The 49,080-nt window shown below is 60.3% G+C and carries 39 protein-coding genes, 1 tRNA gene and 1 pseudogene; 22 read left to right on the plus strand and 19 right to left on the minus strand.

Translation table 11 applies throughout. From position 1 onward, the window contains the following. Nucleotides 1-226 precede the first annotated feature (226 nt). On the minus strand, nucleotides 227-811 hold the full coding sequence (locus CQ13_RS28365; RefSeq protein WP_057846156.1) for a peroxidase-related enzyme: 585 nt from the start codon (nucleotides 809-811) through the stop codon (nucleotides 227-229). Between the two features lie 111 nt (nucleotides 812-922). Further along, nucleotides 923-2,686 (minus strand): ATP-binding protein, encoded by a 1,764-nt coding sequence (locus tag CQ13_RS28370; RefSeq protein WP_156433966.1) that lies wholly within the window; start codon nucleotides 2,684-2,686, stop codon nucleotides 923-925. Between the two features lie 454 nt (nucleotides 2,687-3,140). Here CQ13_RS28370 and CQ13_RS28380 point away from each other — a divergent pair, with 454 nt between their 5' ends. Further along, nucleotides 3,141-5,042, plus strand: a complete 1,902-nt coding sequence (locus CQ13_RS28380; RefSeq protein WP_057846126.1) for an EAL domain-containing protein — start codon at nucleotides 3,141-3,143, stop codon at nucleotides 5,040-5,042. Between the two features lie 113 nt (nucleotides 5,043-5,155). Further along, nucleotides 5,156-6,415: an MFS transporter gene (locus CQ13_RS28385; RefSeq protein WP_057846158.1), complete on the plus strand. Its 1,260-nt coding sequence runs from the start codon at nucleotides 5,156-5,158 to the stop codon at nucleotides 6,413-6,415. A 28-nt stretch (nucleotides 6,416-6,443) separates the two neighbouring features. On the opposite strand, the gene CQ13_RS28390 is transcribed toward CQ13_RS28385, so the two are convergent. Then, a complete protein-coding gene (locus tag CQ13_RS28390) occupies nucleotides 6,444-7,421 on the minus strand; it encodes a tripartite tricarboxylate transporter substrate binding protein (RefSeq protein ID WP_057846127.1) in 978 nt (325 codons plus the stop codon). Between the two features lie 92 nt (nucleotides 7,422-7,513). On the opposite strand from CQ13_RS28390, the gene CQ13_RS28395 reads away from it, so the two are divergent. The 8 genes from CQ13_RS28395 to CQ13_RS28430 all read left to right on the plus strand — a co-directional run bounded on the left by CQ13_RS28395 (nucleotide 7,514) and on the right by CQ13_RS28430 (nucleotide 14,919). Further along, nucleotides 7,514-8,239, plus strand: coding sequence for a TetR/AcrR family transcriptional regulator (locus tag CQ13_RS28395; protein ID WP_057846128.1), 726 nt, complete (start codon nucleotides 7,514-7,516; stop codon nucleotides 8,237-8,239). Nucleotides 8,240-8,273: 34 nt separating this feature from the next. Then, complete coding sequence (locus tag CQ13_RS28400) at nucleotides 8,274-9,143, plus strand: amidohydrolase family protein (RefSeq protein ID WP_057846129.1); 870 nt, start codon at nucleotides 8,274-8,276, stop codon at nucleotides 9,141-9,143. 13 nt (nucleotides 9,144-9,156) lie between these two features. Further along, nucleotides 9,157-10,161, plus strand: a complete 1,005-nt coding sequence (locus CQ13_RS28405; RefSeq protein ID WP_057846130.1) for a Bug family tripartite tricarboxylate transporter substrate binding protein — start codon at nucleotides 9,157-9,159, stop codon at nucleotides 10,159-10,161. A gap of 55 nt (nucleotides 10,162-10,216) precedes the next feature. Further along, nucleotides 10,217-10,942, plus strand: coding sequence for a PIG-L deacetylase family protein (locus tag CQ13_RS28410; RefSeq protein WP_057846131.1), 726 nt, complete (start codon nucleotides 10,217-10,219; stop codon nucleotides 10,940-10,942). After that, nucleotides 10,939-11,631: a 4-carboxy-4-hydroxy-2-oxoadipate aldolase/oxaloacetate decarboxylase gene (locus tag CQ13_RS28415; RefSeq protein WP_057846132.1), complete on the plus strand. Its 693-nt coding sequence runs from the start codon at nucleotides 10,939-10,941 to the stop codon at nucleotides 11,629-11,631. Before CQ13_RS28410 ends, CQ13_RS28415 begins: the two co-directional genes overlap by 4 nt. Nucleotides 11,632-11,638: 7 nt before the next feature. Then, a complete protein-coding gene (locus CQ13_RS28420; RefSeq protein WP_245309388.1) occupies nucleotides 11,639-12,541 on the plus strand; it encodes a substrate-binding domain-containing protein in 903 nt (300 codons plus the stop codon). 85 nt (nucleotides 12,542-12,626) lie between these two features. Beyond that, entirely contained in the window at nucleotides 12,627-13,577 is a 951-nt protein-coding gene (locus tag CQ13_RS28425) for a catechol 2,3-dioxygenase (protein ID WP_057846133.1), read from the plus strand. A gap of 127 nt (nucleotides 13,578-13,704) precedes the next feature. Then, nucleotides 13,705-14,919 (plus strand): cytochrome P450, encoded by a 1,215-nt coding sequence (locus CQ13_RS28430; RefSeq protein ID WP_057846159.1) that lies wholly within the window; start codon nucleotides 13,705-13,707, stop codon nucleotides 14,917-14,919. 12 nt (nucleotides 14,920-14,931) lie between these two features. On the opposite strand, the gene CQ13_RS28435 is transcribed toward CQ13_RS28430, so the two are convergent. From CQ13_RS28435 to CQ13_RS28460, 6 genes and pseudogenes are all read right to left on the minus strand, one after another. After that, nucleotides 14,932-15,005, minus strand: a tRNA-Gln gene (locus tag CQ13_RS28435). A 625-nt stretch (nucleotides 15,006-15,630) separates the two neighbouring features. Next, a complete protein-coding gene (locus tag CQ13_RS28440; RefSeq protein ID WP_245309385.1) occupies nucleotides 15,631-16,476 on the minus strand; it encodes an ABC transporter ATP-binding protein in 846 nt (281 codons plus the stop codon). Nucleotides 16,477-16,518: 42 nt separating this feature from the next. Next, the gene (locus CQ13_RS28445) at nucleotides 16,519-17,262 is read right to left on the minus strand and encodes an ABC transporter ATP-binding protein (RefSeq protein WP_057846134.1); all 744 of its coding nucleotides are present in this window, start codon (nucleotides 17,260-17,262) and stop codon (nucleotides 16,519-16,521) included. After that, nucleotides 17,259-18,326 carry a branched-chain amino acid ABC transporter permease gene (locus CQ13_RS28450; RefSeq protein ID WP_245309387.1) on the minus strand — a complete coding sequence of 356 codons (1,068 nt, stop codon included), beginning with the start codon at nucleotides 18,324-18,326 and terminating at the stop codon, nucleotides 17,259-17,261. The genes CQ13_RS28445 and CQ13_RS28450 overlap by 4 nt, the downstream gene beginning before the upstream one ends. Continuing rightward, entirely contained in the window at nucleotides 18,323-19,222 is a 900-nt protein-coding gene (locus CQ13_RS28455; RefSeq protein ID WP_057846135.1) for a branched-chain amino acid ABC transporter permease, read from the minus strand. Before CQ13_RS28455 ends, CQ13_RS28450 begins: the two co-directional genes overlap by 4 nt. Before the next feature lie 192 nt (nucleotides 19,223-19,414). Continuing rightward, nucleotides 19,415-20,629: pseudogene (locus tag CQ13_RS28460) on the minus strand (amino acid ABC transporter substrate-binding protein). Nucleotides 20,630-20,921: 292 nt separating this feature from the next. Here CQ13_RS28460 and CQ13_RS28465 point away from each other — a divergent pair. The 3 genes from CQ13_RS28465 (at nucleotide 20,922) to hflC (ending at nucleotide 23,700) form a co-directional block, all read left to right on the plus strand. Beyond that, nucleotides 20,922-21,197 (plus strand): hypothetical protein, encoded by a 276-nt coding sequence (locus tag CQ13_RS28465; RefSeq protein WP_057846136.1) that lies wholly within the window; start codon nucleotides 20,922-20,924, stop codon nucleotides 21,195-21,197. Between the two features lie 494 nt (nucleotides 21,198-21,691). Continuing rightward, nucleotides 21,692-22,810 carry an FtsH protease activity modulator HflK gene (gene hflK, locus CQ13_RS28470; protein WP_057846137.1) on the plus strand — a complete coding sequence of 373 codons (1,119 nt, stop codon included), beginning with the start codon at nucleotides 21,692-21,694 and terminating at the stop codon, nucleotides 22,808-22,810. Continuing rightward, the gene (gene hflC / locus CQ13_RS28475; protein WP_057846138.1) at nucleotides 22,807-23,700 is read left to right on the plus strand and encodes a protease modulator HflC; all 894 of its coding nucleotides are present in this window, start codon (nucleotides 22,807-22,809) and stop codon (nucleotides 23,698-23,700) included. Before hflK ends, hflC begins: the two co-directional genes overlap by 4 nt. 42 nt (nucleotides 23,701-23,742) lie before the next feature. Here hflC and CQ13_RS28480 read toward each other — a convergent pair whose 3' ends face one another. Beyond that, nucleotides 23,743-24,984: a mechanosensitive ion channel family protein gene (locus CQ13_RS28480; RefSeq protein ID WP_063800173.1), complete on the minus strand. Its 1,242-nt coding sequence runs from the start codon at nucleotides 24,982-24,984 to the stop codon at nucleotides 23,743-23,745. Between the two features lie 683 nt (nucleotides 24,985-25,667). On the opposite strand from CQ13_RS28480, the gene CQ13_RS28485 reads away from it, so the two are divergent. Further along, on the plus strand, nucleotides 25,668-26,342 hold the full coding sequence (locus CQ13_RS28485) for a DUF502 domain-containing protein (protein WP_082637694.1): 675 nt from the start codon (nucleotides 25,668-25,670) through the stop codon (nucleotides 26,340-26,342). 201 nt (nucleotides 26,343-26,543) lie between these two features. On the opposite strand, the gene CQ13_RS28490 is transcribed toward CQ13_RS28485, so the two are convergent. Together CQ13_RS28490 and CQ13_RS28495 are read right to left on the minus strand one after the other, a co-directional pair. Next, nucleotides 26,544-28,427 (minus strand): extracellular solute-binding protein, encoded by a 1,884-nt coding sequence (locus CQ13_RS28490; protein ID WP_057846140.1) that lies wholly within the window; start codon nucleotides 28,425-28,427, stop codon nucleotides 26,544-26,546. A gap of 259 nt (nucleotides 28,428-28,686) precedes the next feature. Further along, nucleotides 28,687-29,169 carry a hypothetical protein gene (locus CQ13_RS28495; RefSeq protein ID WP_057846141.1) on the minus strand — a complete coding sequence of 161 codons (483 nt, stop codon included), beginning with the start codon at nucleotides 29,167-29,169 and terminating at the stop codon, nucleotides 28,687-28,689. Between the two features lie 1,394 nt (nucleotides 29,170-30,563). Here CQ13_RS28495 and CQ13_RS28500 point away from each other — a divergent pair. Together CQ13_RS28500 and CQ13_RS28505 are read left to right on the plus strand one after the other, a co-directional pair. Further along, complete coding sequence (locus CQ13_RS28500; RefSeq protein WP_197427470.1) at nucleotides 30,564-30,986, plus strand: site-2 protease family protein; 423 nt, start codon at nucleotides 30,564-30,566, stop codon at nucleotides 30,984-30,986. Between the two features lie 642 nt (nucleotides 30,987-31,628). Beyond that, entirely contained in the window at nucleotides 31,629-32,435 is an 807-nt protein-coding gene (locus tag CQ13_RS28505; RefSeq protein ID WP_057846143.1) for a class I SAM-dependent methyltransferase, read from the plus strand. A gap of 115 nt (nucleotides 32,436-32,550) precedes the next feature. Here the strand turns inward: CQ13_RS28505 and CQ13_RS28510 are convergent, their stop codons facing one another. From CQ13_RS28510 to CQ13_RS41660, 5 genes are all read right to left on the minus strand, one after another. Continuing rightward, complete coding sequence (locus CQ13_RS28510) at nucleotides 32,551-35,622, minus strand: efflux RND transporter permease subunit (protein ID WP_057846144.1); 3,072 nt, start codon at nucleotides 35,620-35,622, stop codon at nucleotides 32,551-32,553. Between the two features lie 6 nt (nucleotides 35,623-35,628). Beyond that, nucleotides 35,629-37,110 carry an efflux RND transporter periplasmic adaptor subunit gene (locus CQ13_RS28515; RefSeq protein WP_347337064.1) on the minus strand — a complete coding sequence of 494 codons (1,482 nt, stop codon included), beginning with the start codon at nucleotides 37,108-37,110 and terminating at the stop codon, nucleotides 35,629-35,631. Nucleotides 37,111-37,820: 710 nt separating this feature from the next. Next, nucleotides 37,821-38,357, minus strand: coding sequence for a LabA-like NYN domain-containing protein (locus CQ13_RS28525; RefSeq protein ID WP_057846147.1), 537 nt, complete (start codon nucleotides 38,355-38,357; stop codon nucleotides 37,821-37,823). 824 nt (nucleotides 38,358-39,181) lie between these two features. After that, nucleotides 39,182-39,586: a hypothetical protein gene (locus tag CQ13_RS28530; RefSeq protein ID WP_156433967.1), complete on the minus strand. Its 405-nt coding sequence runs from the start codon at nucleotides 39,584-39,586 to the stop codon at nucleotides 39,182-39,184. A gap of 199 nt (nucleotides 39,587-39,785) precedes the next feature. Further along, a complete protein-coding gene (locus CQ13_RS41660) occupies nucleotides 39,786-40,271 on the minus strand; it encodes a PRC-barrel domain-containing protein (protein ID WP_082637695.1) in 486 nt (161 codons plus the stop codon). 890 nt (nucleotides 40,272-41,161) lie between these two features. On the opposite strand from CQ13_RS41660, the gene CQ13_RS28540 reads away from it, so the two are divergent. Both CQ13_RS28540 and CQ13_RS28545 read left to right on the plus strand, forming a co-directional pair. Next, entirely contained in the window at nucleotides 41,162-42,361 is a 1,200-nt protein-coding gene (locus CQ13_RS28540; RefSeq protein ID WP_430649719.1) for an ABC transporter substrate-binding protein, read from the plus strand. A 132-nt stretch (nucleotides 42,362-42,493) separates the two neighbouring features. Next, on the plus strand, nucleotides 42,494-42,901 hold the full coding sequence (locus CQ13_RS28545; protein WP_057846150.1) for an SPW repeat domain-containing protein: 408 nt from the start codon (nucleotides 42,494-42,496) through the stop codon (nucleotides 42,899-42,901). A gap of 68 nt (nucleotides 42,902-42,969) precedes the next feature. Here CQ13_RS28545 and CQ13_RS28550 read toward each other — a convergent pair whose 3' ends face one another. Then, nucleotides 42,970-43,620: a response regulator gene (locus CQ13_RS28550; protein ID WP_057846151.1), complete on the minus strand. Its 651-nt coding sequence runs from the start codon at nucleotides 43,618-43,620 to the stop codon at nucleotides 42,970-42,972. 1 nt (nucleotide 43,621) lies between these two features. Continuing rightward, nucleotides 43,622-45,658 carry a sensor histidine kinase gene (locus CQ13_RS28555; protein ID WP_057846152.1) on the minus strand — a complete coding sequence of 679 codons (2,037 nt, stop codon included), beginning with the start codon at nucleotides 45,656-45,658 and terminating at the stop codon, nucleotides 43,622-43,624. A gap of 223 nt (nucleotides 45,659-45,881) precedes the next feature. Here CQ13_RS28555 and CQ13_RS28560 point away from each other — a divergent pair, with 223 nt between their 5' ends. From CQ13_RS28560 to CQ13_RS45045, 4 genes are all read left to right on the plus strand, one after another. Beyond that, the gene (locus CQ13_RS28560) at nucleotides 45,882-46,667 is read left to right on the plus strand and encodes a Crp/Fnr family transcriptional regulator (protein ID WP_057846153.1); all 786 of its coding nucleotides are present in this window, start codon (nucleotides 45,882-45,884) and stop codon (nucleotides 46,665-46,667) included. Nucleotides 46,668-46,982: 315 nt separating this feature from the next. Beyond that, nucleotides 46,983-47,699: a PRC-barrel domain-containing protein gene (locus CQ13_RS28565; protein WP_082637697.1), complete on the plus strand. Its 717-nt coding sequence runs from the start codon at nucleotides 46,983-46,985 to the stop codon at nucleotides 47,697-47,699. A 195-nt stretch (nucleotides 47,700-47,894) separates the two neighbouring features. Further along, nucleotides 47,895-48,107: a hypothetical protein gene (locus tag CQ13_RS28570; RefSeq protein WP_057846155.1), complete on the plus strand. Its 213-nt coding sequence runs from the start codon at nucleotides 47,895-47,897 to the stop codon at nucleotides 48,105-48,107. A 584-nt stretch (nucleotides 48,108-48,691) separates the two neighbouring features. Continuing rightward, on the plus strand, nucleotides 48,692-49,080 hold a 389-nt coding region (locus tag CQ13_RS45045), incomplete at its 3' end, for a hypothetical protein (protein ID WP_082637699.1).

A 49,080-nucleotide genomic window follows, 5' to 3' on the forward strand; every position in this document is an offset into this window, starting at 1 on the left:
CCTCGGCCCGCCCGCCCGGCGGGTGGGCCGAGGTACGCGGCCGGAACTTGAGCACGACGTGCTCGTCGTTCGTGATGATGGGCCGCTGGGTTTTCACTGCGTTCGTCCGACGAAAAATCCCGCTGCCCTTTTAGCACGGCGGCAGCGCTTCCAACATGAAATCTTGCCAACCGCAGAACAGCTATCCATCTCCGCAACGTTTGATGGAACCGTAACGACGCGGGGCTCAATGCTGTTTCGGCAGCCGCCCCATCATATAGAACTCGTCGTTCGGGCGCATCGCGGTGACGTTGGCCAGCCGGTTCGACAGTGCGAAGAAGGCCGAAATGGTCGCGATGTCCCAGATGTCGTCCTCGGAAAAGCCGTGGCTGGCGATCTCGGCAAAATCGGCCTCGGAGACTTCATTGGCCGCCCGGCTTACCTTCATGGCGAAGTCGAGCATCGCGCGCTGCCGCGGCGTGATGTCGGCCTTGCGGTAGTTGACCGCGATCTGGTCGGCGATCACGGGGTTTTTTGCCCGGATGCGCAGGATCGCACCGTGGGCGATCACGCAGTAATGGCACTGGTTGGCGGCCGAGGTCGCCACCACGATCATCTCGCGCTCGGCCTTGGTCAGCCCGCTGTCCTTCTCCATCAACGCGTCGTGATAAGCAAAGAAGGCGCGAAATTCCTCGGGACGGTAGGCCAGAGTCAAGAAGACGTTCGGCACGAAGCCGGACTTCTCCTGCACCGCGAGAATTCGCGTGCGGATATCCTCCGGCAGCTTGTCGATGGCGGGCGGCTGAAATCGGTTGGCGACAGGCTTGGACATGAAAGGGTTCCGGCTGATGGCCGCGGGATGCGGCGTTGCCGGAACCATATAGCGTTTTCGGGGGAAGTGGACATCGCCCCGCGCGCAGCCATTGCGCGAAACTGTTATGCCTCAGCGCAGTGGCTTTTTCAGCAGCGAGAACCGGTCGGGATCGAGCCCCATCGAGGGCTGCAGCATCGGCACTTCGACCGGCGTCATGACGCGGGCGGCGGGGCGGTCGCTGATCGAAGGGTCGTTCGGCACGTCGCGGTGCGAGGTGGCGCCGCGCCAGCGATCCAGCACGGCCGAGACGAAATGCATGTCGTGGCCGGCGGAAACCGACGGCACGGTGGCGATCGTGGCTTCGCTGCGCGGCAATTGATGCACCGGAACCTCCTTGAAGCGCAGCCGCGTCGGCAGCGCCACGCCTTCGCCGAAGGCCAGGACTTCGCGGGTGCCGAGCGAGGGCACGAACGACAACAGGTTGGCGGCGGCGTCCGAGACCGCCGAGCGCAAGAGCGCCTGGTCGCGGTCGTTGGCAAGGCGCATCGCAAACAGCGTGTTGCACTGGGAAATGATGGTGGCGTCGAGTTCGGCCGGACGTTGGGTGACGAGGCCGAGATAGACGCCGTATTTGCGCCCCTCCTTGGCGATGCGCGACACCGCCTTGCGCGTCGGCCCGAAGCCGATGTTGCGGTCGGCCGAGGCGTAACGGTGCGCCTCTTCGCAGACGAACAGCAGCGGCGACACGCCATCGCTCCACAGGCCGAAATCGAACGCCATGCGGCACAGCACCGACACCACGGAATCCACGACTTCGGCGGGGAAGCCGGCGAGCTGCATGATGGTCATCGGCCGACCGTTGGCAGGCAGCCGGAACAGATGGCTGATGACTTCCGCCATGGTGTCGCCGCCGACATTGGCGTTGTCGAACATGAAGGCGTAGCGCGGATCGTTGCGCACAGTCTCGATGCGCGAGATCAGCTTGTGATAGATGATGCGCGAGGAGCGGTTCTCCAGCTTGCCCATCCGCTCGTCGATCAGCGAGATCAGGTCGACAAGGCGATACGGCACCGGCGTATCGACGGTGTAGCCGACCGACTTGGGCTCCATGCGCTTGAGCCCGAGCCGGTCGGAGTTTTGGTACTGGGTATAGATGCCCTTCGCCATCGGAATGACTTCGGCCAGGACGTCGAGCTCTTCCGGCACGCCCGGGCGGCCGCCGAACAGCACGTCGACGATCTCTTCGAAATTGAACAGCCAGAACGGCAGTTTCAAATTGCGCGGGTTCATTACGACCGCGCGATCGCCGAAACAGCGGCCATACTCGTTGTGCACGTCGAGCAGGAAAACCCGCAGGTTCGGCCGCGCCTTCAGAATCTCGTTGAGCAGCAGCGACACGCTGGTCGATTTACCGACGCCGGTGGAGCCGAGAACCGCGAAGTGCTTGGAGAGCATTTCCTCGACGTCGACATAGGCGATCACCGACCGGTCCTGCTGCAGGGTGCCGACATTGATCTGGTCCGACCCGCTCGGTGCATAGACGGTGCGAAGGTCCTGGGCAGTGACGAGGTCGACGGCGTCGCCGATCGTCGGATAATTGGTGACGCCGCGTTGGAATTTCGGGCGGTCGCCGCCGAAAATTTCGCCGAGCAGGTCGACCGATGCGGTCGCCATGTATTCATCAGAGCTTGGCTGATTCTCGCACGACACCTCGGTAATCATGGCGATGATCGTGGTGGATGTCGCACAGCGAATACTGATGAAGCGGCCGACGGTGGCGCGCACTTCGGAAAGGGGCATCTGGCCTGTCGCCAGAAGTCCAACCCGGGCGAGGGAGCCGCGCACGGAAATCACACGTCCGAAGGATGTCACGGTGTTGAACCTGGATCTCATGAATTGGGGTCTGGCCTGCATTATGGGCGGGTCCGACTAGCGAAACGGTTAAACCGGCGTGGTTCCGTATCAGCTAAATCAGCGGCATCTCGGTCAGGATCCGTATTTGCAGCGGAGTCCGATCCCATGCTCCGATTGCGAGTTAGGCTTGGAAAATCAGGGCTTTCTCGCATTTGCCGGGTCGCGCGCGCTATGCTGCGAATTAATCTCTCGTTTACCATTTCGAAGGAGAGGACCAGCCCAGGTCACTTCTCGATAGCCTGTTGGTGGCGATGGTGATTGGAGCCGGCCCGTGTATCGACGTAACCGATTGCTAACCGCAAGTTGTAACCCGCCTTCCATTTGTTCTTCGTACCAATATCGCTGGTCAGGAAAACTGGATTCCGGCTTGCGTCTGCATGACCGATCGCCAACCGCCCGCAGATTGGCGATTTCGCGCGGAGAAGCATCTCGTGTGAGCATCGAAAGCGACCAGAAATTGCCTGGCGGTCCCGCCGATAAGGCCGGGCTATTTACGCTGCTTGCTGTCTGCGCTGTTGTGCTCGCGGCGGCCGTACTCGCGCAATTTGCTGTCTCGACATGGAGCATTCGCGAACGCGTCCTGCTGGCGCTCGTCGCCGCTCTGGCAGCAGTCGCCGGACACCTGCTGCGGCGCGACCGATTGACTGATCGGCGGCTGGTGGCCGAGCGGCGCCAGCTCTCGATCGCCGTGAACAACATCCCGCAAGGTCTTGTTCTGTATGATGCATCTGCGCGGATCATCATTTGCAACCAGCCCTATCTCGACATGTTCGGATTGTCGCCCGACGTCGCGAAGCCCGGCTGCACCATGCAGCGGCTGATCGCCCACCGGAAGGAAACCGGATCCTTCGACGGCGACGTCGATGCATTCTGCAACGCGATCATTCAGAAAGTATCGCTCGGCAAGGCCACGCGCCAACTTACGGAAGCGCCGGGCGGCCGGGCGATCGAGATCATCAACCGGCCGCTGAAGGGCGGCGGGTGGGTGGCTACGATCGAAGACATCACCGAGCGCAAGCGCGCGGAAGAGAAGATCGCGCATCTGGCGCACTACGACGGCCTGACAGACCTGCCGAACCGGATCCTGCTCCGCGAGCGGCTGGAACATTCGCTCACGGCGATGCGGCCGGGCGAGCAATTGGCGGTGCTCTATATCGATATCGACGAGTTCAAGAGCGTCAACGACGCGCTCGGCCATCCGATCGGCGATGAACTGCTCAAAGGCGTCGCCGATCGCCTGCGCGGTTGCTTGAGGGAAACCGACGTGGCGGCCCGGCTCGGCGGCGATGAGTTTGCCGTCATTCAAACGCCCATCAAGGATCGCTCGGAAACCACTCGGCTCGTTGCTGAAATCCATTCGGCGATCAGGCAGCCCTTTGAATGTATGGGGCACCTGATCACCACCGATGCCAGCATCGGAATAGCGCTTGCTCCCAGCGACGGGGTGGACCTCGACCAATTGTTGAGGAATGCGGATCTAGCGCTCTACGGCGCCAAGGGCGACGGACGGCGAACCTACCGCTTCTTCGAGGCCGGCATGGATCAGCGCGCCAAAACGCGGCGAAGCCTGGAGCTCGAACTGCGCCAAGCGATCAGCGACGGCAGCCTCGAGGCCTATTACCAGCCGGTGGTCAATATCGAGGACGGCAAGATCTCATCCTGCGAGGCGCTGTTGCGGTGGCGGCACCCCGAACGCGGCATGATCTCGCCGGCGGAATTCATTCCGATCGCGGAGGATAGCGGCCTGATCGATCAGCTCGGGCTGTGGGTGCTCAATGCCGCCTGCGCCGAGGCCGTCACCTGGCCGGACCATGTCCGCGTCGCTGTCAACGTTTCGCCGATGCAGTTCAGGAGCCAATCGCTGGCGCTGAACGTGGCCGCGGCGCTGGCCGCCTGCGGCCTTCCCGCGAGCAGGCTGGAGCTCGAAATCACCGAGGCCGTCCTCATTCGCGATGACGAGGCGGCGCTCGACATGCTGCATCAGTTGCGCAAGCTGGGTGTCCGAATCGCGCTGGACGATTTCGGCACCGGCTACTCCTCGCTCAGCTACCTCCTGCGTTTCCCGTTCGATAAGATCAAGATCGATCGCTCGTTCATCAGGGATATCGCCGGCCCCGGCGCATCCTCGTCCATCGTCCAGGCCGTCGTGAATATCGCAGCCGCCAGCGACATGACGACAACGGCGGAGGGTGTCGAAACCGAACAGCAGAGGAACTTGCTGTACATCCTCGGCTGCACCGAGATGCAGGGCTATTTGTTCAGCCCCGCGATACCGGCCGCCGAGGTGAGGCGGCTGTTGCTCTCGCACCGCGCCAGGGCCATGTCGGCTGCCTAAGACGTCGTCTGCTTGAAACGCGGCTGCTTGAAACGAGAGGCCCGGCTTGCTATCCAGTTCTTCATAACAAGAAACAGGGCAGGGTGGACCGCGATGAAACGCGACAACGCATCTTGAGCGAGCCTGCGCGATCTTCCGCGCTCGCACCATTCCGCGTCAGGAACTACCGTTTTCAATGGCCGGCTGATCTGCTCACCTCGTGGGCGTTCGAGATGGAGACGCTCATTCTCGGCTGGTACGTGCTGGTCGAGACCGGATCGGTCCTGCTGCTTACCCTGTTCGCCTCGCTCGGCTATGTCGGTACGCTGGTAGCGCCGATGTTCGGCGTCGTCGGCGACCGCATCGGTCACCGCGATCTGTTAGGCGTGATGCGCGCGACCTACGCGATGCTGGCCGCCGTGCTGATGACGCTGGCGCTGTCCGGCCACCTCTCGCCGATATTTGTTTTTGTCATCGCGGCCGTGATGGGTATCGTTCGCCCATCGGATCTTGGCGTGCGCGGCGCGTTGGTTGCGACCATCATGCCGCATGGCCAGTTGATTGGGGCAATCAGCATCTCGCGCACCACGATGGATACCGCGCGCATCGCCGGCGCGCTGAGCGGCGCCGGCTTGTTTGCCTCGCTCGGCATGGGTCCGGCCTATGTGGCGATCGTCTGCCTCTATCTCACCGCAACCGCGCTGACGCTGTGCATCGTGGCGCCGGCAAAGCCGCAACTCGCGGGCGAGGCATCCAGCGAGGCGTTGCAGCGCTCGCCGCTGCGCGATCTCAAGGAGGGGGTTGCCTATGTCTGGACCACGCCGCGGATGCAGGCCGCGCTCTGGGTGGCATTTCTGGCCAACCTCACGGCCTATCCGCTCTCCAACGGCCTGCTGCCCTATATCGCCAAGGCGATCTACGGCACCAACCAGACCGGGCTTGGCTATCTGTCGGCAAGTTTTGCGATCGGCTCGCTGGCCGGTTCGATCGTGTTGAGCCTGATCCGCGATATCCGGGTGGCGCGGCTGATGATCGGCGCGACCGTCGTCTGGTACGTGACCTTGCTCGTGTTTGCGCAGATGCAGACCATGCCGACCGCGATCGTGTGCCTGGTGGTGGCGGGCTTTTCGCAAAGCCTCGCCATGATCTCGATCGCCGTCATCCTGATGCGGACCGCGAGCGAGAATTTCCGCGGCCGGGTGATGGGCGTGCGCATGATGGTGATCTACGGCCTTCCGATCGGTCTGTTGGCCGCCGGCAGCCTGATCGACGAGATCGGATTTGCGGCGACCGGCACCGTCTACGCGGCGGCCGGTCTCGCGCTGATGCTGGCGATCGTGCTGCACTGGCGCGCCGATCTCTGGCACGTGCATGCACCGGCGAATGCACGATGATCTGACCGCGCCGGCCGGCGCGGGCGTCTCATTGCGCCTTGATATTCGCCTCCCTCAGCACCGGCTCCCACTTCGCGGCTTCGGCACGCATGAAAGCGTCGAAATCCTTGGGCGAATTGCCGACCGGCGTGGCGCCCATCTTTTCCAGCGCGGTCAGAACCACCGGATCCTTCAGGGCGGCGGCAAGGTCGGCGTGGATCTTGGCGACCAGGTCGGGCGCCATGCCGGCGGGGCCGAGAAAACCCCACCAAACCGAGGCGTCATAGCCGGACAGGCCGGCTTCCGCGACCGTGGGAACGTCGGGCAATGCCTTCGAGCGCTGGGCCGTCGCCACCGCAAGGGCGCGCACCGCATTGCCTTCGAGCTGGCCGACCACCTCGGGCAGCGGGTTGACGCTCATGGGAATCTCGCCCGCGATCACGGCTGTAAGGGCAGGGGCACCGCCCTTGTAGGGGATCGCCTGGATCTTCACCTTGGCCATATAGTTGAAGAGCTCACCGGCCAGATGCGCCGAGGTGCCGTTGCCGGACATGCCGTAAGACAACGACTCAGGCTTTGCGCGCGCTGTCGCTAGCAACTCCTGCAAGTTCTTCACCGGACTGCTCTTGGACACCACGATTGCCAGCGGCGAATAGGCGATCTCGCTGATGGCGGTGAAGTCCTTGAAGGTGTCGTAGGGCAATTTTGGATAGAAGAACTGGTTCAGGGGATGGCCGCTGGCGACCAGGATCAGCGTGTAGCCGTCCGGCGCCGATTGCGTGAGTGCTTGCGAGGCGATGATTCCGCCGGCGCCCGGACGATTTTCGATGACGGGCTGCTGCCCCCAGGTCTTCGACAGCGATTGCCCGAGCGTGCGCGCCAGCACGTCGACGGCGCCGCCGGCGGCGTAGGGCACCAGAATGCGCACGGGCCGGGTCGGGAACTGCTCCGAGCAGGCGTGTGTGGCCGCCAGCGAAAGCGTGGCGGCTGCGAATACGGTGCGCAGGATCTTACTGAAAACGGGCATGCGGGGGCGTCTTCCTCTGGAATAGGATTTTTGTTGACTAGACCTTATTATTTGTACAAACGGACAAAAGTCCGAAGCGGAAAGCAAATGCCATGACGCGAAACCCCAACATGCGGGAAGCCATTCTGAGCGCGGCCGAGCTGTTGTTCTCGACGCGTGGTTTCAATGCCGTGTCGATCCGCGACATTGCGCTGGAAGCGGGCGCCAATCCCGGCAGCATCACCTATCACTTCAAGAGCAAGGACGGGCTGCTGCTCGAAATCTACAAGCGCCATTGCGGTCCAATGAACAAGCGCCGCATCGAGTTGCTGGTGGCGGCAAGGCGCGTGCGCGACGTTCAGGACCGGCTGGAAGCGATCGTGCGGGCCTATGTGCAGCCGGCGTTTTCATCGAGCAGCGACCTTGCCGGCGGCGGGGCGCGATTCACGCGGCTGCGCGCGGTGATGTCGGCCGAAGGAAACGCGGTGGTTGGGCGCATCATCGCGGAGATCTTCGACGACACCACCAACGCATTCATCGATGCCATCGCGGAAAGCCTGCCGCATCTGCCGCGCACGACGATCGTGTGGCGGTCGCAGTTCCTGCTCGGCGCGCTCTACTACACCCTCGTCAATCCGGAGCGGGTGACGCGGCTGTCCCGCGGCGAAGCCGACGGCGCCGACATGGCGGAAGCGATCGAGCAAATCGTCTCGGCGACGGTCGCCTCATTGCAGGCATCCGACATCAATCACGTCGACGGCGCGTTACGCCGGACCAAGCCAATACAACCGCACGCGGTGGGTATCGCTCGAAAGCGGAAAGAAAATCCACCCGACTAGGTAGCTGCCCGAACCGAGCACTGCAGAAGGCACCATGAACAAGCCCACAATTCCCGGACCCGATCCCAACACGCGAACGCCGAAGTTCAAGCTTCCGGCGCTGGCGTGTGACGCGCACACGCACATCTTCGGTCCCGGCGACAAATACCCTTACGCGCCAGGACGGCCCTATACGCCGCCGGACGCGCCGCTCGAGGATTTCCGAGCGCTGCACAGGAAGCTCGGAATCGGCCGCGCCGTCATCGTCAATGCCAGCGTGCACGGCACAGACAATCGCGTGGCGCTCGATGCCATTGCCGTCAGCAGCGGGACCTTTCGCGCTGTCGCCAATATCGACGATACCATCACCGAGCGCGGCCTTCGCGAGCTGCACGAGGGAGGTTTCCGCGGCTGTCGCTTCAACTTCGTTCGTCATCTCGGCGGAGTGCCCGACATGGCGGCGTTCCATCGTATCGTCGCGATGGTCGCGCCGCTCGGCTGGCACATCGACCTGCATTTCGACGCGATCGACTTGCCTGAATATGCCGAGATGCTGGCAAAATTGCCGGTGCGTTACACCATCGATCACATGGGGCGCGTCAAGGCATCCGACGGTCTCGACCAGCTTCCGTTCCGGACGCTGATCGACCTGATGAAGCGTGACGAGAAATGCTGGGTGAAGGTGTGCGGTTGCGAGCGGGTGTCCTCCGGCGGACCGCCGTTCCACGACGCGGTGCCGTTCGCGCGCCGCATCATCGAGACGGCGCCGGACCGCGTGATCTGGGGAACCGACTGGCCGCATCCCAATGTGAAGGTGATGCCCAACGATGGCGATCTGGTCGATCTGATTCCGCTGTTTGCACCGGAACCGGAACTGCAGCAGAAGATTCTGGTCGATAATCCGGCGCTGCTGTTCGAGTTTTGAAGGAGCGCGTGCGATGGCGAGCAAACGAAAGCAGTATAGCTTGAGCCGGCGCCCCGCGTTGTTCGCCGGCATGACGGCGCTGGCGGCAGCGCTGTTGCTGCCGCAATTCGCCCGCGCGCAAAGTTATCCGAACCGACCGGTGCGGCTGATCCTGCCGTTCGGCGCGGGCGGCGTCGCCGACGTCACGGCGCGGCTCGTTACCGAGAAACTCGGCGAAAAGCTCGGCCAGCGCTTCGTCATCGAGAACATGCCGGGCGCCGGGGGTATCAACGCGGCGCGCGCTGTGCTGTCTGCGCCTGCGGACGGCCATACGCTGGCGCTGTTCAGCAACGGCACCGCGATTTCCGTATCGCTGTTCAAAAACCTGACGTTCAATCCGGTGACCGATTTCGTGCCGGTTTCGAGCATGGGCTATTTCGACTTCATCTTCGTCACCCAGGCTGGCTCGCCGTATCCGACGCTGGCTGACTTCATCAAGGCAGCGAAGCAAAAACCCGGCATGCTCAATGTCGGCACCATCAATGTCGGATCGACCCAGAACCTCGCCGCGCAATTGTTCAAATCGACGGCCGGCGTCGATGTTACGATCGTGCCGTTCCGCAGTTCGCCCGAGGTGCTGATCGCGCTGTTGCGCGGCGATATCCAGATGGCGATCGAAAATTACAGCGCTGTGCGATCGCATATTGCCGACAAGGCGGCGATTGCCGCGTCGTCTTCAGGGCCCGTGCGCACCACGTTCCTGCCCGACGTGCCAACGGTGAAGGAAGCCGGCGGCGGGGATTTCGAGGCGCGGTCCTGGAACGCGATCTTTGCGCCGAAGGGCACGCCGCCGGAGCTGATCAGGACGCTCAACGTCGCGCTGCGCGAGGTGCTCGAGATGCCCGACTTGAAGAGGCGCGCGCTCGATCTCGGCATCGAGGCCAAGGCCAGCTCGCCCGAGGAAATCCGCGACCGGCTGAAGGCCGATATCGACAAATGGGCTGACGTGATCGAGCGGGCCGGAATTGCCAAACAGTAGTCATGTTGTCGGTGCGGCCGGCAACGTGCAACAATCGAAGGAGGAAATCCCGATCATGAGCAATGCTGGAAAAACGGGCCTTGTGGTTACGGCGCATCCCGGCGATTTCGTCTGGCGCGCGGGCGGCGCGATCGCGCTGCACGCCAAGAAAGGCTATCGCATCAAGATCGCCTGCCTCTCGTTCGGCGAGCGCGGTGAAAGCCAGTTCGCCTGGAAAGAGCCCGGCGCGACGACGGAGAAGGTGAAGGCCGGAAGGCGCGACGAGGCGGAGCGCGCGGCGGAGATGCTGGGCGCAGAAATCGAGTTCTTCGACACGGGAGATTATCCGCTGCGCCTGACGGAGGCTCATTTCGACCGCATGGTCGATATCTACCGCGAGCTCAATCCGTCCTTCGTGCTGACCCATGCGCTGGAGGATCCCTATAATTTCGATCATCCGACCGCGGCGCACTTCGCGCAGGAAACCCGCGTAGTCGCGCAGGCGATGGGTCACAAGCCCGGCGCCAGATACACCTATTCGGCGCCGCCAGTGTTCCTGTTCGAGCCGCATCAGCCGGAGATGTGCAACTTCAAGCCGCAGGTGATCCTCAACATCGACGAAGTCTGGGATATTAAGCGCAAGACGTTCGAAATTTTCGCCACCCAGAAGCACCTGTGGGCCTATTACGAGCGGGTCGCGCTGCAGCGGGGCGTGCAGGGTGGCCGCAACACCGGCAAGCCGATGACTTATGGCGAGGCCTATCAGCGGCTGTTTCCGATGGCGATGGAGGAGCTGGCATGAAGACGGTTGTCGTCCGCAACATCAAGCGCACCGAACCTGATATCGTGAAACGGCTCGGCGCACTCGGCGTCGCCACTGCGCATGAGGCCTATGGCCGCTTCGGCCTGATGAAGCCCTATCTGCGCCCAGTCTGGAGCGGCGCCGAGACATCAGGCACCGCCGTAACCGTGCTGGCGCAGCCCGGCGACAACTGGATGATCCATGTTGCGGTGGAGCAGTGCCAGCCCGGCGATATTCTGGTGGTCGGCTGCACGACCGACAATACCGACGGCATGTTCGGTGATCTGCTGGCGACCTCATTGATGGCGCGCGGCGTAAGAGGCCTCGTTATCGATGCCGGCGTTCGCGACGCCAAATCGCTTCGCGAAATGGGTTTTCCGGTGTGGTCGAAGGCGATCTCGGCCAAGGGGACGGTGAAGGCGACGCTCGGCGCCGTCAACGTTCCCGTCGTTTGCGCCGGGATCAATGTGGTGCCGGGCGATGTGGTCGTTGCCGATGACGATGGCGTCGTGGTGATCGGACGCAAGGACGCCGCCGATGTCGTCGTCAAGGGCGAGAAGCGCGTCGCCGACGAAGACGGCAAGCGCAAGCAACTCGCCGCGGGCGTGCTCGGGCTTGATATGTACAACATGCGCGAGCCGCTGGCGAAGGCCGGTCTCATCTATGTCGACGAGTTGGAGGAGGACTGAAGTGGCGATGCGCCTGCGCACCTTGCTCGGCGACCATCCCGGCACGACCGCCATCAAAAACGGATCGATCAGGTCGGACCTGGTCGAGTTCGATTTCGCGCCGTACTCGCCGACCAACAAAGGTTTCAAGCCGATGGTCCGCGAGGGGGCGTTCGATGTCTCGGAGATGGCGATCGTCACTTATCTAATGGCTAGATCTTTCGGCAAGCCGATGGTGCTGCTGCCCGATGTCGTGCTGGCGCGATTTCAGCATGGGCATGCGCTTTACAATGCAAAGGCGGGCAAGCTTACGCCACGCGACCTCAAGGGCAAACGCGTCGGTATTCGTTCCTTCACCACCACGACCGGCGCATGGCTGCGCGGCATTCTCTCCAATGACTATAGTGTCGATCTCGATTCGATCGAGTGGGTGACGTTCGAGGAGGCTCATGTCGCCGAATTCGTCGATACGACCAGGCGGGCGCCTGCGGGCAAGCAGATTATCCAGATGCTGATCGACGGCGAACTCGATGCCGTGCTCGGCGAGAAATCGAATCATCCGGATTTGAAGCCGCTGTTTGCCGATGTTGCTGCTGAAGAGAAGGCTTGGTTTGGGAAGCACAGGGTGGTGCCGATCAACCATATGGTGGTGGTGAGCCGGAGATTGTCAGAGGAACACCCGGACGCTGTGCGGGAGGTGCATCGGCTGCTTGCCGAGTCCGCGACCGCTTCGCCAGCAGCGCCGTGTTTCAGCCGGGACGAAATGCAGCGTTCGCTGCAACTGATCATCGATTATTCCGCGCAGCAAAAACTCATTCCGCGCGCGTATGCGGTGGAAGAACTGTTCGACGATGTAACGCGGGCAATTTGGTTATCTTTACAGGTGTCGTCACCCGCGAAGGCGGGTGACCCAGTATTCCAGGGACAGTAGTGATTGAGCCGAGAAGCCGCAGCGTACTGGATACCCGCCTTCGCGGGTATGACGATCCGAAAAACTTGCGACCAGGAGCGACACAATGACCCCCGAGCCGATCTTCGATCTCGCCCATCTCGGCCACATGGAGCTGCTGACGCCGAAGCCGGACGAGAGCCTGAAATTCTTCGTCGACGTCATGGGCATGACGATCAGCGGCCAGGAGGGCGAGTCGGTCTACCTGCGGGGCTGGGACGACTACGAGCGCTATTCGCTGAAACTGACGGCCTCGAAAACATCAGGCATGGAGCACATGGCGTTGCGCGCGCGTAGCCCGCAGGCGCTGGAGCGTCGCGTCGCCGCGCTGAAAGGGTCGGGATTCGACATCGGCTGGATCGATGGCGATATGGGGCAGGGGCCGACATTCCGCTGTCGCGACCCTGATGGTCATATCGTCGAGCTCTACTACGAAACCGAATGGTATCAGGCGCCGCCCGAACTCCAGCCGGCGTTGAAGAACCAGGCGCAGCGCTTCCCGGCGCGTGGCGTCAATGTCCGCCGGCTCGATCATCTCAATTGCCTGGCCGTCGACATCAAGGCGAACCGGCTCTTTTTCGAAAACTATCTGGGCTTGCGCACCACCGAGCAGATTGTGCTGAACGACGGTACGGAAGCCGCGATGTGGATGACGATGTCGAACAAAAGCTACGACTTCGCCTATACCCGCGATCACTACGGCAAGGCCGGCCGCTTCCATCACGTCACGTACGCGCTCGACAGCCGCGAGGAAATCCTGCGCGCCGCCGATATCTTTCTCGAAAACGGCGTCCACATTGAGACCGGGCCGCACAAGCATGCGATCCAGCAGACCTTCTTCCTCTATGTCTGGGAGCCCGGCGGCAACCGCGTCGAGGTCGCCAACGCCGGCGCCCGCTTGATCCTCGCGCCCGACTGGAAACCGATCGTCTGGACCGAGGAAGAGCGAAAGAAAGGCCAGGCCTGGGGGCTTAGGACGATCGAGTCGTTTCACACCCACGGCACACCGCCGGTGTGAGAGGCGCACGCCAGGATCATCGATCGCGACAAAATTACGGCGATGGAGATCGAAAGTGCGAGCCTTGCGGCTTCGCTGTCGCGCACCATCTTGATCAGGTGGCGAAGCGGCAGTGTGGAACGGCGCGATGGCACAGCATGTAGATTTCGATTTCACCAGCGAAGCGTTTTTTCGTGATCCGCAGGCCGGCGTCGCGCAACTGCGCTCGATCGGTTCTGCCGTCGCGACGAGGTTTCCGATCATCGGCCGGGTCTGGGTCACCACGACCTTTGAGGCGGCCGCGCGTGTGCTGAAGGACAGCACGGTGTTCACGCTGCGCAAGGAGGGGGGGGCGCTCGGCGGCGTGCCGTGGTGGATGCCGAGACTGATCGGGACGTTGGCCAACAACATGCTGACGATGGACGAGCCGGACCACACCCGGCTGCGCAATATCGTCGATGAGGCGTTTCGCCGGCGCGCGGTGCTCGACATGGAGCCGCACATTCGCGCCATCGCCGATCGCCTCGCCGATGAATTGTTCGCCGATGGCAACCCTGCCGATCTGGTGCAGCGTTATGCGCGGATGCTGCCGCTTGCGGTGATTTGCGAGCTGCTGGGCCTGCCGCCGGCGGACCGGCCGAAGTTTATGGCTTGGGCCAATTCGATGGCGCATCTCACCAATGCACTCGGCTTTCTGTGGCTGATCGGCGGCCTCATCAAGATGCGGCGCTACCTGAAGGAACGCTTGCGGCTGACCCGCGAACAGGGCGGCGAAGGATTGATTGCCGAGCTTGTGCGGGTCGAGAAGGAAGGCGGGCGCATCACGCCGGACGAAATGGTCTCGATGGTGTTTCTTTTGCTGGGGGCGGGCTCCGAGACCACTACCCATCTGGTCAGCGGATCGGTGTTCGAGTTGCTGAAAGACCCCGCGCGGCGCGATTGGCTAATGGCGGACTGGAGCCGCGCTGGCCTGGCGGTGGAAGAATTCTTGCGCTTCGTCTCGCCGGTGCAATTTTCAAAGCCGCGCTATGTGCGCCATGACGTCGATCTCGAGGGCGTGAAATTGAAGAAGGGTGATCGGGTGATGGCGATGATCGTCGCGGCCAATCTCGACCCCCAAGCCAACGAGTGCCCCGAACGCCTCGATCTCGAGCGGAGGCCGAACCGGCATCTGGCGTTCGGGACTGGAATTCATTTCTGCCTCGGCCATCAGCTCGCGCGGATCGAAGGAACTTGCGCACTGCAGGCGCTGTTCACGCGCTGGCCGCGGCTGAAGCTGGCGGTTGAGCCGTCACAAATTCATTGGCGGAAACGGCCCGGCATTCGCATGATTGCGGAGTTGCCTGTGGTGGCTACCGGGTGATGAGAGCGCGGCTGGCTGGGGAACTAGGATTCGAACCTAGACAAACAGAGTCAGAGTCTGTTGTGCTACCGTTACACCATTCCCCATAAACCATTGATATTACATCGTTTCTTGTCGAAACTTTTGCAAATGGCTTCGCAAATGGTCCCGATCATATAACTGCACCGGTGGTTACGGTCCAGCCCTTGTTGAATCGCCCTCGAAACAGCCTGCATCTAACGGTTTTCGTAGGCTTTGCTGCGTTATCCTCGGACATAGCATTGTTCTTTCCATTAGCTGACTCTGATCAAGTGTCAGCGCGGCTTGGCTAAGAGAACGAAAATTGCTCCGGTCGGTGGTTCGAGTCGCTCCCCCGCTACCAAAGCTGCGATATTCTACGATTTCCTTCGATCCTCTACGCTGCCACTCGCTCCACGGGACCTTGCTCGGCCGCGTTGCTAGGTGATTGGATGCTGCTTTGATCCAGTGCTTCGATCTTCGTAGCATGGGGCACAACATCGCAGAATACATAGCAACCGTTACCAGGTGATGAAGCGGGGCCCAACTTGAAGGAGGAGCAGATCGGCGACCCGCGCCACGATCATGTCGATGCAGCGGCCACTTCGCTCAAGCCGTTCGTCGAAGTGAGATCGCCGCTATCAGGCGAGGCGAACAGGTTACGATCGCGCGGGTCGGCGAATCGCGAAACGAAGACCGATGTGAAAGCGCATATCATCCGCCCAGGAACAGGCGCCCGACATCGGGATCGGCGACGAGCTCCGCGCCCTTGCCGGCACGGGCGAGCTGCCCGGATACGAGGACATAGCCGATATCGGCGAATTCCAGCCCTTTCTTGGCGTTCTGCTCGACCATCAGGATGGTCTTGCCGTCGCGGTGCTGGAGTTCGTCCAGAATCTCGAAGACCATGTCGATAAAGCGCGGCTCAAGCCCGATAGACGGCTCGTCGATCAGGAGCAACTCCGGATCCATGACCAGGGCTCGCGAGATCTCGAGCAGCCTACGCTCGCCGCCAGATAGAACACGAGCCGGCATATGACGCCGCTCGGCCAGTCGGGGATACTTGGCGAATATGCGTTCGGCAGCGGCCTTAGCCTCTCTGGGCGTGTTCATGAGATAGCCGCCCATCCATAGATTCTCTTCCACTGTCATGTCGGCGAAGACAGAGTTGTCCTGCAGTACATAGGCAATGCCGGCTCGTCTGAGCTTGTCGCTGGGCTTGAGCCGGGTCACGTCGTGCCCGGCGAGGCGCACCGCTCCAGCATAGATGCTGGTGAAGCCAAAGACGGTGTGGAGCACGGTCGACTTGCCGGCACCGTTCGGCCCGATGAGGCACAGAGACTGGGCGCGCCCCACGCGCAGCGAAAAGTCGTGCAGAATCTCCATCGGCCCGTAGCCGGCGCGCAAGCGGTCGATGGTCAGAAGGGTGTTGTCACCGGCGAGTGCGTCGAGTGTCTCTACGGGCGGCGCCTCGGCGGCGAACTGCTCTGCCTGGCGTGCCACGTCGGTGACCGACATCGCGGTGCCGACCGATCCGCTGTCGCCGGGGAACGCGGCCATCTCCGCCGCTTTCCTATGCTCGGTCTTGTTGCTCGCTCCCATTCAGTGCGCTCCCAGATAGGCGTCGATGACGCGCCGGTCGTTCCTGATCTCCTCTGGCGGCCCTTCGGCCAGCAGCTCGCCATGAGCCAGGCAGTAAATGTGCTCGGCAAGGCTCATGATGACGCGCATGTTGTGCTCGATGACGAACAGCGTGACACCAAACACCGCGTTGGCTTGCTTGAGCCGGTCGATCAGGCCGTCAATCAGTATCGGGTTGATGCCGGCGGTTGGCTCGTCCAGCATAAGCATCTTCGGCTCGTTCATGAGCGCCATAGCAAATTCGAGGAGCTTCTGCTGGCCGAAGGAGAGTGAGTCGGCCCTCAGATGGCGCTTGGCATGAAGCCCGACGAATGCGAGGAGATCCTCCGCCTGACGACCCCGCGCAGCGCTTCTGATGTGAAACAGGTCGAGGAGGCTACTGCCGCGTTGGGAGGCGGAGATCAGCATGTTCTCAACGCAGGTCATACCGCCATAGATACGCGTCTGCTGGAAGGTACGGATGAGCCCGAGCCGCGCGATGTCGGCGACGCGCAGGCGGGAAATCTCGCGGCCCTGAAAGCGGATCGAGCCCTCGTCGACCGGATGGGCACCGACGATCGATGAGAACAGCGTCGTCTTGCCCGATCCGTTCGGCCCGATGAGGCCGACGATGCGGCCCTCGTGCACCTCAAGGCTGATCGACTCGTTGGCCCGCACGGCGCCGAAGGACTTCGAGACATTCTTGACCTCGAGCATCGCAGTCATCGCAACGTTTCCTTGCGCGCCGGGCCTGCGATCGTGCCGCCTTCCACGCGATGCCCGAACCAGTCCGGAAAGCGCTCGCGCACGAAGCCCATGATGCCTTGCGGGAAGAATACCACGATGACAACGATCACCAGGCCAAGCACGACGCGCTGCCAGCCCAGGAGATAGGTCCAGCTGGCCTCCTTGAGCACCTGGAATACGACGGCACCGATCACCGGCCCCCACAGCGTGCCCTTGCCACCGAGAATGGCCATGAGCACCATCCACACACCATATGTCGGGCCTGCGAAAGCCGTGTCGATGGGGTCGATGAAGCGCTTCAGATTGCCGAGGAGCCCGCCGGCGATGCCGAGGAAGAACGCCGAGATCATCCACGCCGTCACCTTGATCTGCGTGGTCTTGAGTCCCATCGCCTCTGCCTTGTCCTCATTGTCGCGGATGGCGTTGATGGCAAGTCCAAAGCGCGTCATATAGAGCCAGCGCAGGACGAGGAATGTGACGACGGCAAGCGCCAGCGCGAAATAATAATAGAAGCGGGAGAGGTCGCCCACCGCGTCAGGCGCATTGGGCGGCACCATGCCCGAACCGGCGCCGATCCACTCCCAGCCATTGGCGATTTCGCCGGCAGCGATGCCGAGACCCAGCGTGCAGATGGCAAAGTAGTGCCCGCGCATCCCAAGCACGATCGATCCCAGGGCGAGGGCAGTTAGGGTGGCAAGGAGAGCGCCCACCGGCAGGCCGATGGCCAGCCCTTCGAGATATTGCGTCATATCGAAGGTGAAGACGGTCGCCCCGCCGCCGCGCGCGGCGTTGTAGGCGGACACGGGATAAAACAGGCCAACCTGGGCGACCACGCAGGCATACATGCCAACGCCGAGGAACACCACATTGCCGAAGGAGTTGTAGCCCATCTGCCCGCCCACCAGGTCCCAAGTCAGCGCGAAAACAATGAACAGCCACAGCTCTGCCATCTGGGACTGGTAGGCAGGGAACAGAAAGGGCGCGACAATGCCTATGGCGACGATGGCCAGATAGCCGGCGGGTCTGTACGCCGCGACGCTCACTTCAGATACTGCCTCCTTCTCGCCAGCCGCCAATTGCGCCAAACCAGCACCACCACGAGGAGCAGGAACACGAAGGCGAGCTGGTACTGCGTACCGAGCACGAAGCCGGCGATGTTCTCCGCTGCCCCGAGTCCGAGCCCCGCCGCGATGACGCCAGCGAGATTGCCGAGTCCCGCCACCACCACGATCATGAACGAACGAATGGTGTAGGGCAGACCAATATACGGGTGGATCGTGTAAGCCATGGCGACCAGCGCGCCGCAGGCACCGCACAAGGCGGCATTGAGGCCGAAGGTCGCGGCGTGGACCCTGTAGGTGTCGATGCCAAGAACTCGCGCGGCGCGCGTGTTCTGTGCCGTCGCCCGGATTGCCTGACCGAGACGCGAGCGCCTGAGGAAGACGACCAGCGCCACCGCGAGCACCACGGCAAGCGCGAAGGCGAGGAGTTTGATCTTGGCGAGCGTTACCATGCCGCCCATAAAGAGCGCCGTACCGAGATCGGCGTCGGCGGCCTGCACATTACCGCCGAACAGGGTGTTCATGAGCTGTTGGAGTACGATCGAGATGCCGAATGTCGCGAGGATGGAGATGAAGATGTCCCGGTCGACGACCCGGAAGATCACCAGGTGAAAGAGCGCCCAGCCGATGGCATACAGAAGCGCGGCGGCGACCGGCACGGCGAAGAGGGGATGAATGCCGGCGATTCCCATGACGATCGCCACATAGCCGCCCAGCATGACGAACTCGCCTTGGGCGATGTTGATGATGTTCATCACCCCCCACACGAGCGCCATGCCATACGCCGCGAGCGCGAAGAGGGCGCCGATCAGCAGCCCGTTGAGCACAAGATCCAGCGTGATGACCGGGGCCTCAAGCAGGATCGTAATATTGTCCATCACGACTTAGGGACCGCCCCGTTGGGGTTGTCGATCATGCTGTCTGCCTCCTGTTGCGCGCACCCCACTTGAGGTCGCGCGCGAGCGTGAAGCTGTTGCGTCCAGCGGCCCATCCTCCCGCCCGGGAGGATGGGAGATGTTCCAGACAAGGGTGTAACAGCCGCCAAGAGCGGCGTTACCCTTCAGCGCCCGTCACATGGACGGGCGGGGGATCACCGCCTTGGTCTCGGCGAAGCCGGAGGGTGCGACGACCTTGTACTTGCCGTCGAGGACCTGGTACAGCGCCATCGGCTTGGCGATGTTCTTACCGGTGTCGTCAAACTTGATCGGCCCGTAGAACGTCTTCATGTCCGTGGCGGCGAGTGCGTCACGCACTGCCTTCGGATCCGGCGAACCGGCGCGCTCAAATGCGTCCGCGTAGACTTGGATCGCTGCAGCCGACTCCGCGGCCTGGTAGGGCGGCGCTTAGCCGTAGGTCTCCTCGAACAGCTTGGCGAAATCCGCCGCCGAGCCGAACAGATCGTCGGAGTATGCCAAGGTTGGAGCCCACTGGGTGGCGCAGAGCGTGTACTCCGCCGCCTCGCCGAACTGGCCTATGACGTCGGCTGCGTCGCAGTGGGTCAGGGCGAGCACCGGCACCTTGACCTTCAACTCACTGATTTGGCGGATCGCCGTAGCCGCGCCCTTGGAGTGCCCGGAGACGATCAGCATGTCCGGCTTGAGCGCCTTTGCCTTGGTCAACGTGGCCGTCATGTCGTTGAGCTCGCGCGGCAGCTGATCGTCGATAACCACCTCCATGCCGAACTTCTTCATGTCCTCGAGCACGCCGGCGCGCACATCCTGACTGAAGGGGTCATTTTCGAAGGCCAGCGCCACCTTCACCTCACGCGCTTCCTTGCCGAGATCTTTCGCCTTCTCTGCAACCAACGCGACGGCGCTGGCGAGATATTGCTCCGACGTCGAGAGCGTGGCGAAGATATACTTCCAGCCATTGGTGAACAGCGAGCGCGAGGCGCCGTTGGCTTCCACCATGGGCACCTTGTGCTCTTCGGTCACCGGCGCGATCGCCTTGGTCATTCCGGAGGAGTAGGGACCAAGCATGAACTTGACACCGTCCTGATGTATCAGGCGCTCGGCGAGCTCGGCGCCACGCGCGGGAGTCGACTCGTCGTCATAATATTTGATTTGGAGCTTGTAGCTCTTGTCGCCGACCTTTACGCCGCCGGCCTCGTTGATCTTCTTCACAGCGAGGTCGTAGCCGCGCTGAGTGTGTTCACCGTTCGTGGTGTACTTGCCGGTCAGCGACACGGCGGCACCGAGCAGGATCGTATCCTGCGATTGTGCGTATGCAGGAGTGACCGCGAGACCCGCGGCGACCACACCGGCAAGTGTAGCATAATGCAGCATGCCCGAATCCTCCCTGTATGTCTGCCCCTCCTCTTGCTCCTGTGCGAACTATTTCCCTTCAACGCGGGAAAAGGGGCTTGGCGGCGCCGGTGTTCGGAAAGTTGGTGCAGAAATGTACAAATCGATGCTCATCCTGGATCGCGAATGGCACCGTTACGCCAATATTGTAGTTGGGCTTTTATGACATGGGAGGTGACGATGAGCTTGCACATCCCCGAACAGATCAAGCCCGCTCTGGGGCGCAGCAGCGGGTGCGGTTCTTATTGCGATCGTCGCATTCAGCGCGGGCTGGGTGGTCACAACCGGGACCGCCCAACAAACCGCGGATCGCAAGGCAGAAAGGGCAGTCATTTCTGCGCTGACGCCGATATGCGTCGCCCAATTCAAGAGCGCGTCGCAAACTGAACAGACGACACATATTGCCGCATTGCAGAAGGAAGGCTCTTGGGAACGTGGCGACTATGTCGAGAAGAACGGCTGGGCAACAATGCCTGGTGGCATAAAGCCGAATGCTGAAGTTGCCGAGGCGTGCGCGTCGGAGCTCCTCAAGCTTGCGAAGAGATCGTGAAGCTGGCTGCCTAGATACAAACTTCGTGCCATCGATTCGATAGTGGTGTTCGCAGAAGCAGTTGTGGGCTCTCCAGCGCACAGGAGTCGCTCGATGGATTGCGTAGGACAAAAGCGCTTGGCGCGAGGTGCCGGTTGATATCAACCCGGAGCCGGCGAGCCAGTTTTGCGAGTTGACAAGTTCGGTTCTGCGCGGTCGCTGCTGGTGTACGCTGTTGAAATGGCGCTTGGTACATCAGCGCACCAACTTCTCGTACGAGAGGTCGAGGAAGGCAGAACCGCTTCAATGCACGCGCGTTCGGACCTGAGAACAGCGGCCTCAGTGAGATAGTCCGCCAAGTGTGCTTCGATCGAAGGCTGTGGCCATGAGAACGACTGCGTCCCACGTGTGGCGTTAAATGGCACCGTCAAGCTTTGCAGGCTCACCTTCCTCACCGCATTCAGAAGTTAGGTGACGGTGCCGCTGGCGGCCGAAGATCCGACGTTGGAGGAAGCATGCCCACGAACATGTCCGGGGGACCGTGGGGCAGTCGGCCCCCGCCAAGGGACCCGCACGGGCGGGATCTCGAGGAGCAGATCCGACGCGCGCAGGACAAGCTGATGACCTGGTTTCCCGGTGGCGGTTTCGGGAGAAAGGGCATTGGCATGTTGGCGCTCGTCGCCGTCTTGCTGTGGGGCTTCTCCGGTTTCTTTCGCGTCCAACCCGACGAGCGTGGCGTCGTCCTCCGGTTCGGAGAGATCCAGCGCGAAGTTCAGCCCGGATTGAACTATCACTTGCCGTACCCGATTGAGCAGGCGCTGACGCCCAAGGTTACGCGTATCAATCGGATCGATGTCGGCATGCGGCTTGCCGGCGACACGCGCCGCATCGACGTGGCGCAGAATGTTCCGGAGGAGGGGCTCATGCTCACCGGCGACGAGAACATCGCCGACGTGGATTTTTCCGTCTTCTGGCGCGTCAGTCCTAGGCCGGGTAGCACGACGGATTACCTGTTCAACGTTCGCAATCCGGAAGGCGCTGTCACAGCGGTGGCCGAAAGCGCGATGCGGGAGGTGATTGGCCGCTCGATGCTGCAACCGATCCTGACAGAAGGACGGCAGACCGTAGAGACCGAGGTGCACGAGTTGATGCGGGCGACTCTGGACCACTACGGCGCTGGCATCCTGGTGACCCAAGTCCAGTTGCAGAGAGTCGATCCGCCGCAGCAGGTCATCGATGCCTTCCGCGATGTCCAGGCCGCTCGCGCCGATGCAGAGCGGGCAGAAAACCAGGCGCAGACCTTCGCCAACCGTGTCATTCCCGAGGCGCGCGGCAAGGCCGCACAGATCGTGCAGGCCGCCGAGGCCTATCGGGAGCAGATGGTGGTTGAGGCGAGGGGGCAAGCCGCGCGCTTCACGAAGGTGCTTGGCGAGTACGCAAAGGCTCCAGAGGTCACACGGCGCCGGTTGCATATCGAGACGATGGAGCATCTGTTCCAAGACACCGACAAGATCATCATCGATGCCGACGCGAGCGGCTCGGGCGTGGTCCCGTATCTGCCGCTCAACGAGCTCAAGCGCCAGCCGCGGCCGTCCGACGCAGGGAAGGACAAGGCGAAAGGAGATGCGCAATGAGAGTCGCCTTTATTGGTGCCAGCGCCGCCGCGGCTGTTGTCGGCATCGTCCTTTTGGCCGGCGGGTTATTCAGCGTGCAACCAACCCAACAGGCGCTCGTGATACGGTTCGGTGAGCCGGTGCACGTGGTAACGGAGTCGGGGCTCAAGGTGAAGTGGCCGCTGATCGATCGCGTCGTTTACATCGACAAGCGGATTCTTGATCTCGAAGCACCGGTCCAGGAGGTGATCGCGTCCGATCAGAAGCGCCTGATCGTCGACGCCTTCGCGCGCTACCGCATTATTGATCCCCTGAGATTCCTTCAAACCGTCGATTCGATCGAAGGGGCGAATTCACGACTGTCGACGTTGATGGTTTCATCGCTGCGCCGTGTGCTCGGCGAGGCGAGCTTCATCACCGTCGTGCGCGACGAGCGTCCTCAGCTGATGGGCCGGATGCGCGAGCAGGTCGATCGCGCGGCGGCGGACATGGGCATCTCGGTTGTGGACCTGCGCATCCGGCGGGCTGACCTGCCTGAACAGAACAGCCAAGCCGTCTACAAGCGTATGCAGACCGAGCGGCAGCGCGAGGCAGCGGGCATCCGTGCGCTCGGCAACCAGCGTGCCCAAGAGATTCGCGCTCACGCCGAGCGGGAGGCCACGATTATCGTCGCGAAAGCGAATTCCAGATCCGAGAAGATTCGCGGTGAGGGGGACGCTGCGCGCAACGCCATCTTCGCTTCGGCCTACGGTCGCGATCCAGACTTTTTTGCGTTTTACCGCAGCATGCAGGCATACAAGCAAGGACTTGCTTCCGACGACACGCGCTTGCTGCTGACGCCGAACTCGGAGTTCTTCCAGTATTTTGACAGCTCGTCAGGCAAGCCCGTCACGATCCAGGCTGCAGACTGATCGCGCAACGGCAGCCGGCCCGCATTCGAGCAGGGGTGATCCTCATCTTGTCGATCTTGGAGGCGAGACACCGTGTTGGGACTTCCCCTTAGACGCCGATCTCGGTATTCGCTCCCCGGCGACTTGCGAGCGCGAGCGACCCCCTACCAGTCCGGCCTTCTCTGGCTGCCGAGCCTCAACGTTGTCGGCGGGCGGCAAAGTAGGGGCGGCCTCGCGATCGACTAGCTGCTGACGGCGACGCGGCAGGCATTCCGGCATCTTGGTCTTGACGAACTCGATCAGGTCTTCCCGGACCTCACATCTGAGGTCCCACGCGGCGGCTGATGTTGCAGCACTGACGAGTGCCCGCAACTGGATGGTATCCGCTGTAGCGTCCGTAACCTGTAGGTTCACAATGCGGCGGTCCCACCTCGGATTCGCGGCGACTATCTCGTTCAGCTTCGAGCGTATCGCCGCGACGTCCGTCGAATAGTCGACGTTGAATGTGACAGCGCCGATGATGGACGAGGTCTCCCTGGTCCAGTTTTGGAACGGCTTTTCGATGAAGTAACTTAGAGGCAGCACCAATCTGCGCCAGTCCCATAGTTGCACTACGACGTACGTTGAGGTGATCTCCTCAACGGTGCCGTACTCTCCCTCCACGATGATGACATCGCGAATTCGGATCGGCTGTGTCATGGCTATCTGAACGCCGGCGATCAGATTTGACAGCAGCGGGCGCGCAGCAAGGCCTACCGCAAGTCCTGCCACGCCTGCGGATGCGAACAGGCTGACTCCATATTGCCGAACCGCGTCGAAACTCATCAGCAGGAATCCGGTTCCAATCACGGCAATCACGGTGACTGCGGCACGTTTCAGTATTCGAACTTGCGTGGCGTGCTTGCGCGCAAGGAGGTTGTCCTCCACGTCGACCTGTAGACGGCGAAGATAAACCGAACCGAAGATTTCGGTGATGACGATCGCCATCCATGTGAGTAGCGCAATTAGAGCAATTTGCAGGACACGAGCAAGAAGAGCAGCCAGCGCGCTGCCAATGGGGGTCAATTGCAGCAGCAATGTCGTGAAAAAAATGACAGCGGCAAAGGCGGATGGAGCCCGTAGTTTCTCCAAGACCAGCAGCCAGATATAATTCTCGGTATTACGGAGCCACTTATCAATGGTGAGAAATAGCAAATGATGAAACAGAAGCCCGGCAACTACGGCGACCAGAAGTGTCGCTACGACGATGATCCAGACGGGCATCGGGTTTATGGCGGTGACCGCCGACGAGATCCAGTCTTGCATCACGTTTCCAATCGAGCTGTGGATCCGATTGGCGTCAATCGCCAGGGAGTTGGCTTTTCTCTCGGGTCAACGTTCATGTGTTCCGCCGTCTGCGCGAACTTGGAAGCCGGCTCGATTGGCCCGATGCGGACACGCCGGCCACAGCACATCACCATCGCATCGAGTCTAGTCCAAAGGCCCAAGGAACCTATATATTGGGAGAAGCCAGAATCCCCGCGTTCGTTCCCCGGCTCCGGGGTTTGGATTAGGCGGCTTCCCGGAAAGGGGGCGATTGGTCCGGTAGCGTACCAGTAACGAAACTGAGCCATGACATTTGCGAAGCTCCGGTACCGGATTCCGAGAAACCGAACGCGCCGCAGTTTGGGGGACTAGAGGTTCCCTATCACTAAGGTGATCGGTGATTAGGCGCTCCTTCAGAGAGGCCAGGATGCAGCGACGTGTTCGATCTCACCATTCAAACAACTCGCTATGGAGGACCGTCAACGTCACACCACGTCAAAACTCAGTGCGCCACCGCACTGAGGTAACTGCCTTGCAGTTATTGTTAGAATTTGCGGATCGAAGCGGTCGGCTCGTGGTTCATTAGATTGGTTGCGCCAACAGCGCGCAGCCCTCATGACCGGCGCAGTTCATCTGCTGAAATAACGGCGTCCTGGTCCCGGTTCGAGCTGGAGGTCTCGACAATGCGCTCGATCTTAAGGAAGTTTTGGCGAATAGGTATCATTGGAAATCTGCTGACCGGCATGTTCATTCTGCTGCCGTTTATGCTGACCGTCCTGATCATCGCTTGGGTCATCGGCACAGTTGGAGCGATCATCGGCCCGGGTACGTGGATTGGCGATCTTCTGACGAGTGGCGGCGCGGCGATCATTGGGCAGAAACGTGGGCTAATCGCCTTTCTCATCGGTGTTTGCATCGTTCTAACGAGCCTTTGGCTCCTTGGCTTTGTCGTGCGAGTTAAGGCACGACGCGCACTCGATCGGACGCTAGACGACGTGCTGGCGACGGTGCCTCTATTTCGATCTATCTATCGCCCGGTTTCCCAAGTCGTTCGTCTTTTTGTCGGGAGCAAAGCGGACTTGGCCGGCCTGCCAGTTGTGATGTGCCGCCTCGGAGGAGATCAAGGGGCGGACGTTCCTGCCTTGCTCGCGGCCGACGATGTTTTCGATGTTGGGGGCGACCGACGGTTGTTGGTCTATCTGCCAACTTCGCCTCTTCCCGCTTGGGGTGGCCTGGTTTTGGTACCGGAAACCGCAGTGATACCCGTTCCCAGCATGGACGCAGACGCGCTGATAAAACTCTACTTTTCCTTCGGGGTACTCGGCCGCGAGGTTATCCCGACAGTCGCGCGCTCCTGATGAATGGAAGACAGCGTTTACAGGCGTGCGGCTGAAGGCCGGACCCGAAATCCAAATCCGTCGATTCGATCCCGATCGAGGCAAACCTCATCGGCAAGACCTCACGACTCGCAACTCAAAGCCGCGCTCTCCCTCGATCATATGAGTGAAAGAAGACAAAGCCGATTGCACCAACGGTGTCGTCGAGCCGACGGGTGGCGGTCAGGCGGAGCCATCCATTCCGGCCGCGAGCTGCGCGTCCCACCACCAGATGTCAGGGAAAGCTGACATTCCGTAGGTGGGCATCACGTCCGGTCTGGCAAACCGGTTCCATCGCGCCGTGCGAATCTTGTTGAGGCTCCACTGCGGTACAACATAATGATGCCAGAGCAGGACGCGGTCTAGCGCGTGGGTCGCAGCAATCTGTTCAGTGCGATTGGCGGCGTAAACGATACGGCCGATGAGCTGATCGACCGCCTCGTCGGCGATGCCGATGAGATTGCGGGAACCTGGCGTCGCCGCCGCGCGCGATCCAAAATAATCGCGGAGCTCATTGCCCGGCGTTAGGCTCTGTGCCCAACTGGCAACCACGATATCGAAGTCGAAGTTGCGCAATCGCCCCTCATATTGAACGGAATCGATCGATCTTACCGAGGCGTCGATCCCCAGTCGTGCGAGCGAATCCTGATAGAACAGAACAAACCGTTCGTAAGTCGGGTCTGAAAGCAGAAATTCAACCTTGAGCTGCTCGCCGGTCTTGAGGTCGATAAGCCTCAGATTGCGCACCGCAAACCCGGACGCTTCAAGCAGCTTCATTGCCTCAAGCAGGTTCTTGCGATTAGCCGCCGGGCTACCGCCGACTGGATTCCAATAAGGCGTGCTGAAGACCTCCTCGGGGACCTGCTCGCGCAATGGAGAGAGGATCTCGAGTTCTCGGCCTTCCGGCAGCCCGGATGAGGCAAGGTCGGTGCCCTGAAAATAACTCGCGATGCGCGTGTATTGCCCGTAGAAGATGCTCCTGTTGACGCTTTCGAAATCGAAAGCGAAATTGAACGCGCGGCGCAATCGAGGGTCGAAAAATTTTCCGCGTCGGATGTTGAACGCGAAGGCCTGCATGACTCCGACGTTCCGAATCGGAAACTCCTCGAGCACCACACGCTTTTGCGTGACTGCGGGGAAGTCGTATGCCGTGGCCCAGTTCCTGGCGACATTCTCGTTGCGCCAGTCAAAAGCATCGGCCTTGAAGGCTTCGAATTGCACGGCTGAGTCACGATAGTAATCGAAGCGCAATTGGTGAAAGTTGCTCTGTCCGACCCGGACATTGAGGTCTCTCCCCCAATAGGTCTCCACGCGCTCGTATACGATGGTACGGCCAGCCTCGAAGCTCTTGATCCGGTATGGACCTGATCCGAGCGGAGGCTCCAGCGTGGTGTCGGCGATCTCGCGCTTCTTCCCGGACGCATCCGTCGCCTGCCACCAGTGTTTTGGCAACACCGTGAGTTGACCGACGATCTGAGGCAGCTCGCGATTGCCCGCCGCATCGAAAGAAAACTTAACTTCGCGCGGACCGGTGATCTCGGCACTGATGACATGGCGATAATAGGTCGATAGTCGTGGGTTGTGCTTCTTGAATGCGCGGAAGGAAAAGACGACGTCCTCGGGCGTGACTGGTGCGCCGTCATGCCATTTGGCCTCCGCGCGCAGCCGGTACGTCACCGAGCTGAAATCCGCCGGATGACTGACGGCCTCGGCAAGCAGGCCGTATTCTGATGACACTTCGTCGAGCGCCAGCGTAAGCAGCGTCTCGTGAATGAGGTCGATTCCGACAGCGAGCACGCCCTTCATGCCGTCCACGGCCACGTTGAAATTGTCGAACGTTCCGAGCGCGCCGCGGCGCACCGCGCCGATCTTGGGCGCTTGCGGGTTGACGTAGTCGAAATGCGCAAAATCCGGCGGATACTTCAGTTCGCCGACCAAGGAGAGACCATGACGCCATCGCTGATAATTCGCACCGCTCCGCTGGACAGCTCGATGCTGGCTGGCAACCGAAGGCGTGACCATCAGGCCGGACGCGGCTTGCAGGAACGTGCGGCGCGATAGGTTCATGTCGAGGCGCCGGAGTAAAAGGAACTCAAGTCCAACGCATGAGCTCAAGCCGACGTTCCGTTACAAGTTATTCATGCCGTGTAGTCGCACGATGAACGAGCTCGCAGGGGCATGCTAGGGGAAGGCGATGTCTTAAAACGTCACAAGTACATCTTGAGCTGGGCCGCAAAAGTCGGGTGCGGCCGCGTAATTGCGGTTGCCTGTAGATGGCCACCGTTACGCAACGTCGAATTGTGACTGCTACGCGCATCACGGCCCACTACTTGAATGTCATATCAACGCATCTTGAGACGGCGTCACCCAGGCCTGTGACGATCGTGATGCAGCCGCGCACTTTCTGACGTGTCGTGTCTGCAGCCCAAACCGAAAAGCCGCCATGCCCGAAGAATGCGTTGGTGCTTGGCGGCGCGGTCTCGGCGAAGCCGAGGTCATAGCTGGAATCGGTATCGAAAATTCGCGGCTTGCGCACGCAGTCGCCGTCGATCTGCACCGTGATTACTTCCTTCGCGTCGCGGACTACGGCAAGCGAGACGTCGCACCGGAAGTATTCCGATGTCTTGGTGTTGAAGAGATAGGCGTACGAGTTGCACTTCGCGATTCTGAGCCTGCCCCGCTTGAGGTCACGGCTGCAGGAGATGTTCTGAGCGTTACTGAGCTTGAACGGTTCGTTTGCCTTTGCGGCGTCGGGGAGCGGCAGAACCAGGAGCACTCCGAGGGCAATTTTCGTTACGATATTGTTCATCCTGCTCTCCGTTGCTCGTGTCGCTGCCTCCAGGAGGTGTTGCGGCCGCAAGCATCTTGCCTCAATGCGCTGTGGTGCAGGAGATGGTTGCGGCGAGGTGGCGCGCGAGACGCGTGGATTTGGTACGGTTTCGCGCCGAACTTCGCGATAGCCGGCTGAAGCGTCGGAAGGCAGTCACGAGATCGGTGGAACGCAAACTGCGCAGTCCGTCTTCGCAGGTGGGTCGCCGGGCCGAAGGGCGCACGAGTCCGGCGCTTTCTCGCAGCGGAATGGTGCTGCACATTCTTAGCGGCCGGCGTGGTTCGGACTCGCAATCGCCGCTGTTTTTTGCGCTACTCGCGATCGCGCAGTTCATGACTGCCCCTAGGTCATAACTGCGAGTGCCCGCAAGGCGCTGCCTTACCTGCACACTGGCGCTTTCCTGCCTATGGGCAGAACCATGCTGGTCCGATCACGATGCAGCCGCGCCCCCGCCAGTTCCACGGGCGGGTGCTGTAACGGCGCCATCCTGGAGGTGCATGCCGGTAGTGATGGCCACGGCGCCACTCGCCTCGTGAGTCCCAATGGCGACGCATGTGCCTTCGGTCCCATCGATCACCGCTGTCGCGCCAGTCGCGGTCTCTTTCGAATTGCGTCTGAAAGAGTCCAGGATTGGGAGTTTGCAGCCGGGATGAGCCGGGAAGGGCCGCGGCAAACGAGGTGCTTCCCAGTGTTACCGCAAGGGCGAATGCCAGCGTGTATAAGCCCACTTTCATGTAGATCTCCTCAATTCCTTGTCGTTGAGGAACTGCGGTGCGTCGTGCTCGTTCCTCAGGCCTTCGGCAATGCAGACAGAGCAAGGCCCTATTGTCCGCTCCCTGCATTCGCAGCGACCGAGCAGGGCGAGTTTATCCGGGAACTGAATCTTCAACCGGACTTAGAGCTATGTCGTCGCTGGGTTCGATTGACTGGCGATGCGTACGCCTTCAGACCGACTATCAAGTGAAAATCTGATCGGTGATGCTTGCGCGCTCAGTGTCTACAGACATTACCAAAGAGGGAAGACGACGATCTCGATCACTTGTGATGAGCCGACCTCTATCTGTCGTCCACGAGGGATACTGTGTTGGCCGTTATGGCTTGCCGACTTTCCTTCTTATGCGTGGACGTTCGCGATTGACTATGGTCCGCTACCGTACGGGTGAGCCCAAATTATGGATGCGCAGGCCTGAGCAATGAGAGAGCTGGCGGTCCGATTGGCTCGCTTGAGCGCGCCTTTCATTGACGATCGGCAAGCCCACCGATCGAACAAATCGCACCGAACGACGTTTTCAGGGGACTACGCAGGCCGGAGAACGTCATGTTCGATCGCAGCCTCACCCTGTTCAGATTGTTTGGCTTTCGCGTCGGAATTGATGCCAGTTGGCTACTGCTGGCTGGGCCTAGTTTGGACATTGTCGGTCGGATACTTCCCCCAGGCGTCCCCTGGCCTTGAGCCCGCCTTCTATTGGGCGATGGGTGTTGCCGGGCTGCTCGGGCTAGCCGTCTCGATCGTGCTTCATGAGCTTGCGCATGCGGTTGTGGCACGTCAATACGACATGCCAATCCGCGGCATCACCCTTTTTGTCTTTGGCGGCGTGGCCGAGATGGAGGACGAGCCGACAAGCGCCAAGGGCGAGTTCTTGATGGCGATTGCCGGTCCCATCATGAGCCTCGGGCTGGCAATCGTTTTCTACTTGCTTGTGCTGCTGATTCCGGGAGGTGTGAGCGTTGCCGACGGTGAGATGGCGTTGTCCGCCCAAGCAGTGGTCCTGCTCTATCTCGCTGGCATCAATTGACATTGCCGGCAGCAGGCGGACTGCGCTCGATGAACGCCCCCGTGAACTCGGCGCAAGCAGTGAGATGAACTCGACTGCGAGCACGCGGTTGCGCCCGTTGCTGGGCTGGCCGCGAGCACCAGAGAAAATCCCTGTCCGATTTCGTACGGTATAAGCGCGCGCGTGCCAGCCGACGAAGCGACAAGCGATTTGCTGGGCGCAGATTCCGCCCGTTAGCCGATTGCAGGCTAGTTCCGAGGACCATTTGTTGCCTTCGGGCGTTAGTTAATGGTCTCAATGGACATCTTGCCGGGCGAGCCACATGTGCCTCGAGCGAACCGGAATGGCCCCGATCCTGTGCGGAGTTACTGTTGCGACACTGCTCGCATTCGCACCGGCCGGAGGACTCGCGCAAACTGGCAAAGCCGAAGGCACAGCATTTCTGTTGGACATAACAGGAGCGATCGGGCCAGCCACATCTGAGTACTTCAGCAATGGAGTTAAAGAAGCCCATCAACGCGGTGCGAAGCTCCTGGTGTTGAGGCTGGACACTCCGGGAGGGTCTCGACTCGGCGATGCGCGAGATCGTCAGAGAATTTGGGCGATGCACGGGCCTCGTTTCACTTCTACGGTTGAGCTGTTCCAACCGAAAGGAGGCAAGCGATGAATGAGAGAAGCTTACATCAGGCGATGGAATCCATGCCGGACAATTACGAGCGGTACTTCGTACCCACGATCGGTGTACCGGCGTCGAAGGGTCTCCTAGCGGCCGCTCAACTCAAGCCGGGGGAGCGTGTCCTCGACGTTGCCTGCGGCACCGGAGTTGTCGCCCGCGCAGCGGCCAACGCTGTCGGGCCAACCGGGACCGTTGCCGGCCTCGACATTAGTCCGGGAATGCTGACCAGGGCTCGCAAGCAGGTCCCGTCCGGCAATTCGATCCATTGGTACGAGGCAAGTGCCGAAGCGATGCCACTGCCGGACCGCTCATTTGATGTCGTGCTATGCCAAATGGGACTGCAGTTCATGGCCAATAAACGGGCAGCCACTACCGAAATGCATCGTGTTCTGGTGCCCGGCGGACGAGCGCTCGTTACTGTACCGGGACCTGAGCCCGATCTCTTTTCCGTCATGGGAGACGCGCTCGGTCGCCGAATCGGTCCGGAAGTGGCTGCGTTCGAGCGCACCGTCTTTTCGCTCCACGACGAGGCTGAGATCCACAAGCTGTTTGAGGGGGCCGGCTTCGGCAGGGTAGAAGTGCATGCCGCCACGGCCCGGCTCGCGGTACCTGAGCCGCGGGACTTTCTATGGCAATACATCAATTCGACGCCGATGGTCGGCGGGGTAATGAAGGTCGACGAGGCGACGCGAACCACTTTCGAACGGGAAGTCACGAACAAATGGCAACCGTTCCGGGCCAACGGCGGCATGAATTTTGAAGTGCGGATCACAACCGCCATTGGCTGGGCCTAGCCTCGCCATGGTGGGATCAACCGGCGTAGCGCGGAACGGGGCGCCGTGAAGCTCCCCGGACAGCCCCAGCCCTGCCAACGACCTGGGGGGCTGCGGCTCGCGCCGGCACCGTTGATCAGCCGGTCAACTCGGCCGAGCGTCCGTCTTCGGTTGCGTCAACATGCCTTGCGGCAAGCAGCATGTAGGTTGCGGGAACGACGAACAGCGTAAACGCGGTTCCAATCAGCAGCCCGCTGCCGATGACGAGACCGATGTTGAAGCGCGAGACTGCTCCGGCACCGCTGGCAAGAATGAGCGGCACAACCCCGAGAACCATCGCCGCCGTCGTCATGAGGATCGGACGCAAGCGGACTGAGGCTGCCTCCTCAATTGCCTCGCGCTTGGACCTGCCCGCAAGCCGCAGGTCGTTGGCGAACTTGACGATCAGGATCGCATGCTTGCTGACAAGCCCCATCAACGTGACCAGACCAACCTGCGTGTAGATATTGATCGAGGCGCCGCCGAGTCCGATGAAGATGAAGAGCAGTGCGCCCGCAATCGACATCGGCACCGACACGAGGATGGTGAGAGGATCACGGAAGCTCTCGAACAGGGCCGCCAGCGAGAGATAGATGGTCAGCAGGGCAAACGAGAAGGTCAGGAGGAAGCCACTGGATTCCTGGATGTACTGCCGGGAGAGACCGCTATAGTCCACACCATAGCCCTGCGGCAAAGTCTCCTTCGCGAGGTTGGTCAGGTACTGCAGGGCATCGGCTTGCGCGACGTTTGGCATTGCGACACCCTGGATCGTCGCACTGTTGAGCTGCTGGAAATGGTCCAGGGACTCCGGGACCGTTTTCGTGACAATACGCGCGACCGCCGAAAGAGGGACGGGAATCCCGTTCGTATTGACTACATTGTAGTCGAGCACCTGGCCTGGATCCTGCCGGAGGCTCTGCTTGACCTGCGGTATGACCTTGTAGGAGCGGCGATCGAGCGAGAAGTAGTTGATGTAGCCGCCGCTCAGCATGGTGGCCATTGAGCTGCCGATGTCAGCCATCCTCAATCCGAGTTGCGCAGCCTTGTCTCGGTCGATCTCGACGACCGCCTGCGGGTTATCGATCTTGAGCGTCGTGTCGAGGAAGATGAACAGGCCACTCTGCCGCGCGCGCTGCAGGAATTCCCGGGAAATTTCGTTCAAGCGATCGAATGAATCCGTGGTCGTAAGCACGAACTGAACGGGCAGCCCCCGGCTGCCGGGCAGGGGAGGGAGCTGAAAGGCAGCGATACGCGCACCGGCCACATCATTGAGTCTGTCCTGCACAAGCGGCTGCAACTCGTTGCTGGTCCTTTCGCGCTCATCCCATGGCTTCAGCACCATTCCGGCGATCGTGTTGCCGGGAGCATCGATTTGAAAGACGTGTGCGGTCTCCGGGAACGCCTTGAAGATGTTGTGAACCCGCTCGGCGTACAGGAGCTTCTGCGCCAGCGTGGAATTCGGCGCCAGCGTCGAGGAGGCGATGATCACGCCCTGGTCTTCCTGGGGCGCCAGCTCGCTCTTCGCGCCGGCGTAAAGGAAATAGATGCTGGACAATACCAGGGCGGCAAAGGTCAGGGTAACTGGCAAGTAGTTGAGACTTCCATGAAGCAACCGCCGGTATCGGCCGCGAATGGAATCGAAAACTCGGTCGATCAATTCAGTGAACCGGAATCCACGCCGTGCAGTCGTCGCCGGGGACCGCAACAGCCTCGAGCCCATCATGGGGGATAGCGTCAGCGCGACGACCGCGGAGATCGTCACTGCGCCCGCAAGCGTGAAAGCGAACTCCGTGAACAGTGCGCCCGTCAGGCCGCTCTGGAAGGCGATAGGAACATAGACCGAGATAAGCACGACTGTCATGGCAATGATTGGCGTGCCAAGTTCGCGAGCGGCAAGAACTGCCGCCTGCATCGGCCGCTCTCCACGTTCCAGGTGCCTGTTCACGTTCTCGACGACGATGATTGCGTCGTCGACCACGAGGCCGATCGCCAGGACCAGCGCGAGAAGCGTCAGCAGATTGATGGAGTAGCCAAGCGCCAGCATCATCGTGAAAGTGCCGATCAGCGAGAGCGGTATCGCGACGGCGGCGATGAATACCGAGCGAAGCGAGCCCAGAAAGAGGAATACGACACAGTTGACGATAATCAGCGCCTCGACCAGCGTGCGGAGCACGTCATCAATCGCGCTGTTGACGAAGTCGGTTGAGTCATAAACGATCTGGCCGCGAAGTCCGGTGGGAAGCTGGGCGACGATATCCGGAAACGCCTTGTGCACGCCCGCAATGACCTCCAACAGATTGGCGTTGGGCGCCACCTTGATGCCGATGTACACGGCCGGCTTGCCGTCGAATGCAACCTGCGTGTCATAACTGTCCGCACCAAGAACGACATGCGCGACGTCCTTCAAGCGAACGATAGCGCCGCCGGAATGCGTCAACACCAGGTTGGCGAATTCTTCGCGTGAATGAAGTCCGGTGGTCGCCGAAAGATTGACCTGCACCATCTCGCCTTTGGTAGTGCCGAGACCCGAGATGAAATTGTTCTGCGCCAGCGCATTTCTGACGTCTGCCGGTGTCAGGCCGTAAGCGGAAAGCTTTGCCGGATCGAGCCACGCGCGCAGAGCGAAATTCTGGCCGCCGAGAATCTCGGCGGTTTGTACGCCGGGCACGGCCTGAAGCCTGGGCTGGACAACCCGCGTGAGGTAGTCGGTGATCTGGTTGCGTTCCAGTACCTCGCTGTCGAAGCCGAGATACATGGCGTCGATCGTCTGCCCGATCTCGACGGTAAGGACCGGCCGCTGCGATTGCTCCGGCAGTTGGTTGAGCACCGAGCTGACCTTGGTATTGATCTCCGTGAGCGCCTTGCTCGGGTCGTAGTTCAGGCGGAGAGTGACCGTGATGGTACTGACGCCGGTCGTGCTCTTGGAACTCATGTAGTCGATGCCATTCGCCTGCGCGATCGCGTTCTCCAGGGGAGTCGTGATGAATCCGGTCACCACGTCGGGATCGGCGCCGTAGTAGGTCGTTGTTACCGTGATGACGGCGTTCTCAGTTCTTGGATACTGCAGGATCGGCAACACGCCCATCGCGCGCAGACCCAGCGCGAGGATCATCAGGTTGATGACGATCGCAAGAACTGGCTTGCGGACGAAGAGGTCGGTGAATTTCATGACCGGCTATTCCTCGGTCAGTTTCGGGTTCCGTTCGTCAGGAAGCTGCACCTGGTTGTTGATCTTGACCGGCGAGCCATTACGAAGCTTCATTTGTCCGGCCGTGACGATAGTATCGCCGCTTTCGACACCGTCGAGGACGGCGACCTCGTTGCCGCGGCTGGGTCCGGTCTTGACGAAGGTCTGCCTGGCAACGCCGTCAACCTCGCCTGCCTTTCCCTGCTCGTGCTTCTCGACCAGATAGACGATGTCTCCGTACGAGTTGTAGGAGATCGCAGTCCTGGGCAAGGTGACGTAGCGCTTGGGTTCTTCCGTTTCGATGGTGACGTTGACAAACATGCCGGGCAGCAGCCGTTCTGAGGCGTTGCCGACGGTGGCGCGAACCAGCACGGTGCGTGTTTCGGTGTCCACCTCCGAGTTGATCGAGGATATCTTTCCGTCAAAGGAAGCGTGCGGGTAAGCGTCGGTCGTGACATCGACGGTCTGGCCCACGCTGATGTTTGCAAGCGATTGTTGGGGAAGGTGGAAATCCACATGGATCGGATCGAGCTGCTGCAGCGTCACGATCGGCGTGCCGGCCGCAATGTATTGTCCGAGATCTACGCGGCGAATGCCAAGGCGCCCGGAGAACGGCGCGCGGACGGATTTGTAGTCGAGCAGGGCCTGCTGTTCGGCAACCTGGGCCTCGGCGTTGTTCAGCGTCGCCAGATCCGAATCCAGCGTCTGCTGCGTGACCGCATTGGCACTCAGCGAGGAGTGACGTTCATACGTCAGCCGTGCCAGGCGCGCCGTCGCTTTCAATGCATTGAGGCGGGCAATGTCCGCGCCCGCTGTAAGTTCGACGAGAAGGTCACCCTTCTTGACGTTGGTCCCGGACCGAAAGTGCAAAGCTGACACAGTCCCGGAAGCCTGAGGACCGACATCGGTGCCGTTGATTGCGCGGACGCTGCCGACGGCGTTTAGCGTGCTTCGCCAGTCTTCCGGACGCGCGACGGTAGTCGATACTGTTTGCGGCGGATTTTGCAGAGCGGCAATAGCCTTTTCGATCATTCGCTGCTTGAAGGCTTGAAAGCCGAACGCCGCGCCAAAAACGATGCTCAAGGCCGCGAGCATGATCAACATTCGTTTAATCATGTCTGCACAACCGGGTTGAACGTGCGAACGGCATCGAGCGGATTTTCGCGGATCGGTATCTTGTTTTTGATAGGATCGGGGGCACCGGGTGGTTTCACGAAACGGGCGGTTCGGATAGCGGTCGGCGAGATCGCAATACCCGCGCGAAATGCACGCGTGGCGAGATCGAGATGGAGGTAGTCGCGCTGCGTTCCGGATGCGGACATAATTCGTCCTGCTCAACTTGCCTGCTGGATCGGCAACGCTGCCGTAGCCGTCCCGATCCTCGGGAGCGATCATATTTCTCGCCACGCCTGGAAGGGATGGAAGATGGAAGGAGGGTCGGGCAAAGACGGCCTCGATCGGCTGCCTCATCGGGCGTCCGGTTGGTGCGGTAGCGGACAAAGAAATTAGGAACGGTGTTACCGCGCGTGGCTTAGGACCTTCTCTCGCCTGAGAAGATCAAGGACCGGGAAGATCAGGGCCGGCTATGCCGCTGATGGGCTGGGTCTCGCCATTTCGTTGGGGGATCGAGCATGTACCAGTCTGTCCGATATTGCACCGTGATTGCCAGTGCCTGCCTCCTGTTGGTGACGCGTGTCGACGCGCAGACGCAACCCACAACCAGATGATGAGTGCAAGCAAGAGGTCCACGTTGCCAAATACGGCAGCCAAGAGAATCCTGACCAGCCGGAAGAACGATGAGGCGCTAAGCGCAGGTCCCTCGAGCGCTTGGCGTGTACGGTTCGGACCGCGATTGCAGCGGTTGGTAACGCATCCGGTTGCTGGGCGAACCATCTGTATTTGCGAAGGCGGCAGGTCATTTACGATCGCACAAAGCAAAAGGGTCGCTGCTGATCGAGCAACCCCGGGGCTCACAATGGCTACGATTTGAAATTTCCGTCGCCCCGGACCGGCAAAAGCTATCTGGAGCTTACGGTTTCAAGCATTATCACACGTTAGTCATGCGCCCAGCCAACTGCCATTAGCGAGATTTGATACCTGAACTTAAGCAGGCAGCGCCCGGTTCAGACACCGGCTGCAGCTTGCGGACCTGCCCTCAGCCGGCGGGCTTTCCGCAGAATTCAAGACTCGCGTTTGCGCGACTGCAGTGGCCGGCCAATCGAAGTCTTAATTGCGAGCAGGTCGATGAAACTATCGGCCTGCCTTCGCAGATCGTCGGCCACCATCGGCGGCGTCGTCCGAACACTCGACACGACGGTGACCCTTGCGCCCAATCGTTGAACTCCTTCCACTAGTCGCCGAAAGTCACCATCGCCAGAAAAGAGGAAGATATGATCCACACAACGCGAAAGCTCCAATGCATCGATCGCGAGATCGATTCTGATGTGGCGCGTCGTCCGCCTGCGGCCCTCATGATCGTCGTACTCTTTGATAGATTTCGTCCTAACCGCGAAGCCGTTGTAGTTCAGCCAATCAGCTAGTGGCCGAACGGCGTCGGATTCTCCTTCCCTGAAGGTCGTGTAGAAGTACGCGCGGACGAGGATGTTTGATTTTGAGAACTCATGAAGAAGCTTTTTGTAATCAATCTCGAAGCCAAGATTTTTTGCCGTATAGTGCAGATTAGCGCCATCGATGAAGAGCGCAATTCGATCGGTCATTTCAATTCCCTGGATCCAGCGTCCTTTGCGCGGTTGTGAATGCCCGGCAGGTACCCATTTGCCGAGGCGCGTTTTGAACCTAATCGCGGTTGGAATTTCCCGCCGAGCGCTCTTGACCACACCCTGGACGATCTAGCTTGGGCGCCTAATGGGGCGACCTGCTAGCCGTCGTAGGCCGACCTGGATTGCAGTCGTCCGCTTCAACTACGGGCTGTTTCAAGGGGCCGACATACGGGGGTGCGGTCAGGATTGCGAGCAGAGCGAGTGAAATGATGGTCATAGCTTCGACCCTTGTCATTGCCATCGCATCACACCGGTGAGAGAAGCGTCAACACAGCGCTGACGCCGGACCTGCTGGAGGCTACGAGCATCAGCTAGGGTGAAGAGAGCAGGGTGACGATGACAGCGACCGGCGTCGCAAAGAGACCTGCAAGTGTCGTGCGCGCCGTTCTTTTGTATCTCGGTTTCATCGCGACACGGCCTCCCTGTTCTCGGGTCGCGGTGCCCGCCTCACGAGATGCCGCCGGCGATGATGTCTACTCCCTGACATAACGTCGGCGCGAGCGTGCGGTTGCAATGGCAACCGTTCGGAAGGAAGCGGTAGTCAAACAAGTCTGTACGGGGCAGTACCATTTGACGGTATCAACACGGAATCCGGGATGATGAGGGCCTCTCAGCCCTTTAGCTCTACGCGTCGCTGGACGCATTGTTTGGGGGCCTCGTAGCTGCCCCGTACTGAGTGTCTCGCAACCAGAAGCCTGTTACGGATAATTGAACATCCATATCCATCTCGATCGGAGAATCGGTCTGCACGCCGTGATCGGTCAGGCAGGCAAATGGATATCGTTCCAAATGGGCGGATCGTCGATCCTCGTTGCGGACGGCGGTGTTTGTTGGGAAGTGGCCGGGGCGGTGCTTGATGGGCCGACCATGATGAGCGCCACCCCCACTAACAATAGCAGGCCCGCCGAGATGGTCGCTGGTGCTTCGAAGTCGTGCCGATACTCTTTCAGCTTTGGAGCAATCGCGAGAACAAGGATCAATATCGCGGCAGGGACAGCGAGACGAAGTGTGAAGGCCCATCCATTTGAACCTACTTGCCACCACGCGCCGACTGTGATGAGGAGGAACGCGAGTAAATATATCCAGGCGCCCTCAACTCGCCGTCTGCATATAAGTAGACCCGAAACGCCCAATCCGAGGCCGCAGGAGAGATAGTAGAGCGGCATGTTCCGAGCGCCGGCAACGCAGTAGATCCCGCCGACCAAGATCATCACGGACCCGAGGACGAGTGCGATCCAATCAGCTGCTGGTCTGATCTGAAGCATATGCGAACCTTTGTGACGTCGGCTTTGCACAAGCATCGCTATCGGAGTGCAGAGACCGCCAGCGCGGTCGTGTGACCGTAGCCGGTGGCTCGCGATCATGCTAGGTGTTGCCTGGGTACTTGAATTCTGGTGCTGCCTTCAGCTGCTCGGCGCTCGCATCCATCGTGGCGCGCCATTGATTGTTGGCTCGATCGTAGGTTAGAGCGATCGAGGATGAATGTACTGCGACGTAGCGGTCGGCGATGCCAAAGAACCCGCCGATCGAAAGGATATAGCCGTCGATTCCGTTCTCGTTGAACGCAATATCCTCAATGGTGGCGATGGCTTCGTTCGCCTTGTTTCGCACTTCGAGTCCCACGACCCGCGAACTCATGCGGTCTTTCGATGATATAGCCGTGAATGCGCCGACTGCGTTGCTCGCGTCGCTGGTAGGATTGAGCCGAGTTTTCCCAACTGTCCCCTGATCTGCCAGGTTTCTATGGGTCTGACTTGCCGGCGGTTCTTCTGACGGGCTGTTGGTCTGCGCAAAAGCCGTTGAAGAAGCGGCGGCAAGGACGGCCGCGGCAATGATGATGTTTCTGTTCATGGGATCGGTCCCTCTCTACTCTTTGCCGACTGATGTAGTCGAAGCGAACCTTCCGTGTTGCCGGCGCAGTCACCTGAGTATCGTTCAGGTTACGCTGCAGTCGGTGAGGCGCTGGCATACCGATGCACCATAAATGCGCACAAAATGATGGAGTTGCCAGATTGCGTGGTACAGCGCCGTACATTTTCCGGGTGGCTATCCTGGAAACAACGACGCGATGCATGCTGCAACTAACTACGCGCAGGAGAAGTACTCCCTGGCCTGAGCGCGGCTGTTGGCAATCGCGCTGCCGATAGCAGCGCCGGCGACGAAACCTCCGATAGCCGGGCCCCAGCCAAAGTGGCCGCGATGGCCATGTCGCCACCCGTGATGGTGCCAGCCGTGGTGCCGACCATGACCGCGCCATCCAACGGTGATAATGGGTGAAGCACTTGCGGTAGGTTTGCTGGTTGCGACTCGTGCTGCAGTCGCCGGTCTCGCATACGGTGCCGATGCAAGAACGACGGCTACTAGTGTGGTTAAGGTGCGCTTTAATCCCAGTCTCCCATTGGGTCCTGAGACCCTTACCAATCCCCCGACACAAGAGAGATTGCGAATAGGGACGGTGCGAAGGTGTACGCACTCCCATTCTTGGAGTTGCGTTGCGCCGGCTCTTCTCACCGGCGGCGGGAGGTATCGCCCCCGTGATTGACGACGCAACGCCGTGCGATCGGCCATTGTCCGGCGTCAGGAATTTCCTGACCTTCGCCAGCATTGACCCGACTGAAACTGCTGATTGAGCGAGCGCATATTCGTGGATGCTTGTTCAGGGAGAGCAGATGCTCCGTGGGCAAGCTCAAGCCTGCGAGGGAGACAAGCCAATGCATAGATCTTCGATTAGCGCCATAGCGATGGCGGCGGTAGTGGTCTTGCTATCAACGATGAGTACCGACGCAGTAGCCCAGAAGAAATACAACGCTGGTGCGACCGATACAGAAATCAAGATCGGCAACATCATGCCCTACAGTGGGCCAGCTTCGGCTTATGGCGTTATCGGCAAGACGGAGCAGGCCTACTTTGCCAAGATTAATGCTGAAGGCGGCATCAACGGCCGCAAGATCAACTTCATTTCCTATGACGACGCTTACAGCCCGCCAAAAACGGTTGAGCAAGCGCGAAAGCTCGTGGAGAGCGACGAGGTCCTTTTGATCTTCAACTCGCTCGGTACGCCGCCCAACTCCGCCATCCATGAGTACATGAACAGCAAGAAGGTCCCACAGCTGTTCGTGGCGACAGGCGCGACGAAATGGGACGATCCCAAGAACTTTCCGTGGACTATAGGCTGGCAGCCAAACTATCAGAGCGAAGCGCGAATCTACGCGAAGTACATTCTGCGTGAGAAGCCGAATGCCAAGATCGCAGTGCTCTATCAGAACGATGATTACGGCAAGGACTACCTGAAGGGCTTGAAGGACGGCCTTGGCGCGAAGGCTGCATCGATGATCGTCGCAGAAGAGAGCTATGAGACGTCGGAGCCGACCATCAACAATCATATCGTAAGACTGCACTCGAGCGGGGCAGACGTCTTCTTCAACATCACGACCCCGAAGTTTGCGGCTCAGGCAATCAAGAAGGCCTTCTTGATTGGTTGGAAGCCCACTCACTTCCTCAACAACGTAAGCGCATCGATCGGCAGCGTGATCAAGCCGGCGGGCTTCGAGCACAGCCAGGGTATTATCTCGGCAGCCTACCTGAAGGACGCGCTAGATCCCCAGTGGAAGGACGATAAGGGCATGAAAGCCTACTATGACTTCCTCGAGAACGATTTTCCCGAAGGTAACCGGGCCGATGGTTCGGTGATTTACGGCTATAACGTGGCAAGAACGCTGGTTGAGGTGCTGCAAAAGTGCGGCGACAATCTTACCAGAGAGAACATCATGAAGCAGGCCGCGAGCCTGAAGGAGTTCTCATCCGGGACGTTGCTGCCGGGCATCGCTATCAATACGAGTCCCCAGGACTTCGCGCCCATTCAGAGGATGCAGCTCATGAGATTCAAAGGCGAGCGTTGGGAGCTGTTCGGCGACGTAATAAGCGGTGAAGTCAGCGGCTAGGAGCCGCGTCTGACTGTCAATTGCGCGGAGATGCGCTGGCCGTGTCTCCGAAGCAGCAAAGGGAATTGAGAGAGCGTCGCCCTGGGCGGGCGGGGTCGACGAGCCGATGTGGCAGGTAGGGAGATACTTGCAATGGTCACCTTGGAAACTGGAGCGAGGAAGCAAGACGCGAAAGGCCGGCATGATCTCGTTAACAAGGTTTGCGATGCGTCCAATCTGCTCGTCGGTGCTGGATTGTTCTTGTCACCATGGCTGTTGGGATTTGGCGCGCCCACGCCGAACGTACCGTCTCAAAGTGCGGGCGTAAGCGGAACCTTCATCGGCATCCTCTCATTCTCCGCGTTGTATGCTTTCGAAGTTTGGGAGGAGTGGCTGATTCTGATAGTTGCGGTCGGTGCGCTCGCGTCACCCTGGATTTTCAACTTCGGTGGCTTAGCAATGGCCGCTCACCTTTGCGCGGGAGCGCTCTCGCTTCTCTTGGTGATGACTAGGCTTGGGCTGTGGTCGCGTATGTTGAGCCGAGATTCCCAGTTTGGCTGACCACGTCGTGCCAACGAGGCATTCCTTTCCGAGGAAGTGCGTTGTCCAGAATCGGCGGCTTCAGAGCCTCATTGCAGATCGTCCAGCCAGCGGTGCGCGACACCATAGCGAACGATTTCGGCTCGCGTGCGAAGCCCAAGCTTCTCGAGGGCTCTCGCTTTGTGAGTCTCTACAGTCTTGATGCTGACATCGAGACGTCCGCTGATTTCCTTGTTGCTCAGGCCGCGCGAGATCATCTGCAAGACCTCTGTTTCGCGTTGACTGAGTTCCGCCAATTGAGGCCCTCCGGTCGCTTGATCCGGCGGTGGCGGGACGACCATTTCCGCAATCGTGGGGTCCAAGTAAAGTCCGCCGCTGGCGATCGCTCTGATCGCTCTGACAAGTTCCTCAGCCGCGGATCGCTTCAACAGATATCCACGGGCACCTGCCCTCATCATCGGCTGCACATAGGCGCGGTCCTCGTGAACCGTCAACGCAAGAACTTTGATCTTGGGAAAGTCGATTGCAGCGATCTCGGCGAGCTTGAGGCCATTGATCTCGGGCAATGAGATGTCCAGCACGGCGATGTCAGGATCAGCTTCGCGGAAAACTTTCAGGGCGCCAGGTCCTGTCGTAGCCTCGCCGACCACCGTGATGTCTCCAGTACCATCAAGCAGCGCCTTCATTCCTGCAAGCACAACAGGATGATCGTCAGCGAGCATGACTCTGATGGAGCTCATGTCAGGGGTCCCTTCCCGAGCCCAGAGGGATCGATATAAACAGCGTTGTGCCGACGCCCAACTCTGATTCTATGACGATCGTACCGCCAATCAAGCTCAATCGCTCGCGCATTCCAGAAAGGCCTAGTCTGCCAGAGGCTTTCCTTTCGCATTCGAACGGTGCGGCCGCTTCGGGGGAAAATCCGACGCCATCATCCTCGACGACAGTGCGCAATTCGTGGAGTCGTTGATCGATTACGACGCTGACGTTTTGCGCCTTCGCGTGCTTGAGAATGTTGGTCAGCGCCTCCTGGATTGCACGATAGACCGCTATCTCGATGTCCGACGGGACGGGATTAGGGATTCCGAGGATCTGAAGGTCCACTTTGATATGGAATCGGCGCCTCCATTCCGAGCAGAGTGCCTTTACCGCATCGTGCAATCCCAGGTCGTCGAGAGCCGTCGGCCGCAGGTCCGTCGCGACCCGATGAAGGTCACGTCCGATTCCGTTAGCCAGAGTTTGGAGCCAGAGAATGCGATCCGCACGGCTACGATCCACCCCTGGTCCAATGCTGTGCTCGAGGTTCTTGAGCCCCAGCAGCAATCCTGTCACGCTCTGTCCGATTTGATCATGAAGCTCGCGGGCAATCCGGCGCCGTTCGTTCTCCTCGGCGACCGAGAGTCGGCGCAGCAACTTGATGCGCTCCATTTCGGCTTGCTTGGCCGCGTCTATATCAATGACGACGCCAAAGACAATGTCGTGCATGTCGGGATTGACCTGCGAGGGACGCCCCGTCACCCGCCGCCAGCGGACATTATGGTCGACGTCTCGCGTGCGGAATTCGATAACCGTTGGCTTCTCATGCACGCTACCCCTCAATGCCTGGGCTACAAAGTCCCTGTCCGACGGATGGATGCCGGCAAGGAATAGCTCATGGGGATAGACGCGATCCCAGGTTTCGCCTGGTCGAGCCGGAAGGTTCAGAAGGTCTTGCGCACGATGCGAAACAAGCACCTCTCCGCTCTTCAAGTTCCAATTAAAGACACCCAGTTCTGCGGCCTCTATGGCGAGCTTGCGACGCTCCTCACTTAGACCTAACGCGATAGCCGCTTGTGCTTCCTGCTCATGGCGCCGCTGCGCCAGATCGATACCGGTGAGCCAGGCTAGGGCGATCGCGAGTGCAATGCTGACGGCGCCGCCACCCGCCAACAGATACGCTGACCATCGTACTGGTGCATTCAGGGATTCTGTCGGCAGCCCGAGATGAACAGACCACCCCCCTGTTCCCGGAAGAGAGCGATACACCGCGTCGACTTCGACTCCTTCTAGTGTGCGGCCGACGTATGCTCCCTCGGAGCTGCGCTGAATGGCTGCCCGAACCGACTCACTGGCTGGCCGCCCAAGCTCGAATTGCTCCTTGATCGTCCGCGCAACGATATTCCCTTTGGCATCAGCGACTACGCCAACCCAGCCTTTTGGCGCACCGGCGTGGCGGAGGATCTGACTCACAGCATCAGGAACGAGAGCGATCGTCAGGACAAAGTTGAGACGTCCATCCCGCTTGACGGGAGCCCGCAAGGCGACGAGCCGTTTTCCGGAAATAGGGCCCAGTGGGCCAATGCCGCCGATTGCAGGCTCTTGGGTCTGCACCACCTTGTTGAAATTCTCCCGGTCGGCCGTCGCTCCCAGTTGGACCCCCATCGGCCGAAGGAGATTGAGAACCTGCCGACCCTCGGTATCGACGAGCTCGATCGTTTCCCAAAGCGGATGCGCATCCTTGAGCCGCTTCGCTTCGCGGTAGAACATCTCCAGATCAGGTTGATCCAGCGCAGCAGAAGCAGCCAGCGCTTCCGCCAGTTCGACCTGAGTGGCGAGTTCTGAAGTAACGCGGCTGGTAACACGGTCGAGCGCCTCGAACGCGGCAAGCCGAGCGGCATTGCGATCTTGCCGCGCATTCAGGAATGCAACCCAGCCTCCAAACAAGAGCACGGGAATTGCAGCCGCCATCATCAGCAGGATCAATGACCGCCCTGCCGTGCTTGAGGTCGATAGAGCCATGGCGATTCTTCCTGAGCCCGCGACGCAGTGCCCGTTACGACTCATATCGCTCCAAGGATCATCAAGGAAGGCTGTTTGGCTGTCGGAAAGTTCCGCTCGGCTGTAGGGAAAATCCCGACGGCGTGGGTCTGGACCCCGACTTCCAGGCCCTCGCTGACCATGGTCAGACTCGCGAGGAAAGACAGGTGCGGTCACGGAGAACGCTATGCTACTTTCAGGAGGAATGACGGAAGCGACCTCGACAGATCGTGCGGTGGCGCCGATCCAATACAAAGCTGTCGCCACTTCATCGTATGTGGCCAATGGCATCCTGCGGCAACTTTCCGAGCAATGTCGCGCCGAAATACTGACGCGGTCTGAGAATGTTCCGCTGGCCAGACGTCAGATATTGCTCGAACGAAACGTCCCGCTGCGCTTTGCCTACTTTGTAGAAGCGGGAGCTGTGTCATTGTTCGCACGGGCCGGAGCGGACCGTGCTCACGTTGAAATAGCTACCCTGGGAGTAGGCGATTTCATTGGAACTTCCATTGTGCTGGGAGCCAAAGTATCACCTCATCGTTGCATTGTTCAGGTACCTGGGAATGCTCTTCGGATCAACTCCGATGAGCTGGTCGCACTTCAGGAGGCCTTGCCTGAACTTCGTCGAGCGTTGCTTGCTTACGTTCATGCCGCACTCATTCAAAGCTCTCAGCTGCTTGCGTGCAACACAAAGCACTCGCTGCGCGAGCGACTCGCAAGATGGTTGCTGGTTACGAGCGACCTGCTGCAGATGAGCGACATCCCTTTGACCCACGACGTATTGAGCCGAGCTATCGCGGTTCGCCGCGCCGGCGTCACGACCGAAATCGGAAGAATGGAAGAAGCGGGGCTAATCCACAGAGAGCGCGGAAGTATCTCGATATTGGATAGGGAGGGATTGGCGCGCGCTTCATGTAGCTGCTATCGCCTACTGCGTGTTCCCGCGAAGGCCTGCCAAGCAGGTCAAATGATCGATGCGGTCACTCGGTGAGCTGCGATGCAGATGCGCAGGTTAATTCGCTGCAGAATGCAGTATGCCGCGCCTTTGGGCCTGAACCGGTGACAAACCAAGGAAGATGTGACGCGGCCCGGCGCGGAGAAAACCGACTACTGGCTCGTTAAGGCCTCTGAGGCACTGCTACTTCAGGAACAACATGAAGAAAGACTGGATGGCAGCGAGCTCCGAGTGCGTAAGGCGGGCGAACGTCTTTACGGTGTCATCGGGGCCATAGCTCGCGCTAGAAGCGGAAAGTTGCGAGCAAGCCGCAAAGTTCTCCTGAGGGCATCAGCGTGAAGGAACGAGAACATGACAGGATACCGACCATTTGCATGCTGGCTGTTCGTTGCTGCAGTGGCGCTAGGACTTTGCTCGGCGGCAAGAGCAGATACTGATCAGAAAGCGGGGCAGCAGCTGCCACTGGAGCAAACGCTGTATTCAGGATGGCGCGGTTCACAGCTTCTCGGAAGCCACATTTTCTCGAAGATGGGCGAGTATCTCGGCAGGATACGCAACATAGTCGTTGCCGATAATGGCCAGGTGAAAGCGCTCGTTGCAGAGGGGGCTGGCATTGGTATCACGCCAGAGTTTGTTTTTCGACTCCCTTGGGAGGACGTGGTCAAGCCGGTGCGTGAAGGCGTACTGATTGCAGATCTGACGGACGTCAGATCGCGGCAGTATGGGCTGTTCCCTTTACCGCTTGTCGAGCCCGACGAGAATAAGCCGCAGGTCGAGGATTTCCTTGTAACGAAAGTGCTCGGAGATTACGCGCGGCTGCAAACCGGAGCGGGCTATGGCTTGGTCAAGGACGTGGTCTTCTCGCAGCAAGGCCGGATGCTTGCGGTGCTCGTCGCGCGAGATGCTGCCCAAGGCGGAGGTACGCTCGCTTTTCCGTATCCTGGCGGTACTGGGCGGTGGAGTCCAAGCGCGAGCTACTACGGCCTGCCGTTCGTAACGGCGGAACAGGCGGATCGTGCCGGGCTGCGGGTTGACCCGAAGAGATTCGAGGACCGAGGTGCCGGCTAACGCGAGCCCGATCCGGGGCGCGCGCAAGCGGTTAGGGTGAGAAGAGACAAAACCGCTGATCGAACTCGATTGCCGATGATGCTGGCGCATAGCGGGCCCAGCAAACCCGATGACGCGGTACGATGCCGTACGAAATTGGCGAGGAAGGGCCTTCTCCCATGCAAGCGTCGCCAACGCTAATGATAGGTTTGCGCAATGGATACCAAACAGCGTCCCGCAGCGTCTGAATTGGATGTCCTCATCGCGTCGATCGAGGAAGCGCAGCGCATCCTTTCCATTTACGCCAGCGGATATCCGCGGCGTGATCAGGACGAGTTGCTCAGAATGCTCGAATTTATCCTTTGTGAACCGGCCGTGAATCGGGCGGTGCAAACCCTGAAAGCGAGGGCCCGACTGACGGTAGTCTAGTCGCAGAAGACCAATTGCAATCGTTGCCATGCGGCCCCTCTCCAGTGCCGGCGGCTACGAGAAGGCGCAGTACATCGTCCAATCCATCCATGGTGGCCTTTCATGAAGCGAGTCAGCGTCTAGGCGTGCCTGAACTAGATCTCATTGATGGCTGCGCGATCGAATCAGGGCGAGCAGGAATACCACCGCTGGCACAGGACGGCACTGTGAGATCAATGATCGTCATCCAACCTCCCAACACTTGCAATCCAGCTTTACTTGCAATCCAGCTTTGGAACGCGCGTCCCTCAGCGCGAGCAATTTTCTCTGTACTGTATCGTACGCTCCTCTCTGCGCTCGCTTGTCGATTTTGGCACGATGCCGGTGCGCGAGAACCGATCAGCGATCTGCCGGTCTGACGTCCCTTTTAGCCAATCCGGCTGAGCCGGAAATTGCGCAGCCAGAGACTGCCCGAGCTGGACTTCGTGAGAACGCATCGGCCGCCCTACGGTCGGCGTGCTTGCGTCGCAAAGATCGGCAGAGAAACATCGGAGGTAGTCGAGCGTTGCGAGTTGAAGGGCGATTTGAATAGAAAGGAGGCTGCCATGAAGAGCTTGACTGGGTCAGCTATATTGGCTGCCACAGCGATGCTGTGGAGCGTGAGTGCGGCTGTTCCGGCATCGGCCAAAACTCCCAAGACCGCTGTAGAAGCGTCAAGCAAGGCAAGTGCGGCGCTAAAGTTGACCGAATTCAGTTCACAGCGCCGGCATCATCGGCGTTTTGGTCACGTCCGCCATCACCGACGAGCCTATGCCCTTTATCGTCCGTACCACTATCGTGCCTACCGGCCGCACTATCGGGCGTACTATCGACCATACTACCGGCCCTACCGTACGTTCGGCTTCTACCGGCCGTGGCACCGTCCGTACTACGGGGCCTTGAGCTGGTCCCGGTTGTCTGAACAGCATTTCCGCATCGATAAGTGGAGCGTCTG

This window comes from Bradyrhizobium retamae (assembly GCF_001440415.1).
GTDB classification, from domain to species: domain Bacteria; phylum Pseudomonadota; class Alphaproteobacteria; order Rhizobiales; family Xanthobacteraceae; genus Bradyrhizobium; species Bradyrhizobium retamae.

Coding starts and splice junctions, on each gene's coding strand:
- CQ13_RS28365 (WP_057846156.1), bottom strand. CDS start 811: ATGTCCAAGCCTGTCGCCAACCGATTTCAGCCGCCCGCCATCGACAAG.
- CQ13_RS28370 (WP_156433966.1), bottom strand. CDS start 2,686: ATGAGATCCAGGTTCAACACCGTGACATCCTTCGGACGTGTGATTTCC.
- CQ13_RS28390 (WP_057846127.1), bottom strand. CDS start 7,421: ATGCCCGTTTTCAGTAAGATCCTGCGCACCGTATTCGCAGCCGCCACG.
- CQ13_RS28395 (WP_057846128.1), top strand. CDS start 7,514: ATGACGCGAAACCCCAACATGCGGGAAGCCATTCTGAGCGCGGCCGAG.
- CQ13_RS28400 (WP_057846129.1), top strand. CDS start 8,274: ATGAACAAGCCCACAATTCCCGGACCCGATCCCAACACGCGAACGCCG.
- CQ13_RS28405 (WP_057846130.1), top strand. CDS start 9,157: ATGGCGAGCAAACGAAAGCAGTATAGCTTGAGCCGGCGCCCCGCGTTG.
- CQ13_RS28410 (WP_057846131.1), top strand. CDS start 10,217: ATGAGCAATGCTGGAAAAACGGGCCTTGTGGTTACGGCGCATCCCGGC.
- CQ13_RS28415 (WP_057846132.1), top strand. CDS start 10,939: ATGAAGACGGTTGTCGTCCGCAACATCAAGCGCACCGAACCTGATATC.
- CQ13_RS28420 (WP_245309388.1), top strand. CDS start 11,639: ATGCGCCTGCGCACCTTGCTCGGCGACCATCCCGGCACGACCGCCATC.
- CQ13_RS28425 (WP_057846133.1), top strand. CDS start 12,627: ATGACCCCCGAGCCGATCTTCGATCTCGCCCATCTCGGCCACATGGAG.
- CQ13_RS28430 (WP_057846159.1), top strand. CDS start 13,705: ATGGCACAGCATGTAGATTTCGATTTCACCAGCGAAGCGTTTTTTCGT.
- CQ13_RS28440 (WP_245309385.1), bottom strand. CDS start 16,476: ATGGCCGCGTTCCCCGGCGACAGCGGATCGGTCGGCACCGCGATGTCG.
- CQ13_RS28445 (WP_057846134.1), bottom strand. CDS start 17,262: ATGACTGCGATGCTCGAGGTCAAGAATGTCTCGAAGTCCTTCGGCGCC.
- CQ13_RS28455 (WP_057846135.1), bottom strand. CDS start 19,222: ATGGACAATATTACGATCCTGCTTGAGGCCCCGGTCATCACGCTGGAT.
- hflK (WP_057846137.1), top strand. CDS start 21,692: ATGCCCACGAACATGTCCGGGGGACCGTGGGGCAGTCGGCCCCCGCCA.
- hflC (WP_057846138.1), top strand. CDS start 22,807: ATGAGAGTCGCCTTTATTGGTGCCAGCGCCGCCGCGGCTGTTGTCGGC.
- CQ13_RS28480 (WP_063800173.1), bottom strand. CDS start 24,984: ATGCAAGACTGGATCTCGTCGGCGGTCACCGCCATAAACCCGATGCCC.
- CQ13_RS28485 (WP_082637694.1), top strand. CDS start 25,668: ATGCGCTCGATCTTAAGGAAGTTTTGGCGAATAGGTATCATTGGAAAT.
- CQ13_RS28490 (WP_057846140.1), bottom strand. CDS start 28,427: ATGAACCTATCGCGCCGCACGTTCCTGCAAGCCGCGTCCGGCCTGATG.
- CQ13_RS28495 (WP_057846141.1), bottom strand. CDS start 29,169: ATGAACAATATCGTAACGAAAATTGCCCTCGGAGTGCTCCTGGTTCTG.
- CQ13_RS28500 (WP_197427470.1), top strand. CDS start 30,564: ATGCCAGTTGGCTACTGCTGGCTGGGCCTAGTTTGGACATTGTCGGTC.
- CQ13_RS28505 (WP_057846143.1), top strand. CDS start 31,629: ATGAATGAGAGAAGCTTACATCAGGCGATGGAATCCATGCCGGACAAT.
- CQ13_RS28510 (WP_057846144.1), bottom strand. CDS start 35,622: ATGAAATTCACCGACCTCTTCGTCCGCAAGCCAGTTCTTGCGATCGTC.
- CQ13_RS28515 (WP_347337064.1), bottom strand. CDS start 37,110: ATGAGGCAGCCGATCGAGGCCGTCTTTGCCCGACCCTCCTTCCATCTT.
- CQ13_RS28525 (WP_057846147.1), bottom strand. CDS start 38,357: ATGACCGATCGAATTGCGCTCTTCATCGATGGCGCTAATCTGCACTAT.
- CQ13_RS28530 (WP_156433967.1), bottom strand. CDS start 39,586: ATGCCGCTCTACTATCTCTCCTGCGGCCTCGGATTGGGCGTTTCGGGT.
- CQ13_RS41660 (WP_082637695.1), bottom strand. CDS start 40,271: ATGAACAGAAACATCATCATTGCCGCGGCCGTCCTTGCCGCCGCTTCT.
- CQ13_RS28540 (WP_430649719.1), top strand. CDS start 41,162: ATGGCGGCGGTAGTGGTCTTGCTATCAACGATGAGTACCGACGCAGTA.
- CQ13_RS28545 (WP_057846150.1), top strand. CDS start 42,494: ATGGTCACCTTGGAAACTGGAGCGAGGAAGCAAGACGCGAAAGGCCGG.
- CQ13_RS28550 (WP_057846151.1), bottom strand. CDS start 43,620: ATGAGCTCCATCAGAGTCATGCTCGCTGACGATCATCCTGTTGTGCTT.
- CQ13_RS28555 (WP_057846152.1), bottom strand. CDS start 45,658: ATGGCTCTATCGACCTCAAGCACGGCAGGGCGGTCATTGATCCTGCTG.
- CQ13_RS28560 (WP_057846153.1), top strand. CDS start 45,882: ATGACGGAAGCGACCTCGACAGATCGTGCGGTGGCGCCGATCCAATAC.
- CQ13_RS28565 (WP_082637697.1), top strand. CDS start 46,983: ATGACAGGATACCGACCATTTGCATGCTGGCTGTTCGTTGCTGCAGTG.
- CQ13_RS28570 (WP_057846155.1), top strand. CDS start 47,895: ATGGATACCAAACAGCGTCCCGCAGCGTCTGAATTGGATGTCCTCATC.